The following is a 57,671-nucleotide window of genomic DNA, read 5'->3' on the forward strand; positions in this document are numbered from 1 at the left end:
TTTGCCAAATAAGCCTCCGGCACGGCCGGCAATATAGTCAAGACGCAGCGGGTTGATGCGATGCAGGGGTTTAAATTCCCCCTCCAGATCCCACCAACGTGATGCCACGGCTTCAAATTTGGCGATTTCAGCCTGGTCAACGTTTTGAGCATCCGATGTTTTTTCGGCATTCATGGGCGCAATGACTCCTTTTTTTTCAAGACGGATGAGTATAACAGCCCGCAGGCATGAATAAAGCGTTGCACGGGGTCTTTCCCTTTACCTGATTCATTACGGTTGTGTTATAATTTGCGACCTTTGAATCCGGGATACAGTAGAGGGATAGCGGTTAGATGAGCGACCTTGCGAGAGAAATTACACCGGTTAACATCGAGGAAGAGCTGAAAAGCTCCTATCTGGATTACGCCATGTCGGTCATTGTTGGCCGCGCGTTACCAGATGTCCGCGATGGCTTAAAACCGGTTCACCGTCGCGTACTTTACGCCATGAACGTATTGGGCAATGACTGGAACAAAGCCTACAAAAAATCTGCCCGTGTCGTGGGTGACGTCATCGGTAAATACCACCCTCATGGTGATACCGCCGTTTATGACACCATCGTTCGTATGGCACAGCCATTCTCCTTACGTTACATGCTGGTTGATGGCCAGGGTAACTTTGGCTCGGTAGATGGCGACTCCGCCGCCGCGATGCGTTATACGGAAATCCGTATGTCGAAAATCGCGCACGAGCTGATGGCCGATCTTGAAAAAGAGACCGTCGATTTTGTCGATAACTACGACGGCACGGAAAAAATCCCCGATGTTATGCCGACCAGGGTGCCAAACCTGCTGGTGAACGGCTCATCCGGTATTGCCGTAGGGATGGCAACCAACATTCCTCCCCATAACCTGACAGAAGTCATTAACGGCTGTCTGGCCTATATCGACGATGAAAACATCAGCGTTGAAGGGCTGATGGAACACATTCCTGGCCCGGACTTCCCGACGGCGGCGATCATCAATGGTCGCCGTGGTATTGAAGAGGCCTACCGTACCGGCCGTGGCAAGATTTATATCCGCGCGCGCGCGGAGGTCGAAGCGGACGCCAAAACAGGCCGTGAAACCATCATCGTGCATGAAATTCCGTATCAGGTGAACAAAGCACGCCTGATTGAGAAAATCGCCGAGCTGGTCAAAGAAAAACGCGTTGAAGGTATCAGTGCGCTGCGTGACGAGTCTGATAAAGACGGTATGCGTGTCGTTATTGAGATCAAACGCGATGCGGTCGGCGAAGTCGTACTGAATAACCTCTATTCGCAGACGCAGCTCCAGGTCTCCTTCGGTATCAACATGGTGGCACTGCACCACGGTCAACCGAAGATCATGAACCTGAAAGATATTCTTTCTGCGTTTGTTCGTCACCGTCGTGAAGTGGTGACGCGTCGTACTATTTTCGAACTGCGTAAAGCCCGCGATCGTGCGCACATTCTGGAAGCGCTGGCTGTGGCGCTGGCGAATATCGACCCGATCATTGAGTTGATTCGTCGTGCTCCGACCCCGGCTGAGGCGAAAGCAGGCCTGGTGGCCCGCTCCTGGGATCTGGGCAATGTGTCAGCGATGCTGGAGCGTGCTGGAGATGATGCCGCGCGTCCGGAGTGGCTGGAACCTGAGTTTGGCGTGCGTGACGGTCAGTACTACCTGACTGAACAGCAGGCCCAGGCGATTCTCGATCTGCGTTTGCAGAAGCTGACCGGCCTTGAGCATGAAAAACTGCTCGACGAATACAAAGAGTTGCTGGAACAGATTGCTGAACTGCTTAACATCCTTGGTAGCGCCGATCGCCTGATGGAAGTTATTCGCGAAGAGCTTGAGCTGATCCGCGATCAGTTCGGCGATGCGCGTCGCACGGAAATTACCGCCAACAGCGCGGACATCAACATCGAAGACCTGATCAATCAGGAAGACGTTGTGGTGACGCTGTCTCACCAGGGCTATGTGAAGTATCAGCCGCTCACCGACTACGAAGCGCAGCGTCGTGGCGGTAAAGGCAAGTCAGCAGCGCGCATTAAAGAAGAAGATTTCATTGACCGCCTGCTGGTGGCCAACACCCATGACACTATCCTCTGCTTCTCCAGCCGTGGCCGCCTGTACTGGATGAAAGTCTATCAGCTGCCGGAAGCGAGCCGTGGTGCGCGTGGTCGTCCTATCGTTAACCTGCTACCGCTGGAGGCCAATGAACGTATTACGGCTATTCTGCCGGTGCGTGAATACGAAGAAGGCGTCAGCGTCTTCATGGCTACCGCCAGCGGTACCGTGAAGAAAACGGCGCTCACTGAGTTCAGCCGTCCGCGCTCTGCGGGTATCATCGCCGTTAACCTCAATGAGGGTGATGAACTGATTGGCGTCGATCTGACTTCAGGTCAGGACGAAGCCATGCTGTTCTCTGCCGCAGGGAAAGTGGTGCGCTTTAAAGAAGACGCAGTGCGTGCGATGGGCCGTACGGCAACCGGGGTGCGCGGTATTAAACTGGCGGGCGAAGATAAGGTCGTGTCGCTGATCATTCCTCGCGGCGAAGGTGCTATCCTGACTGTGACACAAAACGGTTATGGTAAACGTACCGCTGAAGCTGAATATCCGACCAAATCGCGCGGCACGCAGGGCGTTATTTCCATCAAGGTGACCGAGCGTAATGGCGCAGTGGTGGGTGCAGTGCAGGTGACTGATACCGACCAGATCATGATGATTACGGATGCTGGCACGCTGGTGCGTACCCGCGTATCGGAAATCAGCGTGGTAGGGCGTAACACCCAGGGCGTGATTCTTATCCGTACTGCGGAAGATGAAAACGTTGTAGGTCTGCAGCGCGTGGCCGAGCCGGTGGATGACGAAGAACTCGACTCCATCGACGGTAGCGTCGCGGAAGGGGATGAGGATATCGCCCCGGAAGTTGACGATGGCGCGGGCGACGAAGCCAACGACGCTGACGAATAATCTGACTTAGCAGGGCCGGTTATCCGGCCCTTTCTCTTTCCGTTGCGGCATCAGCGTTTTAACGCTACTTTAACCTCACTTTATTCACCCCCCCAGGCGGAGCTTCCCCAGGTTGAAATACCTCGTCTCTTTTCGCAGTACCCTTAAGGTATCCCGTTACCTTTTCCGCGCGCTGGCGCTGGTACTCTGGTTATTGATTGCCTTATTTTCGGTGTTCTACATCGTTACTGCGTTACGCGATAAAGAGTCGGAAATACGTCAGGAAATCAATATCAGTGCCGATCAGGCCCAGCGGTATATTCAGCGAACATCGGACGTGATGAAAGAGCTGAAGTATATTGCGGAAAACCGGCTGACCGCCGAGAACGGTATACTCTCTACCCGTGGGCTTAATGCCAGGGGCGAAGTACCGGAGTTTCAGCCCTTATTTCCCGATTCAGACTGTTCACGCATGGGCAGCGCCTGGCGAGGTTCACTCGAATCCCTGACCTGGTTCATGCGCTACTGGCGCGACAATTTCTCCGCAGCCTATGATCTCAACCGCGTCTTCCTGATTGGTAATGAAAACCTCTGCGTAGCGGATTTTGGCCTGCGAGACGTGCCGGTTGAGCGGGATAATACCCTGACCAGCCTGCATGAGCGGATCATGAAATACCGCAACGCGCCGCAGGAAGAGCGCGGTAATAATCTGTACTGGATGAGCCAGGGGGCAAGACCGGGGGTGGGGTATTTCTTCGCACTAACGCCGGTCTATCTGGGCAATCGTCTTCAGGCGCTGCTGGGCACTGAACAGTCCATTCGGATGGAGAATTTTTACACCCCTGGCAGCCTGCCGATGGGGGTGACGGTGCTGGATGAAAACGGCCACCCCCTTATCTCCCTTGCCGGGCCAGAAAACCATCTTGAGATTGACCCGCGCTGGATGCAGACCCGAACCTGGTTTGGATACAGCTCTGGTTTCCATGAGCTGGTTCTTAAAAAGAGTATGCCGCCGTCCTCACTGAGCATTGTCTACTCCGTACCGGTCGATCTGGTGCTTGAGCGCATCAGAATGCTGGTCCTCAATGCAGTGCTGCTCAATATTCTGGTGGGGGTGGCGCTCTTTACCCTGGCGCGTATGTACGAACGGCGGATTTTTATTCCCGCCGAAACGGATGCCCAGCGGCTGGAGGAGCACGAGCAGTTCAACCGTAAAATCGTCGCCTCTGCGCCCGTTGGGATCTGTATTCTGCGCACGCTGGATGGCACCAACATTTTGAGTAACGAACTGGCGCATAATTACCTGAACATGCTCACCCATGAGGACAGACAGCGGTTAACGCAAATCATCTGCGGGCAGCAGGTTAACTTTGTCGATGTGCTGACCAGTAACAATACCAATTTGCAGATTAGCTTTGTGCATTCGCGCTACCGGAATGAAAACGTGGCCATCTGCGTTCTGGTGGATGTCTCTGCGCGTGTCAAAATGGAAGAGTCGTTACAGGAGATGGCTCAGGCGGCAGAGCAGGCCAGCCAGTCAAAATCGATGTTCCTGGCCACCGTCAGCCACGAACTGCGCACGCCACTCTACGGCATCATTGGTAACCTTGATCTGCTGCAAACCAAAACCCTGCCGCAGGGCGTGGACAGGCTGGTTACCGCCATGAACAACTCCTCCAGCCTGTTACTGAAGATTATTAGCGATATCCTCGATTTCTCAAAAATCGAATCGGAACAGCTGAAAATTGAACCGCGTGAGTTCTCCCCGCGCGAGGTGATGAATCACATTACGGCGAACTACGCGCCGCTGGTGGTACGAAAACAGCTGGGCCTCTACTGCTTCATTGAGCCTGATGTCCCCGCCACCCTCAATGGTGACCCGATGCGACTGCAACAGGTTATCTCTAACCTGCTCAGTAATGCGATTAAGTTCACCGACATCGGCTGCATTATGCTGCACGTGCGCAGCGATGAGCATTACCTCAGTATCCGCGTGCGCGATACGGGCGTCGGGATCCCCGGCAAAGAGGTTGTGCGGCTTTTCGACCCCTTCTTCCAGGTAGGGACAGGGGTACAACGTAACTTCCAGGGGACGGGACTGGGACTGGCGATTTGTGAAAAGCTCGTCAATATGATGGACGGGGATATTTCCGTTGATACCGAACCGGGTATGGGCAGTCAGTTCACTCTTCGTATTCCGCTTTATAATGCCGTCGCGCCATTGCCTCTGGATGTGGATGGACTGAAAAATACCTGTTGCTGGCTGTCGGTGCGCAACGCGTTTCTGTCCAGCTATCTTCGCACTCTGCTGGCCCATAATGGCATCGTGGCGAAAACCTGGGACGGGCGGGAGCTGGATGGGCAGGATACCTTTATCACTGATGATGAGTTACCGGCAAACTGGAGCGGTAGGGCAGCGCTACAGTTCTGTCGTCGGCATATCGGGGTACCGTTAGAACGCGCCACCGGGGAGTGGGTCCTGAGTGTCGCCTCGCCCCATGATGTGATTGCGCTGATGGGGCATATTTACCGTATTGAAATTGATGTGCCTGAGGCGAGCAATACACTGGCCGCACCGGGCAACATTGAAACCCAAAATGATGACCTGATGATACTGGTGGTTGACGATCATCCTATTAACCGCCGTCTGCTCGCCGATCAACTTGGATCGCTTGGGTATTACTGTAAAACCGCCGCCGACGGGGTGGATGCCCTGAATGTCATGAGTAAAAACAAAATCGATATTGTCCTGAGTGACGTTAATATGCCAAACATGGACGGGTATCGACTGACCCAGCGTATTCGCGAGATGGGACTTGCTCTACCCGTCATTGGCGTGACGGCAAACGCGCTGGCCGAAGAGAAACAGCGATGCCTTGAGTCGGGTATGGATAGCTGTCTCTCGAAACCGGTGACGCTGGATGTGCTCAAAGTGACGCTTGCTCAGTACAGCGCGCAGGTCAGAAAAGGCAGACGTTAGAAAAACAAACCCCGGCGGGCGCCGGGGTTATGAGGATTACTCTTTCTCAGTCTGTGTCAGGGTGACGGAGGAGAGATAGTTCAGCAGGGCGATATCATTTTCAACGCCCAGCTTCATCATGGCCGATTTTTTCTGGCTACTGATGGTCTTGATACTGCGGTTGAGTTTCTTGGCAATTTCAGTGACCAGGAAGCCTTCCGCGAACAGACGCAGCACTTCACTCTCTTTAGGCGACAGGCGCTTGTCTCCGTAACCGCCTGCGCTGATTTTTTCCAGCAGACGGGAGACGCTTTCCGGGGTAAATTTTTTGCCTTTCTGCAGCGCCGCCAGGGCTTTCGGCAGATCGGTCGGCGCACCCTGTTTCAGCACAATCCCTTCGATATCCAAATCCAGTACCGCGCTCAGGATCGCCGGGTTGTTGTTCATTGTCAGGACAATGATCGACAGGTTAGGGAAGTGACGCTTGATATACTTAATCAGCGTGATGCCATCACCGTATTTGTCGCCCGGCATGGAGAGGTCAGAGATTAAAACATGGGCGTCCAGTTTCGGCAGATTATTGATGAGTGCTGTGGAGTCTTCAAATTCGCCAACGACATTAACCCATTCGATTTGTTCGAGTGATTTACGAATACCGAACAGTACAATCGGATGGTCATCGGCAATAATTACGTTCATATTGTTCATGTATTTAGGCTACCTTGCTACAGCAAGCTCTTGACGTAAGCGTCAATGTCGCTGATGTAATTTTCTATGCCTGGAGCATCCTTCTCACGAATTAACTGCTCCAGCGTTTCACACAACTGCTTACCAGGAACCAAATTGAGCATGGCAAACACCCCTTTAAGGCGGTGCGCTGTCTGCGCCAGTGCAGCGAAATCGCTCAGCGCTGACTCAGTATACAACCTCTTAACATCATCCGGTACTGTGTCAACAAACAGCGCATAATAGCCGCTGGCGTGGAGTTCGACGTTTGCATCGCCCCCGAGCGGTGACGCCACTACCTCTTCCTGGGCAAGCTGTTCTTCGATGAGTTGCAATACGGCTTCCTGCATTGCATTGCTCATATTAAAGTTGACGCGTAACTGGCCGGGACCAATTTTCCGCACACCCGCCTCATCATCGCTTAAAAGCAAGCCCGAGGATGTAAGATTAGACGGATTATCCGTTAAAAACAGGTCAAACTCTTGACTTAATTGTCGTTCATCCGGGGAGATACAGGTTGCTCCCCAGTTTTCCAGCTGACGAACCACGATATTACGGATTTCGCTGGAGGTGATATCAATCATCGCGACGACATCGTCAAGTAACCGCTCTTCTTCTTCCACCTGCTGCGAGCGGGCGGCCATCTTCATATGCAGGGAGTAACGCGTTCCTAGCTCTTCCCGGGCTTTGATGTTGAGATGCCCCCCAAGCTTTCTCGCCAGTTGGTCACAAAGCCAGAAGGTCAGCGCGTTGGCTTTACCGTACTGATCCTCCTGGGTTGCATTCAGGAACGGGAAATGCAGGTTATCTATTTCGCTGGAGGAGACCCCGTTACCGGTGTCCAGAATGCGGAAGGTGAGGCGATCGTCCGCTGACTCGTCGCGGCTCACCTCAAGGGTGACTTTGCCAATTTGCGTGGTGGTCACCGCATAGTGAATCAACAGCAGGAGGATCTTCAGTAGGGCATCGCGATCGCCGTGGCGCATTTCGTTGGCCGGAAGCGCATTGTTGATGAGAAGCTGCAGCCCTTTCCGTTTGATAACCGGCAGCACCTGCGGCACGACTTCATCAATTAAATCCTGAATAGAGAACTGGGTGGACTGTCCTTTCCAGCTGTCGTTTTCCAGCATATTCGCCAGTTGAATATCGTCCACCAGTCGGGCAATCGCTTCGGCGTGGTTGGCAAGCTGGTTTGTCTCTTTTTCACCCAGCGCGGCTGCTTCGCTGACCAGTGCGTTCACGGGCTGTTTAAGGGCATCGCCAATGTTCTGCATAAAGGCGGCACGTCCCTGCTGGTTTTTCTCATACAAGCGCTGTGCCTGTTTAAGCTTTTTATTTACCAGCACTTCTCTGTCCTGATCGCGAATGATGAAAATCTGCGTGCGGGAGGCGACCTGACTACGGAACTGGCGAATTTCATACAGTTCATTATTAATGGTGGCCTGGATAACCCCCTGATGCTGGTCTGCCATCGAGGTGATGTTTTGCAAATTCAGGTGGGGCAGCAGGTGGTCAGCAATTTTATTACTCAGCACCGTGCGGTTGGCCTCCTGATCGTGCACCAGCAGCCCCAGTGGCAGCAGTGACACAATCTCTTCATTAAAGGCACGCATCATGCGCAGCTCATTACTGTTCGCACTGGGAGCCAGGCTATCGTTACTGCGGCCCGGCTGATGGCGAAACGTGGTATAGCCAAAAAGCGCTAACGCCAGCAGGCCAATATTGAGCAGCAGCGGTAGCAGAATATTTTGCAGCGTATCCAGCAGAAGCGTTCCAAACGGCACCTGCCAGACCAGCCGCAGGCCGGTGGTGTTCAGCGAGGAGGCTATCTCAATTTTAGAACTGTTGAAATTAATGATGACGCTGTCAGCGCCTTCTTTATCCTGAGTGCGAAGATTGGTTTGAGTCGGATCGTTTTCAAGGCGGAAGCTGTCGAGCGCCATGCCAGGGGGGATGAGATCGTTAATCGGCAGATCGAAGGCCACCACGGTTGCCAGGTGACCTGGCTGATTAAAGGTCGTGCGCAACGTAAAGTAGTGCCCGTTCTGCCAGGCGAGATGGCGCAACGTGGAGAAACTCTCACGCTCATCAAGCGCGTTAGCCTGTTGCAACATCTCGGCGCGTCGGGAGTCAACAATGCCGCCAATCGCCGACTCTTTAAAGCCCGAAGACAGATCTTTTAACGGCAGGGTAGAGACCAGGATCATGCTGTTATCCTGGCCGTTAAGGTAGTACATAGACCAGGGAATGGTCTCAGCACCCCAGAGCGTATCCAGATAAGAGGAGATGCGCTGCGTCATCTCCAGCGTTGAGCTGTCATGCGAGCCGAAAATTAGCGCTTCGGTTTTACGCCGTGGTTTTTCCAGATAGTAGACATCCTGTTTGAGCCGGGTTTCTTGAAGCCCGTCACTGCTACCGTTTGACGACGCCGCGGCGATGTTGTCATAAATCTGCCAGGTCGCGTAACGCCAGGTATCAATCCGTTTGTGCATCGCGTGCGTGATATCAACGACCTGATAGCTTTTGTCTTTAAGCCAGGCGTTGACGGCGCTTTGAATCATCACACCCATCGTCACCAGCAGAACGATGGTTAAAAGAAGGAAGAAGCGGGTGATGTTGCCCGGTATCAGGGAAAACTTGCCAGGGATCATGGTGTCCGATCGACTCATTCGTGTGTATAAACCCGTAATGACAGCACTGCAGAAGAAACTCAACGCCTGCGTTGAGACATTATTGCTGCCATGCCATACGAGCCAGCCAGCAGTCGTGGCAGTCCTGTAGATGTTATGTTGCAGAGCAGTGTACTGCAGGCAGTATATCGGGTACGCAATGAATTTCCAGACCCTCTTACAGGCAAGTGCCTGGCCAGCAAAAGAAAAGCCTCTTTTTTAAACGATGCGGTAGAAATTGCACAATATGTGCGAATAATGCGCAATATTTCCCCTGTCACTGAAGTAAACCGCACAAATTACCAAGATATTAATTTAAAAATAATGAAGGGGCGATTTTGTGGCATGGGGTCTGATTAATTAATAGTCATTACAAATTATCGATTTTTAGGATAAATCGAATGGATTTCGATGATGGGCAAAAAAAAACCGAATGCATTGCATTCGGTCATAATAGGGATAAACGGACATTCAGAATCGAATGACGGTAATAAATAAAGTTAATGATGATAGCGGTATTAATACTAATGGCGTTTTTAGTTTTAGGTTTTGCAATCAGTGCTAAAAAATTATGCATTGCATAATCATATGATTTTAAAATGTTTTTTATTATAAATTGTTGTTTAGTGCTTTATTCTTTAGCTATTTGTGCTTAAAAAAGTTCCCTGAGAATTACAAAATGAAACATCTCTTGCAAATGTGAAACATCTTCAAAATATTAGTATCATATTCTCATTGGATTATTCTGTATTTTTAAGGAAAATGAAATCGCCGACTGATGAGAGGATGCGATCAGTAAGCAGTGGCAATAAAAATGCATATAACAGAGGGTTAATAACATGAAAGTTAAAGCACTGTCCCTTCTGGTACCAGCCTTGCTGGTAGCAGGTACCGCTAATGCAGCAGAAATTTATAACAAAAACGGCAATAAATTAGATTTATACGGCAAAGTTGATGGCCTGCATTATTTCTCCGATGACGCGGGTTCTGATGGCGATCAGACTTATGTACGTTTCGGCTTCAAAGGTGAAACCCAGGTTAATGACCAGGTGACCGGCTACGGCCAGTGGGAATACAACGTTCAGGCTAACGACGCCGAAGGTTCAAGCGACCAGGCCTGGACCCGTCTGGCGTTCGCAGGTATCCGTGTAGCCGATGCCGGTTCTTTCGACTACGGTCGTAACTACGGTGTTATCTATGACGTAACGTCCTGGACTGACGTTCTGCCTGAATTCGGTGGAGACACCTATGGCGCAGATAACTTCATGCAGTCGCGTGCGAATGGCGTTGCCACTTACCGTAACACTGACTTCTTCGGTCTGGTTGATGGCCTGAACTTTGCTCTGCAATATCAGGGCAAAAACGGCAGCGCCAGCGGTGAAAACGATACCGGTCGCAGCACCCTGAAACAGAATGGCGACGGCTATGGCATGTCCCTGACCTACGATCTGGGCGAAGGCTTCAGCGCAGGTGCAGCGATGTCCTCCTCCAAACGTACCGCTGATCAAAATGAAGCAGGCGTTTACGGTGATGGCGATCGTGCGGACGTCTACAGCGGCGGCCTGAAATATGATGCCAATAACCTCTACCTGGCAGCACAGTACTCCCAGACTTACAATGCGACCCGTTTCGGTAACTCCCAGAACGGCAGCACTGACTATGGCTTTGCTAACAAAGCCCAGAACTTCGAGGTGGTGGCACAGTACCAGTTCGACTTCGGCCTGCGTCCGTCCATCGCTTACCTGCAGTCCAAAGGTAAAGACGTCACCAACGGTACCCGTAACTACGGCGACCAGGATCTGCTGAAATATGTAGATGTCGGCGCGACTTACTACTTCAACAAAAACATGTCTACCTATGTTGATTACAAAATCAACCTGCTGGATGACAACTCCTTTACCCGTCGTACCGGCACCAACACCGACGACGTGGTTGGCCTGGGCCTGGTTTACCAGTTCTAAGCCGCACAGGTTAGATGAAGGGGCCGCAAGGCCCCTTTTTTTATGCCTGTTTGCCGCCTCACAAGGCGGGCATTTTGGTGTAGGCTTTCGACCAGAAATCAGGGAGACATAACGATGGCGACAACCTTCTGGCGCGCGGGCATCCTGCTTGTGCTTGTTACTCTTATGGGATGTGATAACACCTCCCCGAAACCGGAACAGCAAACGGTGCTGGAAGGTAAGACCATGGGAACCTTCTGGCGAGTGAGTCTACCTGCGACCACGCCTGAGCAGAAAAAAGCCCTGGTGGCAAAAATTCAGACCCTGCTCGACAGCGATGACAGGCTGCTGTCGACCTGGAAACAGGATTCTGCCCTGATGCAGTTTAACCATGCCACCACGCCTGAGCCCTGGCCGGTGAGCGAAGCGATGGCGGATATCGTCACAATGTCATTGCGCATCGGGGCAAAAACCGATGGCGCAATGGACGTGACCATTGGACCACTGGTTAATTTATGGGGCTTTGGCCCCGATAAACAGCCAGTGAAGACGCCCACTCAGGCGCAAATCGACGCGGCAAAAGCCCAAACCGGTTTACAGCACCTTAAGGTCATTAACCAGACTCAGCAGCAGTATCTGCAAAAGGACCTGCCGGGTCTGTTTGTTGATCTCTCGACGGTCGGGGAGGGCTACGCTGCCGACCATCTTGCGGCGCTGATGGAGCGTGAAGGGATTTCACGCTATCTCGTCTCGGTGGGGGGGGCGCTGGTCAGCCGGGGTATGAATGCACAGGGAACACCCTGGCGCGTAGCGATTCAAAAACCGACGGACCGGGAAAACGCGGTGGAAGCCGTGGTCGACATTAACGGTCATGGCATCAGCACCTCAGGCAGCTACCGCAACTATTATGAGCTTGATGGGAAACGTATCTCTCACGTGATAGATCCGAAAACGGGCAGGCCCATCGAGCATAATCTGGTGTCGGTTACGGTAATCGCGCCGACGGCGCTGGAGGCCGACACCTGGGACACCGGTCTGATGGTACTGGGTAAGGAAAAAGCGCAGGCTGTCGCCCGGCGCGAAGGTCTGGCTGTCTACATGGTAAGTCGCGAAGGCGATCGCTTTACCCACTGGATGTCGCCACAATTTTCAGCGTTTTTGCTAACAGAAAAAAATTAGAGAGCAAGATTGCGGGTTTTTTCGCTCGGGCGCGCGCGCAAAGTGGAGCTAGACTTGAACGAGGAGCCTGAGATGAAAACAGCCACATCGCTTTCCGTTGCCCCCCACGCTGATGACCCGCGCTGGCAGGTTGTCTGCGCGCGGGATAGTCGTTATGACGGGCAGTTTGTTTTTGCGGTACGCACGACCGGCATTTTTTGTCGCCCGTCCTGCCGTTCACGCCGCCCGTTGCGGGAAAACGTTGCATTTTATCCGGATGCCGACGCCGCCCTTAGCGCCGGCTTTCGCCCCTGCAAACGCTGTCAGCCCCATAAACTCGATCCGCTGCTTCAGCGTCAGGCGAAGGTAGAACAGGCCTGTCGTCTGCTGGAACAGGATACCCCCGTCAGCCTGAATGCGCTGGCGAACGCGGTGGCGATGAGCCCCTGGCATTTCCACCGACTTTTTAAGCATGTAACCGGGATGACGCCTAAAAACTGGCAGCAAGCCTGGCGCGCCCGACGCCTGCAAAGTACGTTAACGCAGAGTCATACCATCACTGAGGCCGTACTGGCGGCAGGCTTTCCGGATAACAGCAGCTACTACCGACAGGCCGATGCGGCATTGGGTATGACCGCCAGCCAGTACCGGCGGGGCGGTAATAACACCGCTGTGTACTACGCGCTTAGCCGCTGTTCATTAGGTCACTGTCTGGTGGCAGAAAGCGAGCGCGGCATTTGCGCCGTCCTGCTGGCGGACAGCGAGGCGGCGCTACTGGCCGAACTTCAGCAGATTTTCCCTCATGCGCAGCGCGAACCGGGCAGCGTGGACTTTGCCGGCCGGGTTGCTGAGGTGGTTAGGCGGATTAACGATCCGCGTTCGCCTTTTTCGCTGCCCCTGGATCTGCGTGGTACGGCTTTCCAGCTTCAGGTGTGGCAGGCGTTACGTGCTCTCGACCCCGGCCAGACCATCAGTTACCAGACGCTGGCAACCCGGATTGGTAAACCCACGGCGGTGCGCGCTGTCGCACGCGCCTGTGGGGCAAACACCCTGGCAATTGTGGTGCCCTGTCACCGGGTCGTCCGTGCGGATGGCGGCGTGTCGGGCTATCGCTGGGGAGCTACGCGCAAAGCGCGATTACTGCAACAGGAAGCCGAAGAGAAGGAGAGAGGATGTTAGATTTATTTCCCGATGAAGTGCCCTGGCAGGAGGAGCTGGCTCCCGGTGCGGTGGTGCTACGACGCTTTGCGCTCACGCGGGCCGGGGCGCTGCTCGAAGGTATAGCGCAGGTTACGCAGCGTTCACCGCTACGCCACATGGTCACGCCGGGGGGCTACACCATGTCGGTGGCGATGACTAACTGTGGCGAAGTTGGCTGGACCACAGATCCTCGCGGTTACCTTTACTCTGCTGTCGATCCCCAAACCGGTCTCCCCTGGCCTGCCATGCCGACCGTTTTCACGACGCTTTGCCATGATGCCGCCGTGGCGGCGGGGTATGCGGATTTCACCCCGGATGCCTGCCTGATTAACCGCTATGTTCCTGGCGCAAAACTCTCGTTACATCAGGATAAAGACGAACCCGATTTACGCGCCCCTATTGTTTCCGTCTCATTGGGCTTACCGGCGATTTTCCAGTTTGGCGGACTCAGGCGCAGCGATCCGCTTAAGCGGCTGCTGCTTGAACACGGTGACGTGGTGGTCTGGGGAGGTGAATCCCGGCTTTTCTATCATGGCATTTCTCCCCTGAAACGGGGGCATCACCCGGCGACGGGCGAGTGCCGGTACAACCTCACTTTTCGTCAGGCCCGGAAAGGCGAATAAAAATAAGAATTATTCTTGATGTAAACGGCGAGCCGTTTAAACTGCGGGCTGTTTATGTTGACAGGTTGTTGCTATGGAACTTCTTTTGCTGGTCTGGCGTCAGTATCGCTGGCCGTTTATTGCCGTTCTCGCGCTGACGTTACTGAGCGCGGCGCTTGGCATTGGTCTTATTGCCTTTATCAATCTGCGTTTAATCGAAACCGTAGACATTTCGCTTGCTGTGTTACCGGAGTTCCTGGGGCTGTTGCTGCTGTTAATGGCCGTTACGCTGGGATCGCAACTGGCCTTGACGGCTCTTGGTCATCACTTTGTTTATCGTATGCGCAGCGAGTTCATAAAGCGCATCCTCGATACCCCCATTGAACGTATTGAACAGCTGGGTAGCGCGTCGTTGCTTGCCGGGCTGACCAGCGATGTGCGCAACATCACTATTGCTTTTGTACGTCTGCCGGAGCTGGTGCAGGGAATAATCCTGACGGTAGGTTCCTCGGCTTATCTGGCATGGTTATCAGGTAAAATGCTGGTGATCACCGCTGTATGGATGGCTATTACTATCTGGGGCGGCTTTGTGCTGGTGTCGCGCGTTTATAAACATATTGCGACCTTACGTGAAACCGAAGACAAGCTGTACAACGATTTTCAGACCGTACTGGAAGGCCGTAAAGAGCTGACCCTCAACCGGGAACGTGCCGAACATATCTTTAACCATCTCTACCTTCCTGATGCCCGTGAATATCGTCACCATATTATTCGTGCTGACACCTTCCACCTGAGTGCGGTGAACTGGTCGAACATTATGATGCTGGGGGCGATAGGCCTTGTCTTCTGGATGGCAAACAGTCTGGGCTGGGCCGATACCAACGTGGCGGCGACCTACTCGCTGACGCTGCTCTTCCTGCGCACTCCCTTGCTCTCTGCCGTAGGCGCGTTACCTACGCTGCTCAGCGCTCAGGTCGCTTTCAATAAGCTCAAACAATTCTCACTGACGCCTTATAAAGCCGACTTTCCCCGCCCGCAACGTTACCCGGACTGGAAGACGCTTGAACTGCGCGATGTGACCTTCGCCTACCAGGACAATACCTTTTCCGTGGGGCCTGTTAACCTGACCCTGAAGCGCGGTGAGCAGGTGTTCCTGATTGGCGGAAACGGCAGCGGAAAATCCACGCTTGCCATGCTGCTCACCGGGCTGTACCAACCCTCCTCCGGTGAAATTCTGCTCGATGGCAAACCTCTGGCCCAGGAAAAACCGGAAGATTATCGCAAACTCTTCTCGGCTGTTTTCACCGACGTCTGGTTGTTCGATCAGCTGTTGGGGCCGCAGGGGGAGCAGGCTAACCCGCAGCTGGTGGATAAATGGCTTTACCAGCTGAAGATGTCGCATAAACTGACGCTTAAAGACGGTAAAATCCTCGATCTTAAATTATCGAAAGGGCAGAAGAAGCGGGTGGCTCTGCTCCTGGCGCTGGCCGAAGAACGCGACATCTTGCTGCTTGATGAGTGGGCCGCAGACCAGGATCCTCATTTCCGGCGTGAGTTCTATCAGATCCTGCTGCCGTTGATGCAGGAGATGGGCAAGACTATCTTCGCCATCAGCCACGACGATCACTACTTTGTCCATGCCGATCGCCTGCTTGAGATGCGTAACGGGCAGCTCAGCGAGCTGACCGGCGAAGAGCGTGCGCAGGCCTCCCGGGACGCCGTCGCCCGTACCGCATAAGCTATAGCGCCCTCTCTTGCGGGGGCGCTGTCTGTTTTTTCCCCACTCACGCTTCTCGTTTAGTTTTTTTTACACAACCTGCCGCTATGCTTAAGCCTGCCGGATTACTTTGCAGGGACGTTGTTATGTCTGTTATCACCAAAAAGAGCGCCCGCTTACGCGATCAGGAACGCGCTCGCCTGATTTGGTTACTTACCACCCATAAAGCCCTCACCGCAGCGTTGCGTGGAGAACTGACCCTGGCAGAGCAGGTTGATGCGCATGCACTGACCAGTGACATTAATGAAGTAAAGGCTCTGGTCTCGCACCTGCCGCCCCCGTATTTAGCCGACACCCTCGAAGGATTGCCGGTTGAAGGACGTCACGCCCTCTGGCGCACGGTAGAAGATGAGAAGCGCGGCAAAATTCTCCTTGAGGCCTCCGTCAGCGTCTGGGAAGACCTGGTTGAGGAGATGAGCGATAAAGCGTTGCTGAATGCGCTTGAAACTCTCGATATTGATGAGCAGATTTGGCTGGTACAACATCTGCCACGTAACCTCACCGGCCGGCTGCTGGCAACACTACCCGCAGCAGAGCGTGCCCGCGTCTATCAGGTGATGCGGTATCAGGAAAATTGTGTCGGGGCCATCATGGAGTTTGAGGTGATCACCGTCCGACCGGATGTGGCCCTCGAAACGGTCCAGCATGATTTACGCCAGCGTCGTTCGATGCCTGAAAACACCGACAAACTCTTTGTCACCGGAGAGGATGGCATACTGGTCGGTGAACTGGCTCTTCAGACTATCCTGCTTAACACAGGTGACAGGCGCGTCGACGAGGTGATGAACGCCGAACCAGTGGTATTTTCCCCCCATGAAGATGCGGAAGATGCGGCCCGAACCTTCGAGCGCGATAACTTAATCAGTGCGGCGGTGGTGGAACCGGACGGTAAACTGCTGGGTCGCCTGACCATCGATGAAATTATTGACGTGGTCTATGAAGAAACGGATAACGATCTGCGTCGCATGGGAGGGCTCAGCAGTGAAGAGGATGTCTTTGCTCCGGTAACCCGTGCGGTGAAAAACCGCTGGGCATGGCTGGCCATCAATCTGTGCACTGCGTTTATTGCTTCACGGGTTATTGATGGTTTTGAGCACACCATTTCGCAGCTGGTGGCACTGGCCTCTCTGATGCCTATCGTCGCCGGCATTGGCGGCAATACGGGGAATCAAACCATCACGATGATTGTCCGTGCGCTGGCATTGAAAACTATCCAGCCGGGGAACTTTCGGTTTTTAATTTTCCGTGAGCTGGGCGTGGCGCTGATAAATGGTCTGGTATGGGGCGGGATCATGGGGGGCGTGACCTGGCTGCTTTACGGTGACATTGCGCTGGGAGGCGTAATGACGCTGGCGATGGTCCTGAATTTGCTGGTGGCGGCACTGATGGGCGTGACTATACCTATGGTAATGATGCGCCTGGGTCGTGACCCGGCAGTCGGTTCCAGCGTGCTTATTACCGCTATTACCGACACCGGGGGGTTCTTTATTTTTCTTGGACTGGCGACACTTTTTCTGCTGTAGCACCACGTTTGGTATGCAAACGGGCTGGCAGGATGGCCATCGTAATCAGGCCAGCGACAACGCCAATCGCCAGGTTATCGGTCGTGATGGTAGCCACAACGGTGACCAGCATGACCAGGGTTTCGGCAACAGGCGCAACCCGGAGCGTTCCGGGTTGAATACTCTTCCAGTTAAAGGTTTTGACAGCGACAAGCGCCATAATACCGGCCAGCACGACCATCGGAATTTCTGCCATCACCCGGCTTAAAGCGGTGACCAATAGCAGCAGAACCAGGCCCGCTGCCAGCGTTGATACCCGGCTACGGCCTTTGCCCATCTCGACGTTAACAATGGTCTGACCGATCATCGCGCAACCAGCAATCCCGCCATAAAAACCGGCCAGAATATTTGCAATGCCAAGGCCGGTACTTTCGCGGCTTTTGCTGGAAGGGGTATGGGTGATGTCATCCACCAGACGCGCAGTCAGGAGGGATTCCAGCAGGCCAACAAACGCAATGCTCAGCGCACAGGGCCAGACTATTGCGAGCGTGTCGAGGTTCAGGGGAACCAGCCACTGAGTGAACCCTGGCAGACCACCCTGCATCGGGCCTGCGTCACCGACGGTCGGCAGAGATTGCCCGCTATAAAACGAGAATAGCGTCAGGACCACAATCGCCACCAGCGGTGCCGGAATGCTTTTAACAAAGCGCGGCCACCACAGCACTATCAGTAGCGTTAGCGCGAAAAGCGCCAGAATTAGCGGGTCGCGGCTCCAGAAATGTGGCACCTGAGCAAAGAAAATCAGAATGCCCAGCGCATTGACAAAGCCGGTCATGACCGACTGCGGGATAAAGCGCATCAGGCGTGCCATCCGTGTCACACCGAAAATAATCTGAATCACACCCGCAAGCACGACTGCTGGCAGGATGTAGTTCACCCCATGCTGGTGAACCATCGGCCCAATAACCAGCGCGACGGAACCTGCCGCCGCCGTCACCATTGCCGGACGGCCACCCAGAACAGACATACTGATGCACAGCACAACGGAGGCCAGCAGGCTCACCATCGGGCTGACCCCGGCAATCACCGAAAATGAAATAACTTCAGGAATGAGTGCCAGTGCAGTGATAACGCCCGCCAGCGTTTCGCGTGTCAACCGCCGGGGCGAACGCAGAACCTCACTTACGAGGTCAGAAGAACCGTTTATTTTTTCAGACATGACTTCTCGGACTGGAAAGTGACCAAAAGCATAACAAAAAGATATGAGTGCCTCGGTTTTATTAAGGGGCAAAATAGTACTGATAATCAAACCACAATGCCAGTAAAAACGGTTATTTTTAATGCTAAAAAGCAACTTATTAGTAACATTTATATAATGACTATTTAATGTTTAAACATTATTTAAAAACGCCGTTTTAAGTGCTAGGTTAGTCTCGCTAACAAGTTTACCCGCGATAAATGCTAATAAAGCAGCACTAAAAGTAAGGCAATAACATCATGAAAAGAATGACTGCCAAGCTGTTTTCGATGGCTGTCGGGCTTAATGCTGTCTCAGCGGCGGCAAAAGCTAACGCGTCGAAAGCGCAGGAAACGGATGTGCTTTTAATCGGTGGTGGGATCATGAGCGCCACGTTGGGGACCTACCTCCAGGAGCTGGAGCCCAACTGGTCAATCACCATGGTCGAGCGGCTGGATGCCCTGGCGGAAGAGAGCTCCAACGGCTGGAACAATGCCGGTACCGGGCACGCTGCGTTAATGGAACTGAACTACACCCCGCAAAACCAGGATGGTTCTATCAGTATCAAGAAGGCGATTGAGATTAACGAAGCGTTTCGTATCTCTCGCCAGTTCTGGGCGCATCAGGTGGAAACCGGTGTGCTGAGCAATCCCCGCTCCTTTATTAATACCGTTCCGCACATGAGCATGGTGTGGGGCGATGAAAACGTGAATTTCCTGCGTGCCCGTTATAAGGCATTGCAGCAAAGCTCGCTGTTCCGTGGTATGCGTTACTCCGAAAGCCACGACCAGATTAAACAGTGGGCGCCGCTGGTGATGGAAGGGCGCGATCCCCAGCAGAAAGTGGCGGCCACGCGCACGGAGATCGGCACCGACGTCAACTTCGGCGAGATAACTCGCCAGCTGATTACATCGCTGCAGAAAAAAGAGAACTTTTCGCTGAAACTGGGCAGCGAAGTGCGCGCGATTAAACGCAACGCGGACAACACCTGGAACGTCACCATTGCCGGTAAGCATTCGGGCATAGAGCAGGTGGTGAAGACGAAGTTTATCTTCATTGGCGCAGGGGGAGCCGCGCTGAAACTGCTGCAGGAATCGGGCATTCCGGAAGCGGCAGACTACGCCGGGTTCCCGGTGGGAGGACAGTTCCTGGTGTCGGAAAATCCGGACGTGGTGAATCACCATCTGGCGAAGGTCTACGGTCAGGCATCCGTAGGGGCGCCACCGATGTCGGTTCCCCATATCGACACCCGTATCATCGATGGTAAACGCGTGGTGCTCTTCGGACCTTTTGCTACCTTCTCTACCCGTTTCCTGAAAAATGGTTCGTTGTGGGATCTGCTTGGTTCAACCAACCGTTCTAACTTCCTGCCTATGGTCAGCGTCGGACTGACGAACTTTGGTCTGGTGAAGTATCTGGTCAACCAGGTATTGCAGAACGACGACGACCGTTTTGACGCGCTCTGTGAATATTATCCCCTTGCCAAAAAAGAGGACTGGCGTTTGTGGCAGGCGGGTCAGCGGGTGCAAATCATTAAGCGTAACGGGAAAAAAGGTGGCGTGCTGCGCCTTGGCACGGAAGTCGTCAGCGACAAAGAAGGAACCATTGCCGCTCTGCTGGGTGCCTCACCAGGCGCGTCCACGGCGGCCCCGATTATGCTGGAGCTGATGGAAAAAGTGTTCCCGGAAAAAGTGGCCTCACCAGAATGGCAGGCTACGCTCAAAAGGATCATCCCGTTCCTCGGCGTACAGCTGGATGGTAACACCGACGCTGCCAGTGAAGAGTCGCAGTACACCAGCCGTGTGCTGGGGCTTAAGTGCGATGAATCGCTGATTGCCGATGTCACCCCACCGGTACGTAAACCTGCGCAGGTCGTGCCTGCAGATAACGAACCGGTCTCGGATATCGCGCTGTAACCCGCATCCGCCCGGGAAGAGACACCTGTACCGCTCGCCTTTTTATGGCAGTTACCGCGATACTTCCCTCTGCGGCTTCTGGATAAGAGGATCTTTATTTGCGTGAGTACTGATTGCATTTAACGATCCTCTTTGACGCCCCTGCGCATCGCTCCTGTCCCCTTGACAGGATCGTAACAACGCCGTCGGAGAGAGGGGGCCTGGTTTGCCTCTCAGCGTTCTCAGGTCAGGCCTACTGACTGGAGTCAGAAAGCTGGTTATTCAGTGACTGGTAGTCAATCTCGGCATCGGCGTCATCCAGCAGGCGGGTGACGGAGAGCAGTTCTGTAAACTCAGTAAGCAACATCTCTGCGTCCGATTTAAGGGGGCTTTCCGCTGCGTCAACGGCTGTGTTTATCGCCTTTTTTACATTGTCGATGATATCGCGAACGCCGCCGTTTTTGCCTATGGTCAGCATCAGTGCGCTGAGTAACAGTGATTGTGCTTCAACACGCGCCGTAAGCTGTTTTGCTTCTGCGTCCATTTTAGAAATTTTGGCAATCATGCTTATGATGACATTTTTCATCGAATCCCCCGTCTTACACGGTAGTCAGCTTATGTGCACGCAAGTGCCAACGAGCTTAGGTCATTTTATCGGTAAAAGAATGCCGCCTGGCACACATTAGTGAAAACATCATGAGAAGGGGCGGGGGTAAGAAGCCGGTAAATAGCCGCGATAAAAAACAACCGGCATGGTTGATGAACTACCTGCGATGAGGAACCTAAAGGGGGCGAATGAATATTGCCTGAAGAAAGAGGTGGGGGTAGCCGAAAGGCGTCATCTTCCGCCGTGTAAAACTGTTACATATTCATCAATGATATTAGTAGGTAATTTGATCCCACCAGTCAGTCTCCCCCTGTTAAAAAAGTTAATTTAGGAACCTCGGCACATTGGCCTGATCCGTGGAGGTGTAAATGACTGTTTATGTTTTTTATTACAATGATTCCTGCGCACGTGTATTTACTAAAGAGAGTGTGGATAAGGACGCAGCTGCACTTCTTAAAAGACACGGCTACAAAAAACATCATTTTGAGGCTGAAGCAGAAAGCGCTGCCTCCGCGATTGAAATGCTGAAAAATAGTGATGATAGCTATCTTAACGAACTCAAAGAGTACTCGGAGAATATCCTTTTTGTAAGCATGGTCGGGTTAGCAACGATGTGGTAAAGCCGCTTTTTGTTGGTTCATTTTGAGTCCGTATGTTGGGCGAGCGTTTCTGAGTTTGTATGCGCTACAAATTCGGCGCTGCCAGTCGTTCGGTTGCACGGCAGGCACTGGATGGTAACGCGTATGCGTGCGAGGAGTTGGCAGGACATGTAGTAAATGGGCTGATCGGTGTTTGCGTAACAGGGTGGATGAGTAAAGGGGCCAGGTTATCTAAATCAGTTTCACCTTACTTACGCCACTGGCAAAGTGCAGGCATAAAAAAACCAACCGTGAAAGGTTGGTTTTTTTAAGGGATATTTTGGTCGGCACGAGAGGATTTGAACCTCCGACCCCCGACACCCCATGACGGTGCGCTACCAGGCTGCGCTACGTGCCGATTTGTGGCGCTAATAGTACCCTTTTCACAGATGATTGCAAGTACCGATTAACTGAGTGATTCATAATTAATCAATCAGTTAGCGATAAATCGTTTTTCATCCGTCAGAACCTGCAACAGTAAGCTGAGTTGTGGTTTCTGATCTTCTGCCTTCTCGCCCTGAACGTTCCAGGTCTGATAATTGCCGTTCTGATTGAGCAACAATGTCATTTGCGGGGTGGTTATCGCCAGTGCGTTGTTGCTTGCCGCCGTGACCCAGTTATGGCGACGGGTGGCGTTAAACAGATCCTGTCCTTGTGAATACTCATTAGCTGGTGTGCTGACATGCAGCAGGCGCTGCATCAGCGTGGTCATGATGTCTTTATGATCGGTCAGCTTGTTGATGCGCTGGGCAGGCGTACCCGGCCAGTGGATCACTAACGGCACCTGGAGGTTTTCACGGGACCACGCAAAATCATTTTTAGCTTTCGCGGCTGGCATACCGTGACCGGCGGTAATAATGACCACGGTATTCTCCAGTTTGCCGGCGTCACGCAGCGTAGTCAGCAGGCGACCTATCTGCGTATCGACATCGCTCACCGCATGGCTGTAGCGGCGGGTAAAGTTTTGCTGATTGCTGTCCTGGGAACCGGTGCCGTTCAGAGCGACCCATGAGAACCACCGGGTTTCATCCTGCGCGTAGCGACCCAGCCAGTCAATCCACTGATCGGCGGTCTGCGCATCGCTCTGTTTTCTCGCTGCAGGCAGGGAGAAATCAGAAAGCAGTGCCTGCCGGTAAAGCGCGCTACTAAAGCCATCTGAAGAGAAAAGACCCAGCTGATAGCCCTGCTGATTAAGCGCAGTGATCAGTGCGGCGGGCACGCGGGCAGATAACACGCCATCCATATACGCCGGGGAAATGCCATAGAAAAGGCCGAAGTAACCGTTATCTGCGGTATTTCCTGAACTCATATGTTGCGTAAAGTTAATGTTCTGCCCGGCAAAAGCGGCGAGTTGCGGCATCTGCTTTTCATAACGGGAGTAGTTCAGCCCGTCGACGGTAATCAGCAGCACATTATGGCCAGGCCCCATATCCACATAGCGCAAATCGCTGAGAGGGTACTGTACCGACACGGCCTCAGGATTCCCCTGTTCGACCAGGCGACGCTGGTAATCCTGCGCATCAAGCAAACCGTGCTTCTCAAGAAAACGGCGTGCTGTCATCGGATACGAGAGCGGCAGATTCGCACGTTGCATGGTAATGGGGCGATAAAAATTGGCATCAGCCCAGATGTACATCACATGGGTGGCGACAAACGCCACGAAGAAGAACCCGGCCACCGGCTTCGCGTAATGGCGGCGGCGAGTAAGACTGCGCAGTTTTTGCCAGCTCCACGTCGCAAACAGCATCTCAATCAGCAGGATAACCGGCACGCTGATAAACATAAGCTGCCAGTCGCGGGCCATTTCATTCTGATCGGGGTTAATCACCAGTTCCCAGACGATGGGATTGAGATGGAGATGGAAACGGGTAAAAACTTCACTGTCGATAAGTAAAAGCGTCATGCCCACGGTCGCCAGAATGGCGGAGAGCGCGCGCATCAGACGTTGCGACATCACAACAAACGTGAGAGGAAATAAAATCAGTAGATAGGTCGCAAAGACCAAAAAACTAAAATGCCCGACAACGCTCAGGTAAGAATAAATTCGTCCGGCGAGGGTTGTCGGCCAGTCGGCAACAAAGAGATAGCGGCTACCGAGCACCATGGACAACAGAATATTGAACAGGGCGAACCAGTGCCCCCAGCTAACCATCTGGGAGACTTTTTCTCGGTAGGGCTGACGATGAGTCACCATATAATGTCGCTGTTTACCTTAGTGCGCTTTATCGTCATTAACAGACGATTGCAGAGCCTGAGCGAAAGACTTTGCGATAGCCTGGCGCTGAGCGGGTGCAACGCTGGTATTGATCAAATTCGTCACCATGTTCCCAAGAACCATCAGGGAAAGATCGGTTGGTGTCTTATGCTGCTCCAGCACCTGGGCCAGTTCACTCAGCAGTTGCTCTACGTGTTCATCACTATAACGGGAAATCTGTGGCATAAATCGAAATCTGTTTATTCATAAAGTCCAACATATTACCGTAGCAACAGCTTTTTTTCTGCTTTTTTATCAGCGGTTGCACAGTTGCCTGGGGGATGGTTGAATACCGCCCGGTCACAAAGGAGAGTTTATCATGAGTCTGGATATCAACCAGATTGCCCTGCATCAGCTTATCAAGCGCGATGAGCAGAATCTTGAGCTGGTGCTGCGCGATTCACTGCTGGAACCGACAGCCCCCGTTGAGGAGATGGTTGCCGAGTTACACCGGGTCTACAGCGCCAAAAATAAAGCCTATGGCATGTTTAATGAAGAGAGCGAACTGGCAGAAGCTCTGCGCCAGCAACGTCAGGGTGAAGAGGATTTTCTGGCCTTTAGCCGTGCAGCGACCGGACGCCTGCGTGATGAACTGGTGAAGTACCCGTTTGCTGACGGCGGCGTGGTGCTCTTCTGTCATTACCGCTACCTGGCTGTCGAATATCTGTTGATAACGGTGTTGAACAACCTCAGCAGCATGCGCGTCAACGAACAGCTGGACATCAGTGCAACGCATTATCTGGACATCAACCACGCCGATATCGTGGCGCGTATTGATTTAACCGAATGGGAAACCAACCCGGAGTCCAGCCGTTATCTGACCTTCCTGAAAGGGCGGGTAGGGCGAAAGGTTTCTGATTTCTTTATGGACTTCCTGGGTGCCAGTGAAGGATTAAACGCAAAAGCTCAGAACCGTGGCCTGCTGCAGGCGGTGGATGACTTTACCGCGCAAGCCGAGCTGGATAAGTCTGAGCGCCAGGAGGTCCGTAAGCAGGTCTATACCTACTGCAATGAGCAGTTGCAGGCGGGCGAAGAAATTGAGCTGGCGTCTTTATCGAAAGAGTTAGCCGGTGTCAGTGAAGTCAGCTTCCAGGACTTTACCGCCGAAAAAGGCTATGAGCTCGAAGAGAGTTTTCCGGCAGACCGCAGTACGTTACGCCAGCTAACCAAATATGCGGGTAGCGGCGGCGGCCTGACCATTAACTTCGATGCCATGCTATTGGGCGAGCGCATCTTCTGGGACCCGGCCACGGATACCCTGACCATTAAAGGCACCCCGCCTAATCTTCGCGATCAGCTCCAGCGCAGAATGAGCGGTAAATAATTTGCCCATAAAAAAACCCCGCATGGCGGGGTTTTTTTTCGACGATGTCGGCGATTACGCGCGAACGAAGTCGATGTGAGTCAGTTTTGGCTTGAACGGGTGACGCTGAACAGCCTGAACTTTCACTTTTACTTCTTTGCCGTCAACGGCAAGGGTCAGAACTTCAGTGTAGAAACCTTCTTTAGTCTGGGTGTTCCATACTTTGTCGTGATCCAGTTCAACAGCGAACGGCGCTTCTTCACCACCGTAAACGATAGCTGGGAATTTGTTCGCTGCGCGCAGGCGGCGGCTCGCACCCTTACCCTGCTCTTTACGTACTTCTGCATTAATAGTAAACATTTAAAACTCTCTTCTATAGTTCCTGCTGCAGGCGACCCAGCAACAGGCAGATTTTCTGCTCTGCGGATGCAAAAGCGGGCGGGATTATACCCATATCCCCCCTCTGTGACAAGTCACACGGGCGTGAGTTAACCCCGTAACTCATTGGCACGGCGAAAGCGTCCCTCATAATCGAACACTTTTTCGCGTACCTGCCAGAACTGCCCTTTCATGCGTGCGACCACAAAATCCGGGTGGCGCAGTAGCGCCTGCTGGGCAATGATATCGGCGGACGTTATCCAGCGCAGCGGCACGCCGGGTGTACGGGTGTGCGGGCGTATAAAAAGTTGCTCGAAGGCGGTACGCTGCGCCGGAGTCTGCAAGCGGTAACGCTCACTGACGTCGGCCCCGTCTTCATCGTAATAGGTGATTTTCAGCCATTCGCCTTTATCATCAGCGCCGTGCTGTAAATCCATCCCGCTACAGCGCAGCACCAGCGCATCTTTGAGTTTCAGCGCGGCTTTCAGCATGTCATCGGGATCGACCAGAATAGCGTCGCAGCTACGACAACGGCGGGCAGCAATATCGTTTTCCGCATTACACTGCGGGCAATTTTTAAAGCGAAAACGGTAATCACACTGCTCGCGAAGCCCGTCATCATCTTCAAACCACCCCTGACAGCGACGACCAAAGTGCTCAATGAGTTTGCCGTCACTGGTGGTTTTGCCCCAGAAGGTATTAGCAAAGCCGCAGGCCGGGCAGAAGACCTGCACCGGCACGTTATCGCTTTTACCTTTTGGTGAGCCCACTTCGGGAGCGTAAAGATCGTGTGGATTCCCGGCATAGTCGAGGATCAGACAGTCGGTTTTACCCGGCGCCAGACGCAGACCGCGGCCCACAATTTGCTGATACAAACTGACGGACTCCGTCGGGCGCAGAATCGCAATAAGATCGACATGCGGGGCATCAAAGCCGGTGGTGAGTACGGAGACGTTGACCAGAAAGCGAAACTGCTGCGCTTTAAACGCATTTATCAGCGCGTCCCGCTCGGGGCCGGGTGTTTCGCCCGTGATCAGTGCGGCATCATCCGCCGGCAGCAGACCGGTAATTTCACGGGCATGCTCAACGGTGGCGGCGAAAATCATCACCCCTTTACGTGATGCTGCAAACTCAACTATCTGACTAATGATGTGTGGCGTTATGCGCTGCTGCTTTTTCAGCTCGCGATTCATGTCTGCATCACTGAACAGCCCGTTGCTCTGTACCTGCAGGCGGCTGAAATCATACTGTACAACGGGCATATCCAGCCGCTCCGGCGGCGTAAGATAGCCGTGCTTGATCATATAGCGCAGTGGCAGTTCATAAATACAGTCGCGAAACAGCGCGTTAGCATCTCCACGCACCATGCCGTGGTAATGAAAACGATAAATCCAGCCTTTGCCCAACCGAAAGGGGGTAGCGGTCAGGCCGAGCAGCCGCACGCGGGGATTTACCTTGCGCAGATGTTGTAAAATCTGCTGATATTGACTTTCATCGTCGTCGCTGATGCGGTGGCACTCATCGACAATCAGCAATGAAAATTCACCCTGAAAGTGGTCGAGATTACGCGCAACCGACTGCACGCTACCGAACACCACTTTCCCTTCGCTCTGCTTGCTTTTCAGGCCAGCGGCGTAAATATCCGCTTCCAGCCCGAGAGCGAGGTATTTGGCGTGGTTTTGCGCCACCAGTTCTTTCACATGGGCGAGGACGAGCACGCGTCCGCGCGCGACTCTTGCCAGCTCGGCAATCACGAGGCTTTTGCCCGCGCCGGTCGGCAGGACAATCACGGCAGGTTCATCATGGTGGCGAAAGTGGGCGAGGGTGGCGTCGACCGCTTCGCGCTGATAAGGGCGTAAAGTAAAAGTCATGCTCTTCATGGTGTGACAACATCAATGTCACAAGTATGCCACGAATCTTTCCCTTGAGCGGAGTAGAATGACCGCTATACTGACAGGCGTAAATCACCTGAGCCTTCTTAAGGACGAAAGTCCTGCTCCCAGCACCATACAGGCAAAACAACTTCATGCGACTTGATAAATTTATCGCTCAGCAACTCGGCGTAAGCCGTGCTATTGCCGGGCGTCAAATCCGCGCCAGCCACGTTACGGTAGACGGCGAAATTGTAAGAGATGCGGCGTTCAAACTGCTCCCGGAACAGGAGGTAGAGTATGAGGGTAACGCACTGGCCCAGCAGACAGGCCCGCGTTACTTCATGCTCAATAAACCCCAGGGTTATGTGTGTTCTACCGACGATCCCGATCATCCGACCGTGCTCTATTTTCTTGATGAGCCCGTCGCGCACAAATTGCATGCAGCGGGGCGCCTGGATATCGATACCACCGGGCTGGTTCTGATGACCGACGACGGACAATGGTCGCACCGTATTACCTCGCCGCGCCACCATTGCGAGAAGACCTATCTGGTTGAACTGGAGTCACCAGTCTCAGAGGATACCGCCGCGCAGTTTGCCAAAGGCGTGCAACTGCATAATGAAAAAGATCTCACCCGCCCGGCACATCTTGAAGTGATCACCCCAACCCAGGTGCGCCTGACTATCAGTGAAGGCCGTTACCACCAGGTCAAACGTATGTTTGCCGCCGTGGGCAACCACGTTGTGGGCCTGCACCGTGAGCGTATCGGCGCAATTGCGCTCGATGACGGAATGGCAGAGGGGGAGTACCGCCCGCTGACAGAAGAAGAGATAGCCAGCGTCGGGTTACCGCCGCACTGAGACAGGAGCTTGACGTGACCACCAGGCCACACTCATCACTGAGTATTGTTTTCATCCTTGGCCTGCTGGCCATGCTAATGCCGCTGTCGATTGATATGTATCTGCCCGCACTGCCGGTTATCGCTGAGCAGTTTGGTGTACCTGCGGGCAGTGCGCAAATGACCCTCAGCACCTACATTCTGGGTTTTGCGCTGGGACAACTGCTTTACGGGCCGATGGCCGACAGTATCGGACGTAAACCGGTTATCCTTGGCGGCACGCTGATTTTCGCCGCTGCCGCCGTCGCCTGTGCGCTGGCACAAACTATCGATCAGCTCATTACCATGCGCTTTTTTCACGGTCTCGCTGCCGCCGCGGCGAGCGTGGTAATCAATGCCCTGATGCGGGATATCTATCCGCGAGAAGAATTTTCCCGCATGATGTCTTTCGTCATGCTGGTGACCACGATTGCCCCTTTACTGGCACCTATGGTGGGCGGGGCGGTGCTGATTTGGTTTAGCTGGCACACTATCTTCTGGATCCTTGCCATTGCGGCGTTGCTGGCCTCAGCCATGATCGCGTTTTTCATTCGTGAAACCTTGCCGCCGGAGCGACGTCAGCCTTTTCACCTGCGTACCACGGTGGGCAATTTTGCCGCTTTATTTCGCCATAAACGCGTACTGAGCTACATGCTGGCAAGTGGCTTTAGTTTTGCCGGCATGTTCTCTTTTCTCAGTGCCGGGCCTTTTGTTTACATCGAAGTCAACCATGTTTCCCCGCAGAATTTTGGCTATTACTTCGCGTTAAACATCGTGTTTCTGTTCCTGTTGACCATTATTAACGGACGGTTTGTACGCCGCGTAGGCGCGCTGAACATGTTCCGTGGCGGGCTGTGGATCCAGTTTGCTATGGCTGTCTGGATGGTGGTTACGGCACTGCTGGGGGCCGGTTTCTGGTCGCTGGTGGTAGGGGTTGCCGCCTTTATTGGCTGCGTCTCGCTGGTGTCCTCGAATGCGATGGCGGTGATTTTAGATGAGTTTCCACACATGGCTGGCACCGCGTCCTCTCTGGCCGGCACGTTCCGCTTTGGTATCGGGGCTATTGTGGGTGCGCTGTTATCGCTGTCGACCTTCACCTCCGCCTGGCCGATGATTGGCTCAATCAGCCTCTGCGCGACCTGCTCAATTCTCTTTTACCTCTACGCCAGCCGCGGTAAAAAATCTGCCTGACTGCGGTGAGTGGCTATCAACAAAAGGGAGCAAAATTGCTTCCTTTTTTGACACATATCAACCCAAACCGACTTACATTCGCACGCGTTTGTTTCTTTTATGTAAAATCAATTAATGTAAAAAGTCACATCCTTGTAGTGAAAAAGGTTGAGTTAGATCTCATAAACAGGTACATATAGCCGAAAAAGTGGCAGCTGTTCGACAAGAAAACCTTATTAAATGAACCGCTAATCCGCATGACACAACGCTTTTCACCTTTTCACCGTAGGTGGCGCGACGATTTGTCAATAATGTGTTAACATGATTGTAAAATATTTGTGAAGTTAAGTGACTTCCGGGGAATGAACGTGAATACATTACAACTCTCCATCATCCATCGTCTCCCTCAGAGCTATCGCTGGCTGGATGGTTTTGCAGGTGCCAGGGTTGAACCGATTCCGCAGAATGGTAACGATGCGGAAGGTAGCCTGGTCGCCCTGAAGCTGCTGAGTCCGGACGGTGATAACGCCTGGCCGGTAATGCATAAACTCAGTCAGGCGTTAAGTGATATTGAAGTGGATTGCTCTGTGGTGGAGTGCGAAGGGGAACCCTGCCTGTTCGTAAACTGTCAGGATGAGCACGCGGCGACCTGTCGTCTGAAAAACTTCGGTGTAGCCATCGCCGAGCCGTTTACCCGCCAGAACCCGTTTTGAGCGTCAGCGTAGCGCCAGCAGCTGACGCGTGTACGCCTGTTGCGGGTTGTTGAAGACCTGCTCGCACTCTCCCTGCTCGACCACTTCCCCTTGTCTTAGCACGATAACCTGATGGCATAAGGCTCGCACGACCTGCAAATCGTGGCTGATAAAAATGTAGGCCAGCCTGTGCGTCTGCTGAAGGGTCTTGAGTAACGTCAGAATCTGAGCCTGCACGGTGCGGTCAAGCGACGAGGTCGGTTCATCGAGAATAATAAGTGACGGTTTCAGAATCAGCGCACGGGCAATCGCGATACGCTGGCGCTGGCCCCCCGAAAACTCACCGGGAAACCGCCGACGTGTCTCAGGATCCAGTCCCACCTCTTCCATTACCCGAACCACCTGATCCTCCCGCGCCTGTGGGGTCAGCGTTGGCTGATGCACCCGCAGCCCCTCTTCGATGATTTGCTGAACATTAAGTCGCGGATTAAGCGATGAGTTAGGATCCTGGAAGACCACCTGAATACGATGGCGTACTGGCAGCATCTTTTTGCGATCCCACTGGTCAATGGGCTGCCCATCAAAATGAATCTTCCCGTCAGAGGCAATCAGGCGCAGCAGCGCAAGGCCCGTGGTGCTTTTACCTGAACCCGATTCCCCTACCAGCCCCAGCGTCTCACCGGGGCGCAGGTTAAAACTCACCCCTTTGACCACCTCATTATGCCCAACGACACGCTTCAGGACGCCCTTACGAATGGGGAAACGCACCCCCAGGTTCTCCACACGCAACAGCGGGGCCGTGGCTGTCGGCAGGGGAACGGGATCTCCGGCCGGTTCACTGTTAATCAGCCGTTGCGTATAGGGGTGAGCTGGGGCGGAAAAAAGGGCTTCCGTGCGGTTTTGTTCCACGCATTTGCCGTTCTGCATCACCGCAACGTTGTCCGCCAGTTTTCTGACGATGCCAAGGTTGTGGGTGATAAACAGCAACCCCATGTTGAGCTCATGGCGCAGCTCCTGTAACAGTGCGAGGATTTGCGCCTGAACGGTCACGTCCAGGGCCGTTGTGGGTTCATCGGCAATCAGCAGCTCTGGTTTCGTCAGCAATGCCATAGCAATCATCACGCGCTGGCGTTCGCCGCCGGAAAGCTGATGCGGAAAATCCCCCAGGCGCTGGCGGGCGTTACGAATACCTACGCGATCGAGGCAGGTGAGGATCTCTGCCCTGGCTGCTTCGCGGCGCATGCCACGATGCAACGAAAGCACTTCATAAAGTTGTTTCTCCACGTTATGTAACGGGTTCAGCGACACCATCGGCTCCTGAAAAATCATGGCGACCTTGTTACCGCGCACCTGACGCAACGTCTTCTCGCTGGCGTGCAGCAGACTTACACCATGAAAAAAGATGTCACCCTGCGGATAAACAACGGGGGGGGAGGGGAGCAGGCGCAGAATCGACAGGGCGCTTACGCTCTTACCGGACCCGGATTCGCCGACCAGCGCCAGGGTTTCGCCTGCATGAACCTGTAAGGAGAGATCGCTTACCACGGTGCGCAGGGTCGCCTGCTGGCGAAAGGCGATAGAGAGGGAATCAATGTGTAACAGCGGGGTTGTCATTTCAGACCGCCTTATTGGGATCAAAGGCGTCGCGCACGGCTTCACCAATAAATATCAACAGTGATAAAAGCACCGCGACGGACAGAAAGGCTGCAATACCCAGCCACGGTGCCTGGAGGTTATTTTTACCCTGTAACAGCAGCTCGCCCAGAGAAGGCGACCCCAGAGGTAAACCGAAGCCGAGGAAGTCGAGGGAGGTGAGCGTTGAGATGGAGCTGCATAAAATAAACGGCAAAAAGGTGAGGGTTGCGACCATCGCATTGGGCAGCATGTGGCGCAGCATTATGCTGCGATCGTTTACCCCAAGTGCCTGTGCCGCCCGTATATAGTCAAAGTTGCGGGTGCGAAGAAATTCAGCACGCACCACGCCCACCAGACTCATCCAGCCAAATAATACGGTAATCGCCAGCAGCCACCAGAATCCCGGTTGCACCACGCTCGAGAGCAAAATAATCAGGAACAGCGTTGGCATGCCTGACCACACCTCAATAAAGCGCTGCCCCCAGAGGTCGATCCTGCCGCCGTAGTAGCCCTGAATCGCGCCGGCCAGCACGCCAATTACGCAGGAGCAGACGGTGAGCATCAGGCCAAAGAGCAGGGAAATGCGTGTGCCATAGAGAATGCGCGCCAGTACGTCGCCACCGTTTGCATCAGTACCGAGCCAGTTTTGTGCAGAGGGCGGGGAGGGGAAGGGCTGCGTGGTACTGTAATTAATGCTGCGCGCGCCGAAGCGAATCGGCGCCTGTAGCATCCAGCCGTGCTGGTTTATCTGGTTTTGCAGCCAGGGATCCTGATAATCCGCCGGGGTGGCAAAGGGGCCGCCAAACTCACTCTCGCTGTAATTTGCCACCACTGGCACGTACCACTGCCCCTGATAGCGTACCAGCAGCGGTTTATCATTCGCGATCAGTTCAGCGCAGAGGCTGAAGGCGAACAGCAGCATAAAAATCCACAGCGACCAGTAGCCGCGACGATTGTGGCGAAAGCGCGCCCAACGGGTCTGATTGACGTAGCTTAAGTGAAACATCAGCGTCCCTCGAAATCGATACGCGGGTCGACCAGCGTGTAACTGATATCACTGAGGATATTCAGCAGCAGGCCGATCAGGGTGAAAATATAGAGCGTACCAAACATCACCGGATAATCCCTGGAGACGGTCGCTTCATAACCCAGCAGGCCGAGGCCGTTTAGCGAAAAAATCACCTCAATTAACAGCGAGCCGGTAAAGAACATGCTGATGAAGGTCGCGGGGAAGCCGGCAATAACCAGCAGCATGGCGTTACGGAAGACATGCTTGCGCATAATCGGCCCCTCGCTGACCCCTTTTGCCCGCGCGGTAACCACGTACTGCTTACGGATCTCATCCATAAAGGAATTTTTAGTGAGCATGGTCAGTGCGGCAAAGCCGCCAATCACCGTTGCCAGTACCGGTAAGGTGATGTGCCATAAGTAGTCGGTGATTTTGCCATACCAGGGCAGGGTATCGAAGTTTGCGGATACCAGCCCTCGCAGTGGGAAGATGTCGTAATAGCTGCCGCCGGCAAAGAAAACAATTAACAGAATGGCAAACAGAAATGCCGGGATCGCGTAGCCGATGATAATGAACGCACTGCTCCAGATATCAAACCGACTGCCGTTACAGACGGCTTTACGAATGCCAAGCGGGATGGAAACCAGGTAGATAATCAGCGTTCCCCACAGGCCGAGCGTAATCGAAACCGGCATACTCTCTTTGATAAGCTGCAGGACGGAGGCACTGCGGAACAGGCTCTCGCCAAAATCAAAACGCACGTAATCCCGGAGCATTTTGAAATAACGCTCATGCAGGGGCTTATCAAAACCGTAACGCTGCGTAATTTCGGCGATCACCTCAGGATCCAGCCCACGGCCACCGCGGTAGTGGCTGTCATTGCTCAGCGCGCTGCCAACACCGGTGCGGGCGTGAGTGGCGCTGGCACCCTCTGTCGTTGTGCCCGGCAATCCGGTCTGATGACCAAATTCAATAGCGGCGATGGCCTGATCAACCGGGCCGCCTGGTGCTATCTGCACAATAAAAAAGTTAATGGTGATAATGGCCCACAACGTCGGGATTATCAGCAATAAGCGGCGAATCAGATAAGCGCCCATTCCTTCTCCTTAACGTCTGGCGGCGGGCAATTTTGCCGCTTTATTTACGTCATACCACCAGGTATCAAAGCCGAGCGAATAGACAGGACGACTCCCCGGCATCGAAAATTTATCCCAGTAGGCTATCTGGTCGGCAGACATATACCACATCGGCAACATGTAATAATTCCAGGTCAGTACACGATCCAGCGCGCGTCCCAGGGGAAGCAGCCGTGCCTTGTCGCCCTGCGCTTGAATAATTTGCGCGATAAGCTTGTCGATGACGGGACTTTTTACGCCGGGGGAGTTATAGGTAGAGTCGATATAGGCCGACCCCCATGAAATTTGCAGGTCGGCGCTGGGCCACGGCATTGCCCGCCAGACGCGCGGCATCATATCGTAATCCCGGCTGCGCAGGCGGTTGGTTATCTGTGAGTTATCAACCTGTCGAATGTCCATCGTGATGCCCAGACGCGCGAGGTTATGCTGGAAAGGGAGCACCCACTGATTGTTGCCCCCTGAAGGCAGCAGTATCTCAAAAACGAAGGGTTTACCGGTTTTTGCATTAACCCGTTGCTGGTTTTTCATTACCCAGCCCGCCTGGGTAAGCAATTCGCTTGCCTTCAGCAGGTTTTCCCGATCGTAACCATCCCCTTTCGAGACGGCAGGGGTATAGATGGTTGTGAAAACTTCAGGGGGGATCTCGGCTTTCATCGGTGCCAGCAGCGTCAGTTCTGCCGCATCAGGGTAACCACGAGCGGCATACTCGGTGTTCTGAAAATAGCTGGTGGTCCGGCTATAAGCGTTATAAAACAATGCTTTGTTCATCCATTCGAAGTCAAACGCCAGGGAGACGGCTTCGCGCACTCGCCTGTCACTGAAGACGGGACGTTGGATGTTAAACGCCAGCCAGCGTGTGTCCTGAGCTGAGGTGTTCTTCTGTTCATCTTTGACGATATAGCCACGGCTAAAGTTGTTGCCGATGTAGCGGGTAGCCCAGTTTTTCGCGCTGCCTTCGGTACGCATATCAAACGCGCCCGCTTTGAAGGCTTCAAAGGCCACATTATCATCGAGGTAGTAATCGTAGCGGAGAGTATCAAAATTCCAGCGCCCGCGGTTTACAGGCAGGTTAGCTCCCCAGTAATCCTTCACGCGCGACCAGGTGACATACTGACCCATGCGCCAGGCAGTGATGCGATAGGGGCCGCTGCCAGGCGGGGGCGTGCCAATGGGATCACTTAGTTTATGATCTTTCCAGAATTTTTCCGGCATCACTGGCAAAGAGAGGAGGCTCAGCATGTTCTCTTTACCGGGTTCACCTAATTCAATGCGCACCGTCAGTGGCGCAATGGCTTTGACGGTCGTCCCTTTATAGATCAGGCGAAATTGTGGCACCCCTTCGGTCATAAATTTATGGAAGGTGAAGGCGACATCACTGGCGCGAATGGGAGAGCCGTCGTGAAACGTGGCTTTCGGGTTGAGCATGACCTCCACCCAGCTGTAGTCGTCGGCATAGCGGGCCATCTCGGCGATGAGCGGGTAGTAACTTCCCGGTTCGTCATCGGAGGTGGTAAACAGCGTATCGTAAAGGGACTCGGTGCGAACCGCGGCGTTTCCCCGCAGGGCAAAACGGTTGAAGTTATCAAAAGTGCCAATGCTGGAGAGAGTCACGCTGCCGCCTTTGGGTGCGGCGGGATTTACATAGTCAAAATGGGTGAAGTTGACAGCGTATTTAGGTTCGCCAATGACCGCAAAGGAGTAACTCTCTTTTATTGTTTGCGCCTGACCTGCCAGGCTTACGAGCATCAAAAATGCAATCACTACGCGCAAAAACGTCATGGGTGAGTTCCTTTACCAGCAGCGCTCCGGGCGCAACGTCGTCTTCTTATTGAATAATAAGGGAGGGCAGGTCCGTTGTGAAATAATAACGGCACTAAAGTCGTGATGAGAAGGGGGCGGGTTGCCATGCCATGAACTGCGCAAGCGTCATGGGGCGACTGAAATAGTAACCCTGCAGGAAATGGACGCCATGCTCACGCAGCCAGCGCGCCTGTTCCGGAGTCTCGACGCCTTCTGCCACCGTCGCCATATTCAACCGCTTCGCCAGCGTCAGAACGGCATCCAGCACCGGTGAGGTAACGGTTTCGGTGCCAATTGCATTGACAAAACCGCGATCGATTTTCAGATAATCAAGGGTAAAACGTTCAAGGTAGATCAACGCGCTGTGGCCAGTGCCAAAGTCATCAATGGCAATTTCATAACCTTCATTGTGTAACCACTGAAAAAGCGTTGCCGCTTCTGCTTCGTGAAGCATGTCGCGCTCGGTAATTTCCAGGACCAGACTAAAATAGTCCGCAGGCAGCGCATGTGAGAAAGCACGAATGTCATCTTTAAATGTACTGGCGTGCAGGTGGCCCGGCGCAATGTTGACACCAAGTTTTGCGCCTTCGGGAAGCAGGGTCTGGAGTGTTGCGGCATCACGGGCAATGAGCTTAAAAAGATGCAGCGTCAACGGGACAATCAGTTTCTGCGCCTCGGCAAACTGGATAAAGGCATCGGCTGGAATTTCGCCAGCCGTGGGGTGCTTCCAGCGCATTAAGGCTTCTGCGCCACGAACCTTAAGATCAGTGGCATCCAGCACGGGTTGATAGACCACATAGAACTGGTCACGCTTGATGGCTGTCAGGATCTCTTTTCCGGGCCGCAGGTGAATGGATAACACATAAGCGGCCAGCATTCCTGCAACTATCCCCGACACAACGCCGAATAAGGTGGCGAACTGAATATCTTCAGCTTTCCATTTTTTAGCGTACAGATAAATGGTCAACGGCAGGCCCGGCAGCGGAGCGACACGAAAAGGCGGCGCTGGCAGGGATTGTAAGTCAATGAGACCCGGTGAAAAGGTGGAGATAGCGTTATTGCCTATTCCCAGCGCAATGCCGTTCAACTCTTGTTGTTGTGGGCTATAGAGAAGAAAAGGGGCAAGGTTAATATTTAACGAAGCAAAGACGCCGCGACCATCTAAAAGTGGACTACGGAACCACATCACCACTGAGGGTTTACCCGGCATCATGGGGGTGCCGGGTAAGAGCGCCATATCCTCATCTTTTTCTAAATCTATTTCAGGTACCAGATCCCGCATAGAGCTATTCATGACGCCGGTTGCCGAGGAGCAGATGGCCCTGTCACCTTTAATGAGCAAAAAGGCGCGCACGTTGAGCGTAAAAGCGGCGCGGGAGGTCAGTTCGCTCGCAACCTCGCGGCATTCGTTCAGCGTGAGAGGTTGTAACGACTCCGCAGTGTTTCTGATATCGGAGAGATAGTCGACGAGCCAGTGCTGAATGCCACCCACCATCTCATCTAACTTTTCTTCATGCTTATTCTGTAAAATTAAGAACTGGGCCCCACCCACAATCATGGCTGCCAGAAAACCTGCCAGTATACTTAGCAGAAGGATTTTTCGGGTTGCTGTCACGTTGCGGGTAAACATCAGTACGCGTTATTCCGATGTGAAAGGGCGCTGAACAAAGCCATTGCGCTGCTTGCCTGCCTGGAATATAGCCTGGAATAGCATGGCGAGACATAGATTTTTATGGTGGAATTTAGCCAAAAAAAACACCGCCATCGCGGTGTTTTTTTATTGTCATTGCGCCAGCCAAGGGAATAACCGGCAAAGACAAAGATTAGCTACGGCTCAGTACGCGGCGCGCTTCATTATAGCGCTTCTTCCAGTATGGCTCGTCCATGCTGGAAATCATTACACCACTACTGGTGGAGGCATGCACAAACTGGTTATTGCCCAGATAGATACCTACATGACGACCGGTAGAACCTGCCCGGAATAAAACGAGATCACCGGTACGAAGGCTGGTGCGTGAAACTGAACGCCCCATCTCTTGTTGCTCATACGTTGAGCGCGGTAACTCTAAACCAAACTGTTCGCGGAAAGTACGCTGAACAAAACCGGAACAATCGATACCTTTCTTGGTGTCACCACCTAAACGGTAACGAACGCCTTTCCAGCTTGCATATTGATCCATAATGCGGGACTTGACGTCCAGATTACGAACCATACTTTCAAATTCATCCTGAGAGGCTTGCAGTGAAGAAGGATCTTCACCCACAGCATGCGTCTCAGGATGCATATTCTTTGCTGTGTTCGAGGAACACGCTGACAACAAAACGGCTACTGCAATCGCGGGAATCGCCCGCAAGATATATCTCAAAATCGGCTGAGATTTGACCATGTTAATTATTTTCCCTTGAAGTCCTTAACGAAAAATTCGTTATAAAAAATGCCAACGCAGCGAGAGTAATTACCTGGATTCAATGAGACAATTCTTGATGGTCAAATCTGTGGTAGACCGCACAAAATTATTCGCAATAAGAATATCGCTCTTTTTCAACGAGGCAGACCGAGAGTACCCTATCACCCTTAGCATTGCGAGCGCTTTTAGGCGTTTTTTTATAAGAAATAATGATACAAAAAGTTAATTTCCAGGAATGCGCAAAAAATAATCAATTTAGGTTAAAAACCCTACAACTGACTCATTTACAACATGAAAATTGTGACAGGGCAATGACGAAGATGCAGGAGTGTAAGGCAGTTTGTATCAGGGATCAAAACGATCCCTGATAGTAACAGCGTAGATTTGTTAATAAGATGTAAGGCGGTTGTTTACTTTCCCGGCAAATACCGTTCAAAAGCGGCGATTATTTTGTCACTGAGCGGTGTCATCAGGCACCACGGCAGAGCAATTAGCGCCACGGAGAGCGATCCAACGGCAATATCAGTAAACCAGTGCGCGCCACTCATTACCCGTGGGAAGGCGAAAACCACAAAAATAATCAGGGCGATGGCAAAGGCTTTTTTCCCAAAATAGCGCAGCATAATGGCGGAAAAAATTAGCAACATCATTCCATGATCGCCCGGAAAGCTATCTTTTGAGGCGTCTTTCGTCGGGAAAGATAATAATTCACTGACACGATGAATATCGCTGAAAAAGAGCGTAGGACTTGCACGTTTTATCGGAATAAGTAATTGCGCCAGTTGGTTGATTGCCACTGCAAACAACAGCATGGTCAGGCCAATAATAAGGATGCGGCGACGCCCCAGGCGGTCCTCCTTCATCCAGAAGCTCAACATCAGACATCCCATCGCCAGTAATGAGCAGGCGTCGAAGGCACGGTTGTTTGTTAACGCCACCAGCCATAAAAAGGCGCGACTCTCGACCAGACCCTGATTGAAGAAATGGAAGATGGACGCATCAAGCGTGAACCAGACACCATGATTTACAGGTAAGTACCAGGAGAGGGACAGCGCCAGGCCGGCGATATTAAGCAGTAAAATTTGCGGTAAGCGAGTTTTCATCATTAGCCATTCTTAACAGACACGGGCGCCACACTAGTACCCTTAATCTAAACGAAGCTTCAACAGACTGGACTGAAGCGCATTCCAGTCGGCTTCTGACGAGGTAATGAGCTCGATTCGACTATCGGGTGGGGCAACATTTTGCGTTTCAATGTGAAAATCCTGGCCCTGACGATTAAGCCGCACTAATCCTTCGGGTATGCGCATGACGCCCTTAACCCGCTCAACAGGGGCGAGGCGCGCCCACTCCATCAGACCGATAGTATCGAACCGGGTTTCAGCATCGAAGATCCAGCCGCAGGCCTGATGACCCTGCCCCTGATTCAGACTACGGCGCCAGCGCTGATGTTGCGGAAGACTCAATGCTGCAAGTCCTTTTTGCTCTCCCGTATGATGGTGATGTTGTGCACTGGTCGGCAGCGTGCGGGTATTACGACGCGGCATATCCAGTAGTTCGGCAGGAATATCGCCCTGTGTGGTGTTAATGAGCTGACGGTCTGCGCCATATAATTGCCACCACTGCCCGAACGCCTCAAGGCTCTCCGGTGTCGCCCGGTCTTGTTTATTGGCAACGATGATGTCGGCTGCAGCGAGCTGATCGCGAAAGTTTTCGTTGGTAAGCGTTTTTTCATCCAGCAGCTGGCGGGGGTCAAACAGGCACAAGGTGGCCCGCAGATCGATCCAGGGTTCGTACACCGGCGCCGTCAACATATCAAGGATCTGTTTGGGATGGCCCAGGCCGGTTGGCTCTATCAGTAAGCGGTCCGGCTTGCCCTGACGCAACAGGGTGTTGAGACCGACCTGCATCGGCAGCCCGTTGACACAACACATACATCCGCCGGGTATCTCTTTAAGCAACGCACCGCTGTCAGCCAGTAAGGCACCATCAATGCCAACTTCACCAAATTCATTGACCAGCACGGCCCATTTTTCGTGTTGGGGTTTATTTGCCAGCAGATGCAGAATTGAGGTGGTTTTTCCACTGCCGAGAAAGCCAGTGATAAGGTTGGTCCTGGTCACATACACTCCATCATTACGCACAATTGTTAGTGCAATAATCCTGGCGAATAAGTAAGAAAAAGAGAAGGGTGAGAGTGGAGAAAGCACTCTCCACTCTTTTTAAAGGCAAAAAAGGTTAACGCGAAAGGAGGCTGTGCACAGCTGCATGAGCACCGTGCTGTGCAAGATTATCCCAGGCTGACTGAATGGCATCGACAAACACGGGGTTCGTGCTGAGATCGCTACCGAAGATTTCGCTCAGGGTCAGCAACGCCACGACGCGCTCACTTTCGCTGCTGGTCCCGATGATGGCGCGAATTTTATCGACCAGCGGATCGCGCACGTCAATGTCAGCACCGGCATCATCCTTACCGCTGACGTAGCGCATCCAACCCGCCACGCCCAGTGCCAGCAACGACCAGTCGCTGCCACGCTGAAGGTGGATCCGAATGCTGTCGAGCATACGCTGCGGAAGCTTCTGGCTGCCGTCCATCGCGATCTGCCAGGTACGATGTTTAAGGGCCGGATTGGCGAAGCGTGCAAGAAGACTCGCGGCATAGGCATTGAGGTCGACGCCGCTGATGGTAAGGGTGGGCGCTTGTTCCTTTAGCATGAGCTGGTGCGCTGCCGCACGGAAGTCCGCATCCTCCATACAGTCTGCAATGTGCGCGAATCCCGCCAGGTAGCCAAGGTAGGCCAGAAATGAGTGGCTGCCGTTCAGCATGCGCAGTTTCATCTCTTCCCAGGGGCGGACGTCCTGCACCATCTGCACCCCGGCCACTTCCCATTGCGGACGACCTGCCACGAACGCATCTTCGATGACCCACTGAATATATGGCTCACAACTAATGGCAACAGGATCGGCAACCCCCAGCACATCGGCGATCTCCGCAAGGGATTCCTCTGTTGCGGCAGGTACAATGCGATCAACCATTGTGGAGGGAAAACTCACCTGCTCGCTGATCCAGTCGGCCAGTTCAGCCGAGCGGGTTTGCGCCATACCAATCACGGCATGTTTCACGATATGACCATTGTCCGGGATATTGTCACAGGAGAGTACCGTAAAAGGGGACAGACCGCGCTCGCGGCGGCGCGAAAGCGCCTCCACCAGAATACCCGGTGCGGAGTGGGGCTCGTCAGGGTGTTCAAGGTCATGGGCAATACGTGGCTGACTAAGGTCCAGCTTGCCCGTCGCTGGGTCAATGCAATAGCCCTTTTCAGTGATGGTCAGAGAAACGATAGCGACCTGGGGTTCGCAAAATTTTTCAATGATGGCCGCCAGGGAGTCCAGTTTTGCGTTCAGGCATTCATTTACCACCCCAATAATGCGGGCCTCGTTCCCTTCCGCGCCTTTTTCCAGCACCGTATAGAGGTGGTCCTGCTGACGTAGTTGCGTCATCAATTGATCGCCGCTGAACAGGCTAATCTCACAGATACCCCAGTCGCCGCCCCGGGCATTCAGCACGGTATCAGTTAACAGCGCCTGATGCGCACGATGAAAAGCACCAAAGCCGAAGTGAACAATACGTGAACGTAAAGCGTGACGGTCGTATTGAGGACGCTTTACCGAATCCGGTAGGGTAGCGGAGGCAATAGTCTGCATAGATGACACCTGTTTAACTAATAATTAACAATATGCAGTGTAAAGTTATATGACAGCAAATTAAATTGGTGTGCCTTATATATCCGGGGAATGTGAGCTGGATCAATCATTGCTGGCGTAGGCTTTGACCTGATTCGGGAAGCCTGTATGGTAGTCGTCATTAATGGCATTATATTGGTATAACAACTTTTTGAGGGTTACACGATGGAACAAACCTGGCGTTGGTATGGGCCGAATGATCCGGTGTCGTTGGATGATGTGCGTCAGGCTGGCGCAACGGGCGTGGTGACTGCGCTTCATCATATCCCAAATGGGCAGGTCTGGCCGATCGATGAGATCAAAAAACGCCAGGCGCTGCTGGCAGATAAAGGGCTGGTGTGGTCTGTCGTAGAAAGTATTCCTGTTCACGAAGAGATCAAAACCCACACCGGCCAGTTTGATACCTGGATTGCGAACTATCAGCAGAGCATCCGCAATCTGGCGGAATGCGGCATTGATACGGTCTGTTATAACTTCATGCCGATTCTGGACTGGACCCGTACCGATCTGGAGTATCAGTTGCCGGATGGCTCAAAAGCGTTGCGCTTTGATCAGATTGCCTTTGCCGCGTTTGAACTGCACATTTTAAAACGTAAAGGTGCCGAAGCCGACTACAGCGACGAAGAGCAGCAACAGGCGCTGGCCTGTTTCGAGGCAATGAGTGCCGCAGAGAGAGAGAAGCTGACGCGTAATATCATCGCCGGTCTGCCGGGTGCGGAAGAGGGGTATACCCTTGAACAATTCCATGCTCGCCTCGCGGAATATGATGGCATTGATAAAGCGCAGCTGCGTGAAAACATGGCTTATTTCCTGCGTGCCATTGTTCCGGTGGCAGAAGCCTGCGGCTTACGTCTTGCTGTACATCCTGACGATCCGCCGCGTCCTATTCTGGGCCTGCCGCGCATTGTCTCCACGCTGGAAGATATGCAGTGGCTGAAAGAGGCGGTAGACAGCATCCATAACGGCTTTACCATGTGTACCGGCTCCTATGGCGTGCGCGCCGATAACGACCTGGTGCGGATGATTGAAACTTTTGGCGACCGCATCCACTTTACACATCTGCGTTCGACCTGCCGCGAAGCCAATCCGAAAACGTTCCACGAAGCGGCGCACCTGGGTGGCGACGTCAACATGGTGGCCGTGGTAGACGCGATTCTGAAGGAAGAACGTCGCCGTAAACATGCCGGTGATTTACGACCCATTCCGTTCCGTCCGGACCACGGGCATCAGATGCTGGATGACTTACGTAAAAAAACCAACCCAGGTTATTCTGCTATCGGCCGTCTGAAAGGGATGGCGGAAGTGCGTGGCGTTGAGCTTGCGCTGAAAATGACCAAATACCCCGAGCTGTTGTAAGTCACACACTGCCGGTAGCCCGCCACGTTGCTTAAGCGCGTAACGACGTGGCGGGTGAGAAGGGCGGGTATTTATCCCAGCCGCTGCACTGCTTTCTCCAGCGCCATACGTAACAGATGGCGGTCGTGGCGGTAGGGGATATCACTGGCTTCAAGGGTGTCCTGTATGATCACCCGATCGCTGACCGCCGAGACATCAACGTGTGGCCCCACCACAACCGCATCAATGATCGGCTTGCCAACATACTGTTCCATTATGCTCAGCTTATCTTTTAGCGTCAGGCTGGCGGCTGCGACACTCAACTCTTTTCCCAGATTGCCAATATAGACCACGGGAGCAGGAGTCCGTCTGAGCGCCTGCGCCAGATCTTCCAGCAAAAGCAGCGGCAGGAGACTGGTATAAAAACTGCCTGGCCCAATCAGGATTAAATCCGCCTCGGCGATGGCCTGAATCGCCTCCCGCGTCGCGTGGACCTTCGGAAAAAGCATTAGCTCTTGTACCGGGGACTCCAGCTGATCGATATCCACTTCGCCATAGACCAGGTTGCCCTCGCTGTCCGTGGCCATAAGATCGACAGGCTGTTCGGACATGGGAATGAGGAAAGCATCCACTTTCAATAAGTTACGAATAATATTAATGGCTTCCAGCGGGCGCACGCTGAGGTGGTCCAGCGCCTTTAACATCAAGTTTCCGAGGTTATGCCCGGAAAGTTCGCCATTACCGCTAAAACGGTATTCAAACATGGCTGAGGCGACGCTGGGTTCAGCAATTAACTGATTTAAACAGTTGCGCATATCGCCCCACGCGATGCCGCCTTCAGAGCGGCGAATTCGACCGGTTGAGCCGCCGTTATCCGTGGTGGTGACAATGCCGGTCAACCTTGAACCTAATGATGATAGCGACGACATCACGCGGCCCAGACCATGGCCGCCGCCGAGTGCAACCACCCGGTCGAGGTCAGCAAGAGTGCGATTACGCATAGAAATCCTTGAAAGAAAATTACCCGGTTACGTTAGCCTAAATACCACCAAAAGACGATGCCCTGTCCGGCGGAAAATGACACATATCAAAGCAAAAATACCATTTACACGTACTCTATATCGAAAATGTACAATTAACTCGTTATATATAGTTTTACATAGCGATATTGATGATGGCGCAGGTAAGCAGTTCGCGCTACTATCGCCGTAACGCTCAGGTAGCGTTACCTACAACATACACTCAAGCCTCTGTGCCTACGTCTGATGATAAGGCATTTTGGCCGTGGCGATGCCTTCGGGTATCAGCCGCCAGGGTGCAGGAAGAAATGACTGCATCTCCCGTATCTGGAAAGGTGTACATGGCCACACAACTCACTGACACGTTCGCGCGTAAGTTTTATTATTTACGTTTGTCGATCACAGATGTGTGCAATTTTCGTTGCACATACTGCCTGCCTGATGGCTACAAGCCTGGTGGCATCACCAATAACGGTTTTCTCCGTCTGGAAGAAATCCGGCGCGTCACGCGTGCGTTTTCCTCAATGGGTACCGAGAAAGTCCGACTGACGGGCGGGGAACCCTCGCTGCGCCGTGATTTCACCGACATCATCGCTGCGGTACGCGAAAATCCCACTATCCGCCAGATTGCGGTGACCACCAACGGTTATCGTCTTGCACGTGATATTGCCAACTGGCGTGAGGCCGGACTGACAGCGCTTAACGTCAGCGTGGACAGCCTCGATGCCCGACAGTTTCATGCCATCACCGGTCAGGACAAGTTTCGCCAGGTGATGGACGGCATTGATGCTGCCTTTGCTGCGGGCTTCGAAAAAGTAAAAGTGAATACCGTGCTGATGCGTGACGTGAACCATCATCAGCTCGACACCTTCCTGGCGTGGATCCAGCCTCGCCGCATTCAACTGCGTTTTATTGAACTCATGGAAACGGGTGAGGGGAGCGACCTGTTTCGCAGACATCATCTGTCCGGCATGGTGCTGCGCGATGAACTTCTGCGTCGTGGCTGGATACGCCAGCTGAGTCAGCGCAGCGATGGCCCCGCACAGGTCTTCTGCCACCCGGATTATGCCGGCGAAATCGGCCTCATCATGCCTTATGAAAAAGATTTTTGTGCCACCTGTAACCGGCTGCGCGTCTCGTCAACCGGCAAACTGCACCTGTGTCTGTTTGGCGACGGGGGCGTGAATTTGCGCGATCTGCTCCAGGAGGACTGGCAGCAGGAGTCGCTTGAGAGGCGCATTACCGAAGCCCTCGGCCACAAAAAACAGACCCATTTCCTGCATCAGGGTCATACTGGCATTACGCAAAACCTTTCTTACATCGGCGGATAAACGCCGCAAGGAGATAGTGAATGAGTCAGGTCAGTGCGGAGTTTGTAGCAACCCGTATCGCTATTCTTACCGTGTCCAGCCGGCGTAGCGAAGAGGATGACACGGCCGGTCACTGGCTGCGCGATGCGGCTCAGGAGAGCGGTCATCAGGTTGTTGCCAGAGCAATTGTAAAAGAGAACCGCTATGCCATTCGTGCCCAGGTCTCGGCGTGGATCGCCAGCGATGAAGTTCAGGTTGTGCTGGTCAACGGCGGCACCGGTTTTACCGAGGGCGATCAGACACCCGAAGCCCTGCTGCCGCTCTTCGATCGTGAAATCGAAGGTTTTGGCGAAGTGTTCCGTATGCTCTCATTCGAGGAGATTGGTACCTCAACCCTACAATCCCGCGCGCTGGCAGGGGTGGCAAACAAGACGCTGATTTTCGCCATGCCCGGCTCGCCGAAAGCCTGCCGTACCGCCTGGGAAAATATCATTGCGCCGCAGCTGGATGCCCGTACGCGTCCGTGTAATTTTCACTCCCACATTAAGTCCTGAACGATGACGCAACTGACCCACATTAACGCCGATGGCGAAGCGCACATGGTCGATGTGTCTGCCAAGGCAGAAACCGTGCGCGAAGCGCGCGCCGAAGCCTTTGTTACCATGCTTCCTGAAACCCTGGCGATGATCATTGACGGCAGCCATCACAAGGGCGATGTTTTTGCCACCGCACGCATTGCCGGAATTCAGGCGGCGAAACGAACCTGGGATCTGATTCCGCTTTGCCATCCATTGCTGCTTAGTAAAGTGGAAGTGCAACTGGAGGCGCAGTCTCAGCAGAATCGGGTGCGCATTGAGTCAGTGTGCCGTCTGAGCGGTAAAACGGGCGTCGAAATGGAAGCGCTGACCGCCGCCTCGGTCGCGGCGCTGACGATTTACGACATGTGCAAAGCCGTCCAGAAGGATATGGTTATCGGCCCGGTCAGACTACTGGCTAAAAGCGGCGGCAAATCTGGCGACTTCAGGGTGGAGAGCAATGATTAACGTACTTTTTTTCGCGCAGGTCCGTGAGCTGACCGACTGTGATCGTCTGACGCTTGAGCAGGAATTCACGTCGGTGGAGGCGCTTCGTGCCCATCTCGCCCAACGCAGTGACCGCTGGGCGCTGGCGCTGGAAGAGGGCAAATTGCTGGCAGCGGTGAATCAGACGCTGGTGAGTTTCGACAGCCCCATCGCAGACGGCGATGAAGTCGCCTTTTTCCCGCCGGTGACCGGAGGCTGAGATGACACAGACACGCATTCAGGTCGGCACCGCAGCGTTTAGCGTTGGTGACGAATACAGCTGGCTTGCGCAGCGGGATGAAGACGGTGCTGTCGTCACCTTTACCGGCAAAGTCCGCAACCATAATCTGGGCGACAGCGTAAGCGCTCTGACGCTTGAGCACTACCCAGGCATGACGGAGAAATCCCTTGCGGCTATCGTTGAAGAGGCGCGTGGGCGCTGGCCCCTTGGCCGGGTAACCGTTATCCATCGCGTGGGTGAGCTCTGGCCGGGAGATGATATCGTTTTCGTCGGCGTCACCAGCGCCCATCGCAGCAGCGCCTTTGATGCCGGACAGTTCATCATGGATCAGCTGAAAACACGGGCACCGTTCTGGAAACGAGAAGCGACAGCACAGGGCGAGCGCTGGGTGGACGCGCGGGACAGCGATAAGCAGGCCGCGCAGCGCTGGTAACGTTTTACCCCGAATGTGTTAGGCTTAAGGCGACTAATCCCATTAATCAGGAGCGATTTATGGACCGATTTCCACGATCCGATTCGATAGTGTCATCTGCCCGCACGGGCCTGCAAACGTACATGGCACAGGTTTATGGCTGGATGACCTGCGGGCTGTTACTGACGGCCTTTGTCGCCGGTTACGCCGCCAGCAATGAAAATATCATGGCCCTGGTATTCTCAAGCCAGATCACTTTCTTTGGCCTTATCATCGCCCAGCTTGGGCTGGTGTTTGTGCTGTCGGGCATGATTCAGCGCTTAAGCGCTGGCGTTGCCACGACGCTGTTTATGCTCTACTCGGCACTGACCGGGCTTACGCTTTCAAGCATCCTTTACATCTACACCACAGAATCCATCGCCGCGACCTTTGTTGTTACCGCCGGGATGTTTGGTGCCATGAGTCTTTATGGCTATACCACCAGGCGCGATCTTAGCGGTTTTGGCAATATGCTCTTTATGGCGCTCATCGGCATTATTCTGGCGTCGCTGGTTAACTTCTGGCTGAAAAGCGAGACGTTGATGTGGGTAGTGACTTACGTCGGCGTGATTGTGTTTGTCGGGCTCACCGCCTACGACACGCAGAAACTGAAAAGCATCGGCACGCAAATTGACGTGCAGGATAAATCCACACTGCGCAAATATTCCATTCTCGGCGCGCTGACCCTCTATCTGGATTTTATCAACCTGTTTCTGATGCTACTGCGCATCTTCGGCAACCGCCGTTAATCCCGTTTAGCCGGATGGGGCCAGGCCATCATCCGGCGCTTCCTTATCTGGCCATTGCCTTTTCGTTTTTCGCCCGCAGTTTTTTCGCCCGGCTTTCGAGCAGCAGGTAGGCAATCAATGCCAGCAGCAGTGGAATAAAATAGTAAAGCACGCGGTAGGCCAGCAGGCCCGCGATGATGACCCCCTGTGAGGTATGCTCTCCGGCAAGCAGCGCCAGGAATACCGCTTCCAGCACGCCAATCCCGGCCGGGATATGCACTATCACCCCGGCAATACTGCTCACCAGCAACACACCAAGCACAAAGAAGAAATTAGCCTCCTGGCCCAGCAGCATCCAGATAATGACGCCCATGACTATCCAGTTGGCGCTGGAAATAGCCATCTGCGCGAGGGCGAACTGCCAGGAGGGGATAACGAGCTTTTGGCCTTTAATGGTGAAATGGCGACGTTTTGCAAACGCACAAGCCCACAGATAGAAGGCGATAAACAGCAACAGTACCACGCCAATAATACGCAGGGTGGTGTCAGAGATATACCAGTGGGCCGGGATATCCACGACGCCAAAGGTAAAAAGGATGCCACCAAGTAAAATGTAACCCAGCCAGTTCGTGGTGATACTGAGCGAGAAAATGCGCGTGATTGTACTGCTTGGCAACCCCAGGCGGGAATAGAGGCGATAACGCATGCCAATCCCGCCGACCCAGGTACTTAGCGTCAGGTTGAAGGCGTAACAAATAAATGACACCAGCATCACCTGACGTTTAGCCAGCTTATGGCCGCAATAGGCGCGCCCGAGCAGGTCATAACAGCCGTAAATCAGGTAGCTTATCACCACCAGTGCGGCGGCCCCGAGCAGCACGGTACGGTTATAGTCGCGAATGACTTTCCAGACCTCCTCCCAGTCGACCTTTTGCGCATAGAGCACCAGCAGGACCGCCACTGCGATAAAGAACAGCCAGGTGAGGATTTTTTTGGTTAACCGCCAGCGTGAATGAGATTTCGCCATCAGGATTTCACCTCCGAGTTTTCAGGCGTGATGCGATCCTGCGTTTCCAGTTCGGGTTGTACGGGCGGGTCCACCTGCGCGAGCTTAGGGGTATGTGCCGGCAGCCAGCCTACGAGTGCAGGGAAATGGCGCAGGAAGTGGAACACCACGACCCCTTTTGCCAGATTCCACCAGGTCCGTTTCGGCGCCATTGACTCATCCACGCGCTGGCAGTCGCGGGCGATAATGCCGTTAAGATTTTCCCGCAGAGTATGGTTAAACTCGCGATCATGGATAATCAAATTGGCTTCGAGATTCAGGGAGAGGCTTAACGGGTCGAGATTACTTGAACCCACGGTTGCCCAGTGGTCATCCATCAGCGCCACCTTGCCATGCAGCGGTCGGCGGCGATATTCATACACCTGCACTCCGCCTTTCAGAAGATAGTTATAGAGCAGTTCTGCCCCAACCTTAACGATAGGCATGTCCGGTTCACCCTGCACAATTAACTTCACGCAGACACCACGACGTGCTGCATTCTTCATGGCATGCAGCAGGCGATAACCCGGGAAGAAATAAGCATTGGCGATAATGACCTCACGCTTCGCATTAGCCAGCATTTTCAGATAGTGGCGCTCAATATCATCACGATGATCGTCGTTATCGCGCCAGACAAACAGGACCTGAGCTTCACCCGGCTTGCGGTTATCCTCCGCCTCATGGCGACGGCGTTGCCACCAGCGCCGGACCGGCGCATTCTGAGGCAGGTTTTCCACCTCAAACTGCAGTATGTCCTCCACGACCGGCCCTTCGACACGCACGGCGTAATCCTGCTTGGCCTCAGGTCCATAGCTGCTGACATGCTCGGCCGAATAGTTGATGCCGCCGACAAAGGCAACGGTATTATCGATAACCACGATTTTGCGGTGCATCCGGCGAAAGACGTTAGTGCGCATGCCGAGCAGACGCGGGCGTGGATCATAGTAACGGAAGACCACCCCGGCAGAGGTTAGCGCATTGACGAAATCGTCACTTAAATCCGGCGAGCCGTAGCCGTCCAGCAGCACTTCAATATTGACCCCACGCCTGGCCGCCTTCAGCAGCACGCCGTGCAGCTCACGGCCCACCTCATCCTCAAACCAGATAAAGCTCTCAAGGATAACTTTCTGTTTTGCCTGGGCAATAGCCTCGTACACCGCCGGATAGTAGTTTTCGCCGTTTTCCAGCAACTGAATCCGGTTCCCTTCGCGCCAGCTGCATTTCATAAGTGGATCTCCGCACTAAGAGGGGCATGGTCCGAGAGATGACGCCAGTTGCGCAGAGGCAGCGCTGTCGGGGCGCTGGCGCTGGCATTTTTTACATAGATGCGATCAAGACGCAGGAGCGGCAGACTGACCGGAAACGTACGCGCCGGTCGACCATTGGCGCGGGTGAAAATTTCATCCAGACCGGCCTGAGTTTTAAGCGGGTGGTTGGCGCGTTGACGCCAGTCGTTAAAATCACCGGCCACCACCACCGGCTCGTTCTCCGGCAGGGAGTTGACCCACTGCGCCAGCATGTTGAGCTGCGCGGTCCGGTGAGCTTCGCGCAGGCCAAGATGCACGCAAATCACATGTATCGGGCGTTCAATCTCCGGGGGCACGATGCGGCAGTAAAGCAGTCCACGCTTTTCGCTGCCATCAACCGACACATCCCGGTTTTCATAATGCTCAATCGGGAAACGCGACAGCACAGCATTGCCATGATGGCCTTCCGGATACACGGCATTGCGTCCGTAGGCATAATCGCTCCACATGGTGTCGGCGAGAAACTCGTAGTGGGTGGTGTCGGGCCAGTTCTCTACATGCAGGGGATGCACTTCATGCGCGCCCATCACCTCCTGCAGGCAGACAATATCTGCGCTCACGGTACGCACGGCATCACGCAGTTCCGGTAAAATGAAGCGGCGGTTAAATGCGGTAAAGCCCTTGTGTGTATTAATGGTGAGCACTTTTAATGAAAATTGCCGGGTTGATTGGGTCATATTTCTCCTGCCAGCGTCACTATCCTCATGAAATAAATTGTAGTCTCTGTCACAAAAAGAGTCGGGGTTACAGAATTTTCTGCAAATATCAGTACTCTCTGATCAGTTAAACATTCTTCCGGAGAGAGTCCATGAAGTGGCAACAACGTGTTCGTGTCACAACCGGTCTGAGTTGCTGGCAGATAATGTTGCATTTACTGATTGTGGCGGTGCTGGTGGTGGCCTGGATGAACGCCGCCATGGTGCGTGTCGGGCTGGGACTCTGTGTGGTCTACGGAGTGACTGTACTGTTGATGTTGTTTTTACAGCGCCATCACGACGCGCGCTGGCGAGACAGCGGCGATTTCCTTGAGGAGCTGACCACCACCTGGTATTTCGGCGTGGCCATGATTGTGCTCTGGCTTCTCTCCCGCGTTATGCAAAATAATCTGCTGCTGGCGCTGGTTGGGCTGGTCATCCTTGCCGGCCCTGCGCTGGTATCTCTGTTAGCAAAAGATAAAAAGCTAGGCAATTTTTCGTCTAAACATGGCATACGCCGCTGAACCTGTCGTGGCCGTAATCACCAGTAACGGCCACACGCTTCCCCACACAATGCCAAAGCTCGCGTCCTTCAGATAGATCTGTTTGGTAATATCCGTGAAGTGGCGAATAGGGTTCACCCACGTCAGATTCTGCAACCAGACCGGCATATTCTCCACCGGTGAGACGTAGCCCGAGAGCAGTATGGCGGGCATCATAAAGACAAATACCCCGATAAAGGCCTGCTGCTGCGTCGCGCACAGTGACGAAATAAGCAGGCCAAAGCCCACCAGCGACAATCCGTAAATCAGCATAGTGAAATAGAAAAGCAGCAGCGAACCGGCAAACGGGATCTTGTAGGCGAGGATCCCGACCGCCAGTACTATGGTGGCCTGAAAAGTGGCAACAACCAACGCCGGAACCGCCTTGCCAACAAAGATCTGCCAGGTCGCCAGCGGGGAAACGAGCAGTTGATCGAGGGTACCCTGTTCGCGCTCGCGGGCAACCGACAGCGAGGTCACGATCATCACACCGATGGTAGTGATCATGGCGATCAGTGACGGCACCACGAACCACTTATAGTCCAGGTTCGGGTTATACCAGTTGCGCACCACCAGTTCGCTGTTATTAGGCCTCGTTTTGCCGGTCAACAGTTCCTGCTGGTAATCCTTAACGATGGTTTGCAGATAGTTTGCGGCTATCTGAGCACTGTTGGAGTTGCGCCCGTCCAGAATGAGCTGCAAGGGGGCCGGAGTGAAACTGTCGAGCTTGCGCGAAAAATCGGCCGGGAACCGCACCAGCAGCAACGCTTTTTGTTCATCAATCGTCGGGCGAATATCCTGCGGACTGTGAAGCACAACCACGTGGGTAAAGGCTTTCGCACGGGCGAAGCGCTGGGTGAGCTCAACGGCGTGCTTGCCGTTATCTTCGTTGTAAATAGCGATTGTCGCATTGGTCACTTCCAGGGTAGCGGCGAAGGGGAACAGCAGCACCTGAAGGAGCACCGGTAAAATCAGTATGGCCCGGGTTTGCGGCTCACGCAGCAACGACTGTAACTCTTTACGAATCAAGGTCCATAAGCGATGAATCATCATGTACTCCTTAATCCAGCCGACGTTTAGTCTTCGCCCAGGTCAGACCGATAAACATCACCGCCGAGGCCAGCAAAAACAGCACGTTGATAACCAGTACGACCGGAATATTTCCCGCCAGGAACAGGCTCTGTAGCGTGTTCACAAAGTAGCGTGCCGGAATGATATAGGTCACCGCACGGATAACCGCCGGCATGCTGTCTATCTGGAAGATGAACCCGGACAGCATAATCGACGGCAGAAATGCGGCATTCAGCGCCACCTGGGCGGCATTAAACTGATTGCGCGTGACGGTCGAAATCAGCAGCCCCATCCCCAGGGTACTGAGTAAAAACAGACTGGTGATAAAGAAGAGAATCAGCAGCGACCCCCGGTAAGGCACGCCGAGAATAAACACCGATACCAGCATACAGAGCAGCATCGCCAGCATACCAAGGAAGTAATAGGGGATAAGTTTGCACAGTAGCAGCTCGGTACGGGTCACTTCGGTGGAGAGCAGCGCTTCCATCGTGCCGCGCTCCCATTCGCGGGCCACCACCAGCGAGGTGAGGATCGCGCCAATCACCGTCATGATGATGGTCACCGCCCCCGGAATAATAAAATGCTGGCTGATGGCTGCCGGGTTAAACCAGTAGCGCATCTGCACCTCAATCAGCGGCTTAAAGGTCTCACCACGATCGTCGGCCCGCTGCTGCTGCCAGATTTGCCAGATACCCTGAACATAACCCTGCACAAAGTTTGCAGTGTTGGGTTCGCTGCCGTCGGTGATGACCTGCAGCGGCGCTTCGTCGCCCGGGCGCGTCATCAATTCTGCGAAGTTGACCGGTATAATAACCAGTCCGCGTATACGCCCGGCCTGCATCATCTCAATGAGCTGCGGGCGGTTATTGCTGACGGTGGCATCAATATAAGGTGAACCGGTGAGTGTATGGGTAAAATCGAGAGCCTCTTCGCTGCGCTGCTCAAGCAGCACGCCCACCCGCAGCTTGCTGGAGTCCAGGTTAATGCCGTAGCCGAAGATAAACAGCAGCATCAACGGGATCACCACCGCAATCAGCCAGCTACTGGGGTCGCGCACAATCTGGCGCGTCTCTTTGACGCACAGAGCGCGCACGCGGCGCAAAGAGAGAGGGCTATGGCGCATTATGGTGCTCCTTATCCCAGTTATGAATGAGCGTAATAAACGCGTGTTCCATTGTGGGGTCGGGGGTGTCGCTGTCCGCCGTCTGCGCTTTGAGATCGTCCGGCGTACCGCTGGCAATCAGCTTGCCGCGATAAACCAGCCCGATGCGGTCGCAGTACTCGGCCTCATCCATAAAGTGGGTCGTGACCATTACCGTGACCCCTTTTTCAACCATGCTGTTGATGTGCAACCAGAATTCGCGGCGAGTCAGAGGATCGACCCCGGAAGTAGGTTCATCCAGAAACAGAATGTCCGGTTCATGCATCAGGGCGCAGGCCAGCGCGAGGCGCTGCTTGTAGCCCAGCGGCAGGGCGTCGGTGGCCTGGTCAGCAATGGCTTTCAATCCGAATGCCTCGACCATGCGCGAGATTTTTTCCTGCTGCGTGCGACCGCGAAGACCATACACGCCGGAGAAAAACCGCAGATTTTGGGTGACCGTCAGGTTACCGTAGAGGGAGAATTTTTGCGCCATGTAGCCCAGATGCTGGCGCGCCTTCCCGGAGCTGGTTTTTAAATCCATATCCAGCACCAGCGCTTTTCCGGCGGTGGGCACCAGCAGGCCACACATCATTTTGAAGGTTGTGGATTTTCCGGCGCCGTTAGGGCCGAGCAGGCCAAAAATTTCACCACGCTTCACGACAAAATCGACGTTATCCGTGGCGGCAAAATCGCCAAATTTCTTCGTCAGCTGTCGGGCCTCAATAACCGTCTCATCCGCTTGACCTTCCACGGTATGCAAAATGGCCCCCAACGGTGACTGGGTAAAACTGGCCCCGCCGAGCAGATCGATAAACGCATCCTCAAAGCGGGGGGGCGTCTCTTCAATGTTCAGCGTTTCAAGCTCCGCCGCCTTTCGCAGGGCATCGGGCGTAGCCTCTTTTTTCAGAATGGCACGTACCGACTTACCCTGAATCATGCCATCGCTGACCTGGGGCAGTTTAAGCAGCCGTTGCAGCAGCAGACGATTATTTTCCTCAGGACTGCTGGCAAGAACGCTGCGCCCGGCCATGGTTTGCGTCAGCGCTCGCGGCTCACCCTGATAGAGCAACTGCCCTTCGTTCATCAGCAGCACGTCGCGACACTGTTCCGCCTCATCCAGATAGGAGGTGCTCCATAAAATCAGCATCCCTTCGCCCGCAAGCTGATGCACCATCTGCCATAGCTCACGGCGCGAAATGGGATCGACGCCAACGCCCGGTTCATCCAGAAGCAACACTTTAGGCTGACCGACCAGCGTGCAGGCGAGCCCCAGTTTCTGCTTCATACCCCCTGAGAGCTTGCCCGCCAGCCGTCCGGTAAAGGGGCCAAGTGCGGTAAATTCCAGCAGGCGGTCAAAGGTGGCTTTTCGCTGTTCGCCGGTGACGCTACGCAGATCCGCATACAGGTTCAGGTTCTCCATGACCGTGAGATCTTCATAGAGGCCAAATTTTTGTGGCATGTAGCCGAGCACCGCGTGCAGTTCGCTGTTATCAGCAATGGGATCAAACCCGATGACCTCTGCGCTGCCTTCATCAGGTTTCATTAACCCGGCCAGCATGCGCATCAGCGTGGTTTTACCCGCGCCGTCCGGCCCGACCAGCCCGGTAACGTAACCGGCGTGAACGGTGCAGTCGAGGTGGGCTACCGCCGGTTTATCCATCCCGACAAAGCGCTTCATCAGCCCGTTCAGGCGAAGCGTCGCATCACTCATCACCGGCTCCGCTGTCGAAACGGACCGTGACCGGCATTCCCTGACGCAACCCCTCATCGGCATCGGTCACAATGATACGCAGGCGGTAGACCAGGTCGGTGCGCAAATCCGGTGTCTCCACGGTCTTTGGTGTGAATTCAGCCGTCGGGGAAACAAAACCAATTTTGCCGTGGTAGGGTCTGTCAGGGCGACCGTCGACATAAAGCAGTACGCTGTTACCGGGCGCGGCCTGATGCAGGCTGACCTCGTTAACGTAAGCGCGCACCCAGACCGGTCTGGTCAGCGACAGGGTGAGTACGGTACTGCCGGCGCTTAACATACTGCCCGGCTCCACGGCACGAGTCAGCAGGGTACCTTCTGACGGAGCGATAAGCTGCGTATCCTGTAAATCCAGTTGCGCCTGAGCCAGTTGCGCCTGGGCCTGTTCCAGGCTCGCTTTTGCCTGCGCAATCTCCTGTGGCCGGTTCCCGCTGCGGAGCTGGCTGAGTTTGTCCTGGGCTGATTTCAGGCTGGCACGCGCCTGATCGCGCGATGAGCGGGCGTTTTCTAAATCGTTGGCGGAGACGGTACGGCTTTTCCACAACCCTTGCTGGCGCTGGTAAAAGTTCTGCGCGTAGTCGAATGCAGCCTGCGCCTGTTTAACCGCAGCCGCTGCCTGAGCTATCTCTTCGTTACGATAGCCCTCCGTCACGAGGTCATATTTAGCCTGAGCAGTAGAGACACCGGCTTTTGCCTGCAGCAGCGCGTTCTCGTAAGGGGCTTTATCCAGGGTGCCGAGCGACTGCCCGGCTTTAATGGCATCCCCTTCGTCGACGGTCAGGGAGGCCAGCCGTCCACCGACACGAAAGCTCAGATTCACCGTGCGAATGTCAACATTGCCATACAGCGTCAGGCCCTCCTCCTGACGGCTTTGATACCACATCCAGCCGCCGCCAAGGGCCGCCAGCAGGATAACCACGAGTAACGCCACCGCAACGGGCTTTTTCATCAGGCTTTGCTCCTTGTTAATCCAGTAAGAATAAGATCGATGTGACAGGTAATGACCTGGCAGATTAGGTCTGCTTTTTCCTCATCAAACTGCGTCCATCCCGCACGCAGCAAAATGGTTTCACGCCCCAGACGAAAGGCGAGGATCTCCCCAATCAGCGCATGGGTGTGCAGGATAGTCTGGGTATCCGTGGCATCACGCCCCGTACAGGCGGCGATAAGTCGGGTGAGATGACTGTGCAGCGGGGCAATCACCTGATCATGGACGAGCTGGTAGGCGCGGGTGGGTGAGAGCTGCTCGCGCGAGATAAATTTACTCAGGTTGAGCGTGTCGTCATGGGTCAACAACATGATCATATTGCGGCAGGCCTGATGAATAAGTTCCCGCATTGCCGCTTTGTCAGGGTGCTCCGCAGTGAAAAGGGCCTCAGCGGCCTGGGCATGAGGGCGAAAGTGCTCACTAATAAAATCCGCGATCCACTGGGCACAGGCGAGATATAAATCCTCTTTCGAGCCGAAGTAATAAGGAATAGCGGCAATGTTTTGCCCCGCCTGCGCGGCAATATCACGTGTGGTGGCATGCAGGCCATACTCACCAAACTGCGCGAGTGCGGCATTGATAAGCTGGTTGCGGGCCAGCTCCCCTTTACTGGTTGTGGAGTGCATAGGTTGCTGCCGTAAAAAAATTAATCAATCGATTGATTAACTTTATGGTTAATTTTTCACCTTGTCCAGCAACCTGCAGCGGTTTATTGCTCTCCGGCCGGGGAGAAATATCTCATCAGGGTTAAGAACAGCAGTATTTTATGCGCTGTATCACAAAAGCTGCTACACTCCGCCGCTTCATGGCATTGTGGTTTTTGTCATCTGTCACACTATTATCTCC

General features: G+C 53.8%; 50 protein-coding genes, 1 tRNA gene and 1 riboswitch (1 of these 52 running past the window's edge). Of the genes, 23 read left to right on the forward strand and 28 right to left on the reverse strand.

The genetic code is table 11. From position 1 onward, the window contains the following. Nucleotides 1-174, reverse strand: partial view of a bifunctional 2-polyprenyl-6-hydroxyphenol methylase/3-demethylubiquinol 3-O-methyltransferase UbiG gene (gene ubiG / locus KXR87_RS02810; RefSeq protein WP_437430748.1) — the 5' portion only. The gene continues 555 nt to the left of window position 1, outside the view; 174 of the gene's 729 nt are visible here — the first part of the coding sequence; the start codon lies at nt 172-174; the stop codon falls past the left edge of the window. Between the two features lie 158 nt (nt 175-332). Here ubiG and gyrA point away from each other — a divergent pair, with 158 nt between their 5' ends. Together gyrA and rcsC are read left to right on the forward strand one after the other, a co-directional pair. After that, nucleotides 333-2,972: a DNA topoisomerase (ATP-hydrolyzing) subunit A gene (gene gyrA / locus KXR87_RS02815; protein WP_437430749.1), complete on the forward strand. Its 2,640-nt coding sequence runs from the start codon at nt 333-335 to the stop codon at nt 2,970-2,972. Between the two features lie 112 nt (nt 2,973-3,084). Further along, nucleotides 3,085-5,931: a two-component system sensor histidine kinase RcsC gene (gene rcsC, locus KXR87_RS02820; RefSeq protein WP_437430750.1), complete on the forward strand. Its 2,847-nt coding sequence runs from the start codon at nt 3,085-3,087 to the stop codon at nt 5,929-5,931. 36 nt (nt 5,932-5,967) lie between these two features. Here the strand turns inward: rcsC and rcsB are convergent, their stop codons facing one another. Both rcsB and rcsD read right to left on the reverse strand, forming a co-directional pair. Then, nucleotides 5,968-6,618: a response regulator transcription factor RcsB gene (gene rcsB, locus KXR87_RS02825; protein WP_437430751.1), complete on the reverse strand. Its 651-nt coding sequence runs from the start codon at nt 6,616-6,618 to the stop codon at nt 5,968-5,970. A 17-nt stretch (nt 6,619-6,635) separates the two neighbouring features. Next, a complete protein-coding gene (rcsD, locus tag KXR87_RS02830; protein ID WP_437430752.1) occupies nt 6,636-9,305 on the reverse strand; it encodes a phosphotransferase RcsD in 2,670 nt (889 codons plus the stop codon). 117 nt (nt 9,306-9,422) lie between these two features. Here rcsD and KXR87_RS02835 point away from each other — a divergent pair, with 117 nt between their 5' ends. The 7 genes from KXR87_RS02835 to mgtE all read left to right on the forward strand — a co-directional run bounded on the left by KXR87_RS02835 (nt 9,423) and on the right by mgtE (nt 17,505). Then, nucleotides 9,423-9,665, forward strand: coding sequence for a hypothetical protein (locus KXR87_RS02835; RefSeq protein ID WP_437430753.1), 243 nt, complete (start codon nt 9,423-9,425; stop codon nt 9,663-9,665). Between the two features lie 479 nt (nt 9,666-10,144). After that, nucleotides 10,145-11,266 (forward strand): porin OmpC, encoded by a 1,122-nt coding sequence (locus KXR87_RS02840; RefSeq protein WP_437430754.1) that lies wholly within the window; start codon nt 10,145-10,147, stop codon nt 11,264-11,266. Between the two features lie 114 nt (nt 11,267-11,380). Continuing rightward, a complete protein-coding gene (gene apbE, locus KXR87_RS02845; RefSeq protein WP_437430755.1) occupies nt 11,381-12,424 on the forward strand; it encodes an FAD:protein FMN transferase ApbE in 1,044 nt (347 codons plus the stop codon). Between the two features lie 72 nt (nt 12,425-12,496). After that, nucleotides 12,497-13,582: a bifunctional DNA-binding transcriptional regulator/O6-methylguanine-DNA methyltransferase Ada gene (gene ada, locus KXR87_RS02850; RefSeq protein ID WP_437430756.1), complete on the forward strand. Its 1,086-nt coding sequence runs from the start codon at nt 12,497-12,499 to the stop codon at nt 13,580-13,582. Beyond that, the gene (gene alkB / locus KXR87_RS02855) at nt 13,576-14,226 is read left to right on the forward strand and encodes a DNA oxidative demethylase AlkB (RefSeq protein ID WP_437430757.1); all 651 of its coding nucleotides are present in this window, start codon (nt 13,576-13,578) and stop codon (nt 14,224-14,226) included. Before ada ends, alkB begins: the two co-directional genes overlap by 7 nt. A 73-nt stretch (nt 14,227-14,299) precedes the next feature. Continuing rightward, the gene (locus KXR87_RS02860) at nt 14,300-15,943 is read left to right on the forward strand and encodes a multidrug ABC transporter permease/ATP-binding protein (protein ID WP_437430758.1); all 1,644 of its coding nucleotides are present in this window, start codon (nt 14,300-14,302) and stop codon (nt 15,941-15,943) included. 125 nt (nt 15,944-16,068) lie between these two features. Further along, complete coding sequence (mgtE, locus tag KXR87_RS02865; protein ID WP_437430759.1) at nt 16,069-17,505, forward strand: magnesium transporter; 1,437 nt, start codon at nt 16,069-16,071, stop codon at nt 17,503-17,505. Here the strand turns inward: mgtE and KXR87_RS02870 are convergent. Continuing rightward, entirely contained in the window at nt 17,468-18,703 is a 1,236-nt protein-coding gene (locus KXR87_RS02870; protein ID WP_437430760.1) for a SulP family inorganic anion transporter, read from the reverse strand. The two genes, mgtE and KXR87_RS02870, sit on opposite strands and share 38 nt — an antisense overlap. A 278-nt stretch (nt 18,704-18,981) precedes the next feature. Here KXR87_RS02870 and mqo point away from each other — a divergent pair, with 278 nt between their 5' ends. After that, a complete protein-coding gene (gene mqo / locus KXR87_RS02875; protein ID WP_437430761.1) occupies nt 18,982-20,637 on the forward strand; it encodes a malate dehydrogenase (quinone) in 1,656 nt (551 codons plus the stop codon). Nucleotides 20,638-20,869: 232 nt separating this feature from the next. On the opposite strand, the gene iraP is transcribed toward mqo, so the two are convergent. Next, complete coding sequence (iraP, locus tag KXR87_RS02880; RefSeq protein ID WP_437430762.1) at nt 20,870-21,202, reverse strand: anti-adapter protein IraP; 333 nt, start codon at nt 21,200-21,202, stop codon at nt 20,870-20,872. Between the two features lie 389 nt (nt 21,203-21,591). Here iraP and KXR87_RS02885 point away from each other — a divergent pair, with 389 nt between their 5' ends. Continuing rightward, complete coding sequence (locus KXR87_RS02885; RefSeq protein WP_437430763.1) at nt 21,592-21,843, forward strand: hypothetical protein; 252 nt, start codon at nt 21,592-21,594, stop codon at nt 21,841-21,843. A gap of 299 nt (nt 21,844-22,142) precedes the next feature. Here KXR87_RS02885 and KXR87_RS02890 read toward each other — a convergent pair. The 3 genes from KXR87_RS02890 to KXR87_RS02900 form a co-directional block, all read right to left on the reverse strand. Continuing rightward, nucleotides 22,143-22,219 (reverse strand) — tRNA-Pro (locus KXR87_RS02890). A 75-nt stretch (nt 22,220-22,294) separates the two neighbouring features. Continuing rightward, nucleotides 22,295-24,055 (reverse strand): LPS biosynthesis-modulating metalloenzyme YejM, encoded by a 1,761-nt coding sequence (yejM, locus tag KXR87_RS02895; RefSeq protein WP_437430764.1) that lies wholly within the window; start codon nt 24,053-24,055, stop codon nt 22,295-22,297. A gap of 18 nt (nt 24,056-24,073) precedes the next feature. Beyond that, nucleotides 24,074-24,301 (reverse strand): YejL family protein, encoded by a 228-nt coding sequence (locus tag KXR87_RS02900; protein WP_437430765.1) that lies wholly within the window; start codon nt 24,299-24,301, stop codon nt 24,074-24,076. 133 nt (nt 24,302-24,434) lie between these two features. Here KXR87_RS02900 and yejK point away from each other — a divergent pair, with 133 nt between their 5' ends. Beyond that, nucleotides 24,435-25,439, forward strand: a complete 1,005-nt coding sequence (gene yejK / locus KXR87_RS02905; protein WP_437430766.1) for a nucleoid-associated protein YejK — start codon at nt 24,435-24,437, stop codon at nt 25,437-25,439. 54 nt (nt 25,440-25,493) lie between these two features. Here the strand turns inward: yejK and rplY are convergent, their stop codons facing one another. Then, nucleotides 25,494-25,778, reverse strand: a complete 285-nt coding sequence (gene rplY, locus KXR87_RS02910; RefSeq protein ID WP_437430767.1) for a 50S ribosomal protein L25 — start codon at nt 25,776-25,778, stop codon at nt 25,494-25,496. A 128-nt stretch (nt 25,779-25,906) separates the two neighbouring features. After that, nucleotides 25,907-27,667: a DEAD/DEAH box helicase gene (locus tag KXR87_RS02915; RefSeq protein WP_437430768.1), complete on the reverse strand. Its 1,761-nt coding sequence runs from the start codon at nt 27,665-27,667 to the stop codon at nt 25,907-25,909. A gap of 155 nt (nt 27,668-27,822) precedes the next feature. Here KXR87_RS02915 and rsuA point away from each other — a divergent pair, with 155 nt between their 5' ends. The 3 genes from rsuA (at nt 27,823) to KXR87_RS02930 (ending at nt 30,430) form a co-directional block, all read left to right on the forward strand. Beyond that, nucleotides 27,823-28,530 (forward strand): 16S rRNA pseudouridine(516) synthase RsuA, encoded by a 708-nt coding sequence (rsuA, locus tag KXR87_RS02920; RefSeq protein WP_437430769.1) that lies wholly within the window; start codon nt 27,823-27,825, stop codon nt 28,528-28,530. Nucleotides 28,531-28,544: 14 nt separating this feature from the next. Further along, entirely contained in the window at nt 28,545-29,738 is a 1,194-nt protein-coding gene (locus KXR87_RS02925; protein ID WP_437430770.1) for a Bcr/CflA family multidrug efflux MFS transporter, read from the forward strand. A gap of 347 nt (nt 29,739-30,085) precedes the next feature. Next, nucleotides 30,086-30,430, forward strand: coding sequence for a YejG family protein (locus KXR87_RS02930; RefSeq protein ID WP_437430771.1), 345 nt, complete (start codon nt 30,086-30,088; stop codon nt 30,428-30,430). A gap of 3 nt (nt 30,431-30,433) precedes the next feature. Here the strand turns inward: KXR87_RS02930 and yejF are convergent, their stop codons facing one another. From yejF to KXR87_RS02975, 9 genes are all read right to left on the reverse strand, one after another. Further along, the gene (yejF, locus tag KXR87_RS02935; RefSeq protein WP_437430772.1) at nt 30,434-32,023 is read right to left on the reverse strand and encodes a microcin C ABC transporter ATP-binding protein YejF; all 1,590 of its coding nucleotides are present in this window, start codon (nt 32,021-32,023) and stop codon (nt 30,434-30,436) included. A 1-nt stretch (nt 32,024) separates the two neighbouring features. Further along, entirely contained in the window at nt 32,025-33,050 is a 1,026-nt protein-coding gene (locus KXR87_RS02940) for a microcin C ABC transporter permease (RefSeq protein ID WP_437430773.1), read from the reverse strand. Then, nucleotides 33,050-34,150, reverse strand: coding sequence for a microcin C ABC transporter permease YejB (locus tag KXR87_RS02945; protein ID WP_437430774.1), 1,101 nt, complete (start codon nt 34,148-34,150; stop codon nt 33,050-33,052). Before KXR87_RS02945 ends, KXR87_RS02940 begins: the two co-directional genes overlap by 1 nt. A 9-nt stretch (nt 34,151-34,159) precedes the next feature. Beyond that, a complete protein-coding gene (locus tag KXR87_RS02950) occupies nt 34,160-35,935 on the reverse strand; it encodes an extracellular solute-binding protein (protein WP_437430818.1) in 1,776 nt (591 codons plus the stop codon). A 127-nt stretch (nt 35,936-36,062) separates the two neighbouring features. Further along, complete coding sequence (locus tag KXR87_RS02955) at nt 36,063-37,619, reverse strand: cyclic di-GMP phosphodiesterase (protein ID WP_437430775.1); 1,557 nt, start codon at nt 37,617-37,619, stop codon at nt 36,063-36,065. Between the two features lie 193 nt (nt 37,620-37,812). Then, a complete protein-coding gene (gene mepS / locus KXR87_RS02960; protein ID WP_437430776.1) occupies nt 37,813-38,376 on the reverse strand; it encodes a bifunctional murein DD-endopeptidase/murein LD-carboxypeptidase in 564 nt (187 codons plus the stop codon). 431 nt (nt 38,377-38,807) lie between these two features. Continuing rightward, the gene (locus tag KXR87_RS02965; RefSeq protein WP_437430819.1) at nt 38,808-39,500 is read right to left on the reverse strand and encodes a phosphatase PAP2 family protein; all 693 of its coding nucleotides are present in this window, start codon (nt 39,498-39,500) and stop codon (nt 38,808-38,810) included. 42 nt (nt 39,501-39,542) lie between these two features. After that, nucleotides 39,543-40,520 carry a CobW family GTP-binding protein gene (locus KXR87_RS02970; protein WP_437430777.1) on the reverse strand — a complete coding sequence of 326 codons (978 nt, stop codon included), beginning with the start codon at nt 40,518-40,520 and terminating at the stop codon, nt 39,543-39,545. Nucleotides 40,521-40,635: 115 nt separating this feature from the next. Continuing rightward, nucleotides 40,636-42,102, reverse strand: coding sequence for a mannitol dehydrogenase family protein (locus tag KXR87_RS02975; protein ID WP_437430778.1), 1,467 nt, complete (start codon nt 42,100-42,102; stop codon nt 40,636-40,638). 204 nt (nt 42,103-42,306) lie between these two features. Between KXR87_RS02975 and uxuA the strand changes: the two genes are divergently transcribed. After that, on the forward strand, nt 42,307-43,497 hold the full coding sequence (uxuA, locus tag KXR87_RS02980; protein WP_437430779.1) for a mannonate dehydratase: 1,191 nt from the start codon (nt 42,307-42,309) through the stop codon (nt 43,495-43,497). Nucleotides 43,498-43,568: 71 nt separating this feature from the next. On the opposite strand, the gene yvcK is transcribed toward uxuA, so the two are convergent. Continuing rightward, on the reverse strand, nt 43,569-44,477 hold the full coding sequence (gene yvcK, locus KXR87_RS02985) for a uridine diphosphate-N-acetylglucosamine-binding protein YvcK (protein WP_437430780.1): 909 nt from the start codon (nt 44,475-44,477) through the stop codon (nt 43,569-43,571). Between the two features lie 226 nt (nt 44,478-44,703). Beyond that, nucleotides 44,704-44,849: riboswitch (molybdenum cofactor riboswitch) on the forward strand. Between yvcK and moaA the strand changes: the two genes are divergently transcribed. The 6 genes from moaA to KXR87_RS03015 all read left to right on the forward strand — a co-directional run bounded on the left by moaA (nt 44,837) and on the right by KXR87_RS03015 (nt 48,307). Further along, on the forward strand, nt 44,837-45,826 hold the full coding sequence (moaA, locus tag KXR87_RS02990) for a GTP 3',8-cyclase MoaA (RefSeq protein ID WP_437430781.1): 990 nt from the start codon (nt 44,837-44,839) through the stop codon (nt 45,824-45,826). (Overlaps the previous riboswitch by 13 nt.) A gap of 20 nt (nt 45,827-45,846) precedes the next feature. Continuing rightward, a complete protein-coding gene (gene moaB / locus KXR87_RS02995) occupies nt 45,847-46,359 on the forward strand; it encodes a molybdenum cofactor biosynthesis protein B (protein ID WP_437430782.1) in 513 nt (170 codons plus the stop codon). A gap of 3 nt (nt 46,360-46,362) precedes the next feature. Further along, the gene (moaC, locus tag KXR87_RS03000; protein WP_437430783.1) at nt 46,363-46,848 is read left to right on the forward strand and encodes a cyclic pyranopterin monophosphate synthase MoaC; all 486 of its coding nucleotides are present in this window, start codon (nt 46,363-46,365) and stop codon (nt 46,846-46,848) included. After that, a complete protein-coding gene (moaD, locus tag KXR87_RS03005; protein ID WP_437430784.1) occupies nt 46,841-47,086 on the forward strand; it encodes a molybdopterin synthase sulfur carrier subunit in 246 nt (81 codons plus the stop codon). The genes moaC and moaD overlap by 8 nt, the downstream gene beginning before the upstream one ends. 1 nt (nt 47,087) lies before the next feature. Then, nucleotides 47,088-47,540 carry a molybdopterin synthase catalytic subunit MoaE gene (moaE, locus tag KXR87_RS03010; RefSeq protein WP_437430785.1) on the forward strand — a complete coding sequence of 151 codons (453 nt, stop codon included), beginning with the start codon at nt 47,088-47,090 and terminating at the stop codon, nt 47,538-47,540. Nucleotides 47,541-47,599: 59 nt separating this feature from the next. Then, a complete protein-coding gene (locus KXR87_RS03015) occupies nt 47,600-48,307 on the forward strand; it encodes a Bax inhibitor-1/YccA family protein (RefSeq protein ID WP_437430786.1) in 708 nt (235 codons plus the stop codon). A gap of 43 nt (nt 48,308-48,350) precedes the next feature. Here KXR87_RS03015 and KXR87_RS03020 read toward each other — a convergent pair whose 3' ends face one another. From KXR87_RS03020 to KXR87_RS03030, 3 genes are read right to left on the reverse strand one after another with little or no spacing between them, the layout of a single operon-like run. Further along, nucleotides 48,351-49,313, reverse strand: a complete 963-nt coding sequence (locus tag KXR87_RS03020; protein WP_437430787.1) for a lysylphosphatidylglycerol synthase domain-containing protein — start codon at nt 49,311-49,313, stop codon at nt 48,351-48,353. Next, the gene (gene clsB, locus KXR87_RS03025) at nt 49,313-50,557 is read right to left on the reverse strand and encodes a cardiolipin synthase ClsB (RefSeq protein WP_437430788.1); all 1,245 of its coding nucleotides are present in this window, start codon (nt 50,555-50,557) and stop codon (nt 49,313-49,315) included. The genes KXR87_RS03020 and clsB overlap by 1 nt, the downstream gene beginning before the upstream one ends. Beyond that, nucleotides 50,554-51,315, reverse strand: a complete 762-nt coding sequence (locus KXR87_RS03030) for an endonuclease/exonuclease/phosphatase family protein (protein WP_437430789.1) — start codon at nt 51,313-51,315, stop codon at nt 50,554-50,556. Before KXR87_RS03030 ends, clsB begins: the two co-directional genes overlap by 4 nt. 131 nt (nt 51,316-51,446) lie before the next feature. On the opposite strand from KXR87_RS03030, the gene KXR87_RS03035 reads away from it, so the two are divergent. Beyond that, nucleotides 51,447-51,857, forward strand: coding sequence for a YbhQ family protein (locus tag KXR87_RS03035; RefSeq protein WP_437430790.1), 411 nt, complete (start codon nt 51,447-51,449; stop codon nt 51,855-51,857). Here KXR87_RS03035 and KXR87_RS03040 read toward each other — a convergent pair. From KXR87_RS03040 to cecR, 5 genes are read right to left on the reverse strand one after another with little or no spacing between them, the layout of a single operon-like run. Beyond that, nucleotides 51,819-52,925, reverse strand: coding sequence for an ABC transporter permease (locus KXR87_RS03040; RefSeq protein ID WP_437430820.1), 1,107 nt, complete (start codon nt 52,923-52,925; stop codon nt 51,819-51,821). The two genes, KXR87_RS03035 and KXR87_RS03040, sit on opposite strands and share 39 nt — an antisense overlap. A 10-nt stretch (nt 52,926-52,935) precedes the next feature. Further along, nucleotides 52,936-54,069 carry an ABC transporter permease gene (locus tag KXR87_RS03045; RefSeq protein WP_437430791.1) on the reverse strand — a complete coding sequence of 378 codons (1,134 nt, stop codon included), beginning with the start codon at nt 54,067-54,069 and terminating at the stop codon, nt 52,936-52,938. Next, a complete protein-coding gene (locus KXR87_RS03050; RefSeq protein WP_437430792.1) occupies nt 54,059-55,798 on the reverse strand; it encodes an ATP-binding cassette domain-containing protein in 1,740 nt (579 codons plus the stop codon). The genes KXR87_RS03045 and KXR87_RS03050 overlap by 11 nt, the downstream gene beginning before the upstream one ends. Continuing rightward, nucleotides 55,791-56,786, reverse strand: a complete 996-nt coding sequence (hlyD, locus tag KXR87_RS03055) for a secretion protein HlyD (protein ID WP_437430793.1) — start codon at nt 56,784-56,786, stop codon at nt 55,791-55,793. The genes KXR87_RS03050 and hlyD overlap by 8 nt, the downstream gene beginning before the upstream one ends. Continuing rightward, the gene (gene cecR, locus KXR87_RS03060) at nt 56,786-57,451 is read right to left on the reverse strand and encodes a transcriptional regulator CecR (protein ID WP_437430794.1); all 666 of its coding nucleotides are present in this window, start codon (nt 57,449-57,451) and stop codon (nt 56,786-56,788) included. Before cecR ends, hlyD begins: the two co-directional genes overlap by 1 nt. Nucleotides 57,452-57,671: the final 220 nt, after the last annotated feature.

It is taken from the genome of Yokenella regensburgei, assembly GCF_051486985.1.
Lineage (GTDB): Bacteria > Pseudomonadota > Gammaproteobacteria > Enterobacterales > Enterobacteriaceae > CBFFRJ01.

Coding starts and splice junctions, on each gene's coding strand:
- gyrA (WP_437430749.1), top strand. CDS start 333: ATGAGCGACCTTGCGAGAGAAATTACACCGGTTAACATCGAGGAAGAG.
- rcsB (WP_437430751.1), bottom strand. CDS start 6,618: ATGAACAATATGAACGTAATTATTGCCGATGACCATCCGATTGTACTG.
- rcsD (WP_437430752.1), bottom strand. CDS start 9,305: ATGAGTCGATCGGACACCATGATCCCTGGCAAGTTTTCCCTGATACCG.
- KXR87_RS02835 (WP_437430753.1), top strand. CDS start 9,423: ATGTTGCAGAGCAGTGTACTGCAGGCAGTATATCGGGTACGCAATGAA.
- KXR87_RS02840 (WP_437430754.1), top strand. CDS start 10,145: ATGAAAGTTAAAGCACTGTCCCTTCTGGTACCAGCCTTGCTGGTAGCA.
- apbE (WP_437430755.1), top strand. CDS start 11,381: ATGGCGACAACCTTCTGGCGCGCGGGCATCCTGCTTGTGCTTGTTACT.
- ada (WP_437430756.1), top strand. CDS start 12,497: ATGAAAACAGCCACATCGCTTTCCGTTGCCCCCCACGCTGATGACCCG.
- alkB (WP_437430757.1), top strand. CDS start 13,576: ATGTTAGATTTATTTCCCGATGAAGTGCCCTGGCAGGAGGAGCTGGCT.
- KXR87_RS02860 (WP_437430758.1), top strand. CDS start 14,300: ATGGAACTTCTTTTGCTGGTCTGGCGTCAGTATCGCTGGCCGTTTATT.
- mgtE (WP_437430759.1), top strand. CDS start 16,069: ATGTCTGTTATCACCAAAAAGAGCGCCCGCTTACGCGATCAGGAACGC.
- KXR87_RS02870 (WP_437430760.1), bottom strand. CDS start 18,703: ATGTCTGAAAAAATAAACGGTTCTTCTGACCTCGTAAGTGAGGTTCTG.
- mqo (WP_437430761.1), top strand. CDS start 18,982: ATGAAAAGAATGACTGCCAAGCTGTTTTCGATGGCTGTCGGGCTTAAT.
- iraP (WP_437430762.1), bottom strand. CDS start 21,202: ATGAAAAATGTCATCATAAGCATGATTGCCAAAATTTCTAAAATGGAC.
- KXR87_RS02885 (WP_437430763.1), top strand. CDS start 21,592: ATGACTGTTTATGTTTTTTATTACAATGATTCCTGCGCACGTGTATTT.
- yejM (WP_437430764.1), bottom strand. CDS start 24,055: ATGGTGACTCATCGTCAGCCCTACCGAGAAAAAGTCTCCCAGATGGTT.
- KXR87_RS02900 (WP_437430765.1), bottom strand. CDS start 24,301: ATGCCACAGATTTCCCGTTATAGTGATGAACACGTAGAGCAACTGCTG.
- yejK (WP_437430766.1), top strand. CDS start 24,435: ATGAGTCTGGATATCAACCAGATTGCCCTGCATCAGCTTATCAAGCGC.
- rplY (WP_437430767.1), bottom strand. CDS start 25,778: ATGTTTACTATTAATGCAGAAGTACGTAAAGAGCAGGGTAAGGGTGCG.
- KXR87_RS02915 (WP_437430768.1), bottom strand. CDS start 27,667: ATGACTTTTACTTTACGCCCTTATCAGCGCGAAGCGGTCGACGCCACC.
- rsuA (WP_437430769.1), top strand. CDS start 27,823: ATGCGACTTGATAAATTTATCGCTCAGCAACTCGGCGTAAGCCGTGCT.
- yejF (WP_437430772.1), bottom strand. CDS start 32,023: ATGACAACCCCGCTGTTACACATTGATTCCCTCTCTATCGCCTTTCGC.
- KXR87_RS02940 (WP_437430773.1), bottom strand. CDS start 33,050: ATGTTTCACTTAAGCTACGTCAATCAGACCCGTTGGGCGCGCTTTCGC.
- KXR87_RS02945 (WP_437430774.1), bottom strand. CDS start 34,150: ATGGGCGCTTATCTGATTCGCCGCTTATTGCTGATAATCCCGACGTTG.
- KXR87_RS02950 (WP_437430818.1), bottom strand. CDS start 35,935: ATGCTCGTAAGCCTGGCAGGTCAGGCGCAAACAATAAAAGAGAGTTAC.
- KXR87_RS02955 (WP_437430775.1), bottom strand. CDS start 37,619: ATGTTTACCCGCAACGTGACAGCAACCCGAAAAATCCTTCTGCTAAGT.
- mepS (WP_437430776.1), bottom strand. CDS start 38,376: ATGGTCAAATCTCAGCCGATTTTGAGATATATCTTGCGGGCGATTCCC.
- KXR87_RS02965 (WP_437430819.1), bottom strand. CDS start 39,500: ATGAAAACTCGCTTACCGCAAATTTTACTGCTTAATATCGCCGGCCTG.
- KXR87_RS02975 (WP_437430778.1), bottom strand. CDS start 42,102: ATGCAGACTATTGCCTCCGCTACCCTACCGGATTCGGTAAAGCGTCCT.
- uxuA (WP_437430779.1), top strand. CDS start 42,307: ATGGAACAAACCTGGCGTTGGTATGGGCCGAATGATCCGGTGTCGTTG.
- yvcK (WP_437430780.1), bottom strand. CDS start 44,477: ATGCGTAATCGCACTCTTGCTGACCTCGACCGGGTGGTTGCACTCGGC.
- moaA (WP_437430781.1), top strand. CDS start 44,837: ATGGCCACACAACTCACTGACACGTTCGCGCGTAAGTTTTATTATTTA.
- moaB (WP_437430782.1), top strand. CDS start 45,847: ATGAGTCAGGTCAGTGCGGAGTTTGTAGCAACCCGTATCGCTATTCTT.
- moaC (WP_437430783.1), top strand. CDS start 46,363: ATGACGCAACTGACCCACATTAACGCCGATGGCGAAGCGCACATGGTC.
- moaD (WP_437430784.1), top strand. CDS start 46,841: ATGATTAACGTACTTTTTTTCGCGCAGGTCCGTGAGCTGACCGACTGT.
- moaE (WP_437430785.1), top strand. CDS start 47,088: ATGACACAGACACGCATTCAGGTCGGCACCGCAGCGTTTAGCGTTGGT.
- KXR87_RS03015 (WP_437430786.1), top strand. CDS start 47,600: ATGGACCGATTTCCACGATCCGATTCGATAGTGTCATCTGCCCGCACG.
- KXR87_RS03020 (WP_437430787.1), bottom strand. CDS start 49,313: ATGGCGAAATCTCATTCACGCTGGCGGTTAACCAAAAAAATCCTCACC.
- clsB (WP_437430788.1), bottom strand. CDS start 50,557: ATGAAATGCAGCTGGCGCGAAGGGAACCGGATTCAGTTGCTGGAAAAC.
- KXR87_RS03030 (WP_437430789.1), bottom strand. CDS start 51,315: ATGACCCAATCAACCCGGCAATTTTCATTAAAAGTGCTCACCATTAAT.
- KXR87_RS03035 (WP_437430790.1), top strand. CDS start 51,447: ATGAAGTGGCAACAACGTGTTCGTGTCACAACCGGTCTGAGTTGCTGG.
- KXR87_RS03040 (WP_437430820.1), bottom strand. CDS start 52,925: ATGATTCATCGCTTATGGACCTTGATTCGTAAAGAGTTACAGTCGTTG.
- KXR87_RS03045 (WP_437430791.1), bottom strand. CDS start 54,069: ATGCGCCATAGCCCTCTCTCTTTGCGCCGCGTGCGCGCTCTGTGCGTC.
- KXR87_RS03050 (WP_437430792.1), bottom strand. CDS start 55,798: ATGAGTGATGCGACGCTTCGCCTGAACGGGCTGATGAAGCGCTTTGTC.
- hlyD (WP_437430793.1), bottom strand. CDS start 56,786: ATGAAAAAGCCCGTTGCGGTGGCGTTACTCGTGGTTATCCTGCTGGCG.
- cecR (WP_437430794.1), bottom strand. CDS start 57,451: ATGCACTCCACAACCAGTAAAGGGGAGCTGGCCCGCAACCAGCTTATC.